The 57,671-nt window shown below is 63.0% G+C and carries 44 protein-coding genes (2 of these 44 running past the window's edge); 22 read left to right on the top strand and 22 right to left on the bottom strand.

What is annotated here, in order from left to right; all coding sequences use genetic code 11:
• The 5 genes from U5A57_RS10780 to U5A57_RS10760 all read left to right on the top strand — a co-directional run.
• Positions 1-873 carry the 3' end of a feruloyl-CoA synthase gene (locus U5A57_RS10780; protein ID WP_321910666.1) on the top strand. It extends 1,041 nt beyond the left edge of the window, so 873 of the gene's 1,914 nt are visible here — the last part of the coding sequence; its start codon lies off the left edge, out of view; the stop codon is at positions 871-873.
• Between the two features lie 155 nt (positions 874-1,028).
• Positions 1,029-2,213, top strand: a complete 1,185-nt coding sequence (locus tag U5A57_RS10775) for a lipid-transfer protein (RefSeq protein ID WP_321910664.1) — start codon at positions 1,029-1,031, stop codon at positions 2,211-2,213.
• A 28-nt stretch (positions 2,214-2,241) separates the two neighbouring features.
• The gene (locus U5A57_RS10770; RefSeq protein WP_321910663.1) at positions 2,242-2,682 is read left to right on the top strand and encodes a MaoC family dehydratase N-terminal domain-containing protein; all 441 of its coding nucleotides are present in this window, start codon (positions 2,242-2,244) and stop codon (positions 2,680-2,682) included.
• A 13-nt stretch (positions 2,683-2,695) separates the two neighbouring features.
• On the top strand, positions 2,696-3,112 hold the full coding sequence (locus tag U5A57_RS10765; RefSeq protein ID WP_321910661.1) for a MaoC family dehydratase: 417 nt from the start codon (positions 2,696-2,698) through the stop codon (positions 3,110-3,112).
• A 28-nt stretch (positions 3,113-3,140) separates the two neighbouring features.
• On the top strand, positions 3,141-3,962 hold the full coding sequence (locus tag U5A57_RS10760) for an SDR family NAD(P)-dependent oxidoreductase (protein ID WP_321910660.1): 822 nt from the start codon (positions 3,141-3,143) through the stop codon (positions 3,960-3,962).
• A 102-nt stretch (positions 3,963-4,064) separates the two neighbouring features.
• On the opposite strand, the gene U5A57_RS10755 is transcribed toward U5A57_RS10760, so the two are convergent.
• Positions 4,065-4,568: a DUF1993 domain-containing protein gene (locus tag U5A57_RS10755; RefSeq protein ID WP_321910658.1), complete on the bottom strand. Its 504-nt coding sequence runs from the start codon at positions 4,566-4,568 to the stop codon at positions 4,065-4,067.
• A gap of 133 nt (positions 4,569-4,701) precedes the next feature.
• Here U5A57_RS10755 and U5A57_RS10750 point away from each other — a divergent pair, with 133 nt between their 5' ends.
• A complete protein-coding gene (locus U5A57_RS10750; protein ID WP_321910656.1) occupies positions 4,702-5,604 on the top strand; it encodes a LysR family transcriptional regulator in 903 nt (300 codons plus the stop codon).
• 32 nt (positions 5,605-5,636) lie between these two features.
• Here the strand turns inward: U5A57_RS10750 and U5A57_RS10745 are convergent, their stop codons facing one another.
• Positions 5,637-6,152: a helix-turn-helix domain-containing protein gene (locus U5A57_RS10745; RefSeq protein WP_321910864.1), complete on the bottom strand. Its 516-nt coding sequence runs from the start codon at positions 6,150-6,152 to the stop codon at positions 5,637-5,639.
• A 275-nt stretch (positions 6,153-6,427) separates the two neighbouring features.
• On the opposite strand from U5A57_RS10745, the gene U5A57_RS10740 reads away from it, so the two are divergent.
• From U5A57_RS10740 to U5A57_RS10715, 6 genes are all read left to right on the top strand, one after another.
• The gene (locus U5A57_RS10740) at positions 6,428-7,678 is read left to right on the top strand and encodes an efflux RND transporter periplasmic adaptor subunit (RefSeq protein ID WP_321910654.1); all 1,251 of its coding nucleotides are present in this window, start codon (positions 6,428-6,430) and stop codon (positions 7,676-7,678) included.
• Positions 7,675-10,863 (top strand): efflux RND transporter permease subunit, encoded by a 3,189-nt coding sequence (locus tag U5A57_RS10735; protein WP_321910652.1) that lies wholly within the window; start codon positions 7,675-7,677, stop codon positions 10,861-10,863. Before U5A57_RS10740 ends, U5A57_RS10735 begins: the two co-directional genes overlap by 4 nt.
• A complete protein-coding gene (locus U5A57_RS10730; RefSeq protein WP_321910651.1) occupies positions 10,860-12,338 on the top strand; it encodes an efflux transporter outer membrane subunit in 1,479 nt (492 codons plus the stop codon). The genes U5A57_RS10735 and U5A57_RS10730 overlap by 4 nt, the downstream gene beginning before the upstream one ends.
• Before the next feature lie 126 nt (positions 12,339-12,464).
• Entirely contained in the window at positions 12,465-13,640 is a 1,176-nt protein-coding gene (locus U5A57_RS10725; protein WP_321910650.1) for an MFS transporter, read from the top strand.
• A gap of 28 nt (positions 13,641-13,668) precedes the next feature.
• Positions 13,669-14,466 (top strand): isocitrate lyase/phosphoenolpyruvate mutase family protein, encoded by a 798-nt coding sequence (locus U5A57_RS10720; protein WP_321910649.1) that lies wholly within the window; start codon positions 13,669-13,671, stop codon positions 14,464-14,466.
• A gap of 35 nt (positions 14,467-14,501) precedes the next feature.
• Entirely contained in the window at positions 14,502-15,239 is a 738-nt protein-coding gene (locus tag U5A57_RS10715) for an SDR family oxidoreductase (protein ID WP_321910647.1), read from the top strand.
• Positions 15,240-15,356: 117 nt separating this feature from the next.
• Here the strand turns inward: U5A57_RS10715 and U5A57_RS10710 are convergent, their stop codons facing one another.
• The 7 genes from U5A57_RS10710 to U5A57_RS10680 all read right to left on the bottom strand — a co-directional run bounded on the left by U5A57_RS10710 (position 15,357) and on the right by U5A57_RS10680 (position 21,984).
• Positions 15,357-16,508, bottom strand: coding sequence for an acyl-CoA dehydrogenase (locus tag U5A57_RS10710; RefSeq protein WP_321910645.1), 1,152 nt, complete (start codon positions 16,506-16,508; stop codon positions 15,357-15,359).
• A 9-nt stretch (positions 16,509-16,517) separates the two neighbouring features.
• Positions 16,518-17,711: an acyl-CoA dehydrogenase family protein gene (locus tag U5A57_RS10705; RefSeq protein WP_321910643.1), complete on the bottom strand. Its 1,194-nt coding sequence runs from the start codon at positions 17,709-17,711 to the stop codon at positions 16,518-16,520.
• A 70-nt stretch (positions 17,712-17,781) separates the two neighbouring features.
• Positions 17,782-18,576 (bottom strand): citryl-CoA lyase, encoded by a 795-nt coding sequence (locus tag U5A57_RS10700; protein ID WP_321910640.1) that lies wholly within the window; start codon positions 18,574-18,576, stop codon positions 17,782-17,784.
• A 14-nt stretch (positions 18,577-18,590) separates the two neighbouring features.
• The gene (locus tag U5A57_RS10695) at positions 18,591-19,091 is read right to left on the bottom strand and encodes a MaoC/PaaZ C-terminal domain-containing protein (RefSeq protein ID WP_321910639.1); all 501 of its coding nucleotides are present in this window, start codon (positions 19,089-19,091) and stop codon (positions 18,591-18,593) included.
• A 9-nt stretch (positions 19,092-19,100) separates the two neighbouring features.
• Complete coding sequence (locus U5A57_RS10690) at positions 19,101-20,249, bottom strand: acyl-CoA dehydrogenase family protein (protein WP_321910637.1); 1,149 nt, start codon at positions 20,247-20,249, stop codon at positions 19,101-19,103.
• Positions 20,250-20,291: 42 nt separating this feature from the next.
• A complete protein-coding gene (locus U5A57_RS10685) occupies positions 20,292-21,044 on the bottom strand; it encodes a 3-oxoacyl-ACP reductase FabG (RefSeq protein ID WP_321910635.1) in 753 nt (250 codons plus the stop codon).
• Positions 21,045-21,165: 121 nt separating this feature from the next.
• The gene (locus U5A57_RS10680; RefSeq protein ID WP_321910634.1) at positions 21,166-21,984 is read right to left on the bottom strand and encodes an enoyl-CoA hydratase/isomerase family protein; all 819 of its coding nucleotides are present in this window, start codon (positions 21,982-21,984) and stop codon (positions 21,166-21,168) included.
• Between the two features lie 250 nt (positions 21,985-22,234).
• On the opposite strand from U5A57_RS10680, the gene U5A57_RS10675 reads away from it, so the two are divergent.
• From U5A57_RS10675 to U5A57_RS10665, 3 genes are all read left to right on the top strand, one after another.
• Positions 22,235-23,227 (top strand): nitronate monooxygenase, encoded by a 993-nt coding sequence (locus U5A57_RS10675; protein ID WP_321910633.1) that lies wholly within the window; start codon positions 22,235-22,237, stop codon positions 23,225-23,227.
• Positions 23,228-23,264: 37 nt separating this feature from the next.
• Positions 23,265-24,554 (top strand): MFS transporter, encoded by a 1,290-nt coding sequence (locus U5A57_RS10670; RefSeq protein WP_321910632.1) that lies wholly within the window; start codon positions 23,265-23,267, stop codon positions 24,552-24,554.
• A 148-nt stretch (positions 24,555-24,702) separates the two neighbouring features.
• Positions 24,703-26,127: an aldehyde dehydrogenase family protein gene (locus tag U5A57_RS10665; RefSeq protein ID WP_321910631.1), complete on the top strand. Its 1,425-nt coding sequence runs from the start codon at positions 24,703-24,705 to the stop codon at positions 26,125-26,127.
• 92 nt (positions 26,128-26,219) lie between these two features.
• Here the strand turns inward: U5A57_RS10665 and U5A57_RS10660 are convergent, their stop codons facing one another.
• The gene (locus tag U5A57_RS10660) at positions 26,220-26,573 is read right to left on the bottom strand and encodes a BON domain-containing protein (protein WP_321910630.1); all 354 of its coding nucleotides are present in this window, start codon (positions 26,571-26,573) and stop codon (positions 26,220-26,222) included.
• 74 nt (positions 26,574-26,647) lie between these two features.
• Positions 26,648-27,769: a porin gene (locus U5A57_RS10655; RefSeq protein WP_321910629.1), complete on the bottom strand. Its 1,122-nt coding sequence runs from the start codon at positions 27,767-27,769 to the stop codon at positions 26,648-26,650.
• 552 nt (positions 27,770-28,321) lie between these two features.
• Here U5A57_RS10655 and U5A57_RS10650 point away from each other — a divergent pair.
• From U5A57_RS10650 to tssA, 7 genes are all read left to right on the top strand, one after another.
• Positions 28,322-31,147: a LuxR C-terminal-related transcriptional regulator gene (locus U5A57_RS10650; RefSeq protein ID WP_321910628.1), complete on the top strand. Its 2,826-nt coding sequence runs from the start codon at positions 28,322-28,324 to the stop codon at positions 31,145-31,147.
• A 273-nt stretch (positions 31,148-31,420) separates the two neighbouring features.
• Positions 31,421-33,127: a GMC family oxidoreductase gene (locus tag U5A57_RS10645; RefSeq protein WP_321910627.1), complete on the top strand. Its 1,707-nt coding sequence runs from the start codon at positions 31,421-31,423 to the stop codon at positions 33,125-33,127.
• Complete coding sequence (locus U5A57_RS10640) at positions 33,127-33,612, top strand: PaaI family thioesterase (RefSeq protein WP_321910625.1); 486 nt, start codon at positions 33,127-33,129, stop codon at positions 33,610-33,612. The genes U5A57_RS10645 and U5A57_RS10640 overlap by 1 nt, the downstream gene beginning before the upstream one ends.
• A complete protein-coding gene (locus tag U5A57_RS10635; RefSeq protein ID WP_321910623.1) occupies positions 33,530-35,755 on the top strand; it encodes an alkyl/aryl-sulfatase in 2,226 nt (741 codons plus the stop codon). Before U5A57_RS10640 ends, U5A57_RS10635 begins: the two co-directional genes overlap by 83 nt.
• A gap of 323 nt (positions 35,756-36,078) precedes the next feature.
• Positions 36,079-37,083, top strand: a complete 1,005-nt coding sequence (locus tag U5A57_RS10630) for an AraC family transcriptional regulator (RefSeq protein ID WP_321910621.1) — start codon at positions 36,079-36,081, stop codon at positions 37,081-37,083.
• 100 nt (positions 37,084-37,183) lie between these two features.
• Entirely contained in the window at positions 37,184-38,548 is a 1,365-nt protein-coding gene (locus U5A57_RS10625; RefSeq protein ID WP_321910620.1) for an MFS transporter, read from the top strand.
• Positions 38,549-38,691: 143 nt separating this feature from the next.
• Positions 38,692-40,278: a type VI secretion system protein TssA gene (gene tssA, locus U5A57_RS10620; RefSeq protein WP_321910618.1), complete on the top strand. Its 1,587-nt coding sequence runs from the start codon at positions 38,692-38,694 to the stop codon at positions 40,276-40,278.
• 19 nt (positions 40,279-40,297) lie between these two features.
• On the opposite strand, the gene U5A57_RS10615 is transcribed toward tssA, so the two are convergent.
• The 11 genes from U5A57_RS10615 to tssH all read right to left on the bottom strand — a co-directional run.
• Positions 40,298-44,176, bottom strand: a complete 3,879-nt coding sequence (locus tag U5A57_RS10615) for a type VI secretion protein IcmF/TssM N-terminal domain-containing protein (RefSeq protein WP_321910615.1) — start codon at positions 44,174-44,176, stop codon at positions 40,298-40,300.
• Positions 44,173-44,871 (bottom strand): DotU family type IV/VI secretion system protein, encoded by a 699-nt coding sequence (locus U5A57_RS10610; RefSeq protein WP_321910613.1) that lies wholly within the window; start codon positions 44,869-44,871, stop codon positions 44,173-44,175. Before U5A57_RS10610 ends, U5A57_RS10615 begins: the two co-directional genes overlap by 4 nt.
• Position 44,872: 1 nt before the next feature.
• Positions 44,873-46,261: a type VI secretion system baseplate subunit TssK gene (tssK, locus tag U5A57_RS10605; protein ID WP_321910611.1), complete on the bottom strand. Its 1,389-nt coding sequence runs from the start codon at positions 46,259-46,261 to the stop codon at positions 44,873-44,875.
• A 17-nt stretch (positions 46,262-46,278) separates the two neighbouring features.
• Positions 46,279-47,055, bottom strand: a complete 777-nt coding sequence (locus U5A57_RS10600) for a type VI secretion lipoprotein TssJ (protein WP_321910610.1) — start codon at positions 47,053-47,055, stop codon at positions 46,279-46,281.
• Positions 47,056-47,197: 142 nt separating this feature from the next.
• A complete protein-coding gene (locus U5A57_RS10595; RefSeq protein ID WP_321910608.1) occupies positions 47,198-47,974 on the bottom strand; it encodes a hypothetical protein in 777 nt (258 codons plus the stop codon).
• A gap of 16 nt (positions 47,975-47,990) precedes the next feature.
• Positions 47,991-48,386, bottom strand: coding sequence for a DUF4150 domain-containing protein (locus U5A57_RS10590; protein WP_321910606.1), 396 nt, complete (start codon positions 48,384-48,386; stop codon positions 47,991-47,993).
• A 9-nt stretch (positions 48,387-48,395) separates the two neighbouring features.
• Positions 48,396-49,061 carry a DUF3540 domain-containing protein gene (locus U5A57_RS10585; RefSeq protein WP_321910604.1) on the bottom strand — a complete coding sequence of 222 codons (666 nt, stop codon included), beginning with the start codon at positions 49,059-49,061 and terminating at the stop codon, positions 48,396-48,398.
• Positions 49,062-49,077: 16 nt separating this feature from the next.
• Positions 49,078-50,085, bottom strand: coding sequence for a pentapeptide repeat-containing protein (locus tag U5A57_RS10580; protein ID WP_321910601.1), 1,008 nt, complete (start codon positions 50,083-50,085; stop codon positions 49,078-49,080).
• Positions 50,086-50,114: 29 nt separating this feature from the next.
• Positions 50,115-52,817, bottom strand: a complete 2,703-nt coding sequence (locus U5A57_RS10575; protein WP_321910599.1) for a DUF2169 domain-containing protein — start codon at positions 52,815-52,817, stop codon at positions 50,115-50,117.
• A gap of 2 nt (positions 52,818-52,819) precedes the next feature.
• Positions 52,820-55,501 carry a type VI secretion system Vgr family protein gene (locus U5A57_RS10570; RefSeq protein ID WP_321910597.1) on the bottom strand — a complete coding sequence of 894 codons (2,682 nt, stop codon included), beginning with the start codon at positions 55,499-55,501 and terminating at the stop codon, positions 52,820-52,822.
• 98 nt (positions 55,502-55,599) lie between these two features.
• Positions 55,600-57,671: the 3' portion of a type VI secretion system ATPase TssH gene (gene tssH / locus U5A57_RS10565; RefSeq protein WP_321910596.1), read on the bottom strand. Its footprint extends 568 nt past the window's final position; the window shows 2,072 of its 2,640 coding nt (coding positions 569-2,640); its start codon lies beyond the right edge, outside the window; its stop codon occupies positions 55,600-55,602.

Below are 57,671 nucleotides of genomic sequence, written 5' to 3'. Positions count from 1 at the left end.
CCGGAGCTGGCGCGCAGCGTGTTCTCGAACGCGCAATGCTTTGGCTACGGCGGCGCGAGCCTGCCCGTGGATGTCTGGCAGCGCATCCAGCGCGTTGCCGAGCAGACGATCGGTACACGCATCATGTTTTGCTCGGGGCTCGCCGCGACCGAAACCACCGGCATGGGCACCTACTGCAGCTGGCCGACCGAACAAGTCGGCAACATCGGCACCCCCGTGCCCGGCGCCGAAGTAAAGCTCTGCCCGCTGGAAGGCGGCGACGGACGCTTCGAATTCCGCATGCGCGGCGCGCACATCTTCGGCGGCTATATCAGGAATCCGGAACTGAGCGCGCAGGCGTTCGACGAAGAAGGCTTTTTCCGCCTCGGCGACGCGGTGCGGCTCGTCGATCCGGACAATCCGGCCGCCGGCATGATGTTCGCAGGCCGTGTGGTCGAGGACTTCAAGCTCACCAACGGCACATGGGTGCGCACCGGCGCCGTGCGCCTCGCGCTGCTGGAGCAATGCGCGCCACTCCTCAGCGACGCCGTGATCTGCGGCCACGATCACGACTTTCTCGCGGCGCTTGCGTGGCCCAACGTCGGTGCGTGTCAGCGCGCATTTCCGGAACTCGCCGGCCTCGACGCCGCCGCGCTCGTCCGGCATCCCGTGCTCGTTTCCGAACTTCGCAAACGGCTTGGCAAGACCCGCACCGGAGCAGCCAGCCTGAGCGTCGAGCGCTTGATGCTGATGGACGAGCCCCCTTCGATGGACGCCAACGAGATCGCCGACAAGGGATACGTCAATCAGGCCGTCACGCGCTCGCGCCGGGCGCATCTCGTCGAAGCCCTGTACCGCGCCGAGCCTGACGCGCATATCGCCCGCATTCGCTGATTTAGCCGCCCGCAGCGGCGTCGCTCATGGTCTTGCGACACCGCCTTGCAGATCGGTCGAATGATATTTGATAAGGATGGCGAACTGTACAGCCATATGCGACTTCGTCGCGCGCAAGTCTTAACCCTAACCTGTTATTCCGAAGGAGTCGCTCCATGAGCCGAAATGTCTATGTTGCCGGTGTCGGCATGATCCCGTTCAAGAAGCCCGGTACGAGCGAAACGTACGACACGATGGGCGCCATCGCCACGCGTCAGGCGCTCGCGGACGCGGGCCTCGAATATCGCGACGTGCAGCAGGCATATGCCGGCTACGTGTACGGCGATTCGACCTGCGGACAGAAGGCGTTGTATCACGTCGGCATGTCCGGCATCCCGGTCATCAATGTGAACAACAACTGCGCCACCGGATCGTCGGCGCTTTTTCTCGCCCGGCAAGCCGTGCAGAGCGGTGCGGTCGACTGCGCGCTCGCGGTTGGCTTCGAATTCATGCAGCCGGGGGCGCTCAAAGGGCATTGGGACGATCGTGAGCGTGCGCTCGAGCGTGCACTGAACCTCGTCGACGAACTGGTCGACCGCCCCGACCTGCCGAGCGCGATCCGCCAGTTCGCCGGCGCGGGCCACGCGCATATGAAGAAGTACGGCACCAAGCTCGAAACGTTCGCGAAGATTCGCGCGAAGGCAAGCCAGCACGCCGCGCGCAATCCGCTCGCCGTGTTCCGCAACATCGTCTCGACCGAAGACGTCATGGCCGCCCCCATGCTGTGGGAAGGCGTGCTCACACGCTTGATGGCCTGCCCGCCGACCTGCGGCGCCGCAGCGGCGATCGTCGTGTCGGAAGAATTCGCAAAGAAGCGCGGCTTGCGCACCGACGTCATGATCGCGGCGCAATCGCTCACGACCGACCTGCCTAGCACCTACGACGCTCGCGACATGATCCGCGTCGTCGGCTTCGACATGACGCGCCTCGCGGCTCAACAAGTCTATGAGCAGGCAGGCATCGGGCCCAAGGACGTGGACGTTATCGAGCTGCACGACTGCTTCGCACAGAACGAGCTGATCACGTACGAAGCGCTGGGCCTGTGCCCGGAAGGCGAAGCCGAGAAGCTCGTCAACGACGGCGACAACACCTATGGCGGCGAATGGGTCGTCAATCCGTCGGGCGGCCTGCTCTCCAAGGGCCACCCGCTCGGCGCAACCGGCCTTGCGCAATGCTATGAACTGACGCAGCAACTGCGCGGCCGCGCCGATCAGCGCCAGGTGGAAGGCGCGAAGGTTGCGCTCGCACACAACGTGGGTCTTGGCGGCGCGTGCGTCGTCACGGTCTACAAGTCGGCTTGATCTGCCAGGCACGGGAGGAGCGATCGACATGATCGACAAGCAATTCATTGGCAAGACGATGCCCGAGTTCAGCGTGACGGCCGAAGCCGGACAGCTGCGCTTTTTCGCGAAAGCGACTGGCGAGACCAATCCGGTTTACTTCGACGAGTCCGCGGCACGCGACGCGGACCATCCCGCCCTGCCGCTTCCGCCCACTTTCCTGTTCTCGCTGGAACTCGAGCAGCCGAACACCGCATGGCGCGAAGAAGTCGGCATCGAGATGGCGCGCATTCTTCATGGCGAGGAGTCCTTCACCTATCACCGCCAGGCGTACGCCGGCGACGTGCTGCGCTTTCAGTGCCGCATCGCGGACATCTACGACAAGAAAGGCGGCGCGCTGGAGTTCGTCGTGCGCGAAACGCGCGTGACCAACCAGCACGGCGAACACGTGGCGGATCTGCGCAGCGTGCTCGTGCAACGCAACGGCTGAACGGGAGAACACCATGAACAGTATTCGTTTCGACGACATCAAGGCCGGCGACACGCTCCCGCCGCTGACGCTGCCGCCCGTGAGCCGCACGACGCTCGCACTCTTCGCGGGCGCGTCGGGCGATCACAACGCCGTGCATATCGATATCGACTACGCACGCCGCGCCGGCATGCCCGATGTGTTCGCGCACGGCATGCTCTCGATGGCGTGGCTCGGCCGGTTGCTCACGCAGTGGGTCGATCAGCGGCAGCTGCGTCATTTCGGTGTGCGATTCGTCGGCATCACGCATCTCGGACATCAAATCACCTGCACCGGGCGCGTGGTCGAGAAGTTCGAGGTGGATGGCGAGAAGCGCGTGCGACTCGAAATCCAGACATCCAATCAGTATGGTGAACCGCGCGTCGTCGGCGACGCCGTGGTCGCCTTGTAATTCGCATCGACTCACAGGAGACAGCAAGATGGGAAAGCTTGACGGCAAGGTGGCGCTCGTCACCGGATCGGGGCGTGGCATCGGCCGCGCAATTGCAGAGAAGCTGGCGAGCGAAGGCGCGCGCCTCGTCATCAACGACCTCGACGCCGATCCGGCGCAAGAAACGGTCGAAACGCTCAGGAAAATGGGCGCCGAGGCGGTGGCGTGCGTCGGCAACGTGAGCGCGCCGGACTTCGGCGAGCGCATCGTCAACACGGCGATGAGCACGTACAAGGGCATCGACATCATCGTCAACAACGCCGGCTACACGTGGGACGACGTGATCCAGAAGATGAGCGACGAGCAGTGGTACGCGATCCTCGATTGCCACATGACCGCGCCATTTCGTATCCTGCGCGCCGCCTATCCGCATATCAAGGCCTTGCATCAGGCGGACGTCGCGCAAGGCCGCGAAGTCTATCGCAAGATCGTGAATATCTCGTCCACGTCCGCGCTCAACGGCAACGCCGGCCAGATGAACTACTCGTCCGCGAAGGCCGGTGTGATCGGCATGACGCGCGCGCTCGCACGCGAGTGGGGCCGCTTCAACGTCAACGTGAACTGCGTGGCGTTCGGTCTCATCCACACGCGCATGACGGTCAGCACCGAAGCGGCCGAAACCGTGCAGATCGAAGGCCGCGATATCCGCGTGGGCCTGAATGCGGACTTCTTCAAGGCGCATGCCCAGCGCAATCCGCTCGGCCGTGGCGGCAAGCCCGAGGAGGCAGCGGGCGGCGTGTACCTGTTCTGCTCGCCCGAATCGAACTACATCACCGGCCAGACCATCGCCGTAGCCGGCAATCTGCAGTAACGCTGCCGGCCACAACAACGTCGCTTCTCGCACTCGCTCCGGTTGGTGAAACGCCAACCGGAGCTTTTTTTCTGCTCTTGTCGCGCAAAAGCGCCCCGCCAATCAGGCGTCGAACGCATTCACCGGACCAATGAAGTCCAATTTGCCAACCTCGACCCCATTCGTGCGCAAGATCGCGTATGCCATGGCGACATGGAAGTACACATTCGGAATCACGATCTGCAGCAGATAGTTTTCTCCCGTCAGCTTCCCCGGCACCCATGATACCTTTACGACTTGTGCGGCTGCGTCGTCGTACCGGTCTGCCGGCACGCTTTCAGCGAACTCAATTGTCTTGCGGATGCGCGCACGCGCTTCGTCAAGCGTTTGCTCATTGTCTTCATGTCGCGGTGGCTGCTGCCCTGAAAGCCAGGCGGCCCCACCCTTCAAATAGTCGCAGGCGCTTTGTATCTGATAGAGCAATCCTCCCATGTCGGGAGCGAGACGTGTCGATAACAGAACGGCAACATCGAACTTTCTCGCATTCGCGAAGCGCTCCGCTTTGTCGAGGTAGGTTTCCATGGTTCTGACTGCTTGCACGCATTGTGCAATCGCCTGTGCATACATCGGGCTCTCCTTGAACAGATGTTTTCGTAAAGTCACGCTATGGACTGAACAAGCCGCCACGCCGGCCTGAACTTCCCATACAATTGGGCGACCTGATTCCACGTGGGCGAACGCGTTGGACCGACTAGAAGCCATGGAAATGTTGCTGGGCGCAGTGGACAGGGGCAGCCTGTCGGCAGCAGCTCGCGAACTGAAGATTCCAGTCAGCACACTCACTCGTAAAGTTGCCGATCTCGAGGAGATGCTGGGAACCCGCTTGCTGATACGAACCACGCGAAAGCTGACCTTGACCGACGCGGGCATCGCATACGTCGCAGCGGCGCGACGCATCCTCGACCTCGTGCGCGAACAGGAGCGCGAAGCCACGGGCGAGTTTGCGACAGCAAAAGGGGAACTGGTCGTGACTGCACCCGTGCAGTTGGGCCGCCTGCATGTCTTGCCCGTCATCAATCAGTTCCTCGCTCAGTATCCGGACATCACCGTTCGGCTCCTGCTTTCCGATCGAAACATCGACCTCATCGATTCACACGCCGACCTCGCAGTGCGCATCGGCGAACTCGCCGATAGCAGCATGATCGCGACGCGCATAGGTTCACTGCGGCCGGTCGTCTGCGCAAGTCCGGCCTTCCTCGGCCAACACACGCTGCCGCGCGAGCCGGATGATCTCGTGAAGTATTCGTGCATCGTCTTCAACAGCCCGTATCTTTCGCCGTGGCGCTTTCGCCTTCCCGCCACCCACAAGGTCTATCTGCTCGAAGTGAAGCCTCGGCTCGAGGTGACTTCACCCGACGCCGCAGTGAGCGCCGCCGTGGACAACGTGGGCATCACCTTCGTATTCGAGCACGATGCGGATGAAGCGCTTCGAAACGGGCAGCTCGAGATACTCCTGCCTCAGTTCGAAGTTGAGCCTGTGCCTGTGCATCTGGTTCATGTGTCCAGAAACCTCATGGCCGTAAAACTGCGCCATTTCATCGACTTCGCGGCGCCCAGGCTCAGGGAATCGATGTCCAGATTCGGCAAGCAAAAGCGGCGCTAAGCTGGGCCAGGGACGACCGCCCTCAAAACTCATCACTCGCCCGGTTGATCGCCGAGTACCCGGTCATTGCGCTCGTCGATCAACTCGCGCGTTGTTTGCGTCGCGCCTGGACCGGCAGCGAACCGAACGTCTCGATACGTGAGCGCCTGCCCGGTCGTTGCGCGAACCTCCACCGCCTCGACGGGGTTCCCGCTCGCATGCTCTACCAATGCGATCCGCGGCTTTCCATTCGGCGCAAGCCACTTGTCCCCCCATTGCATGAGCGCGACCAGCACCGGGTACAGGTCCGCCCCTTTCGAGGTCAAGCGGTAGCCAAACGTGTTTGCCCGTTCCGCGACCGGGAACCGCTCAAGAATATCCAGTTCGATCAGACGTTCGAGCCGTGCCGTCAAGACATTACGGGCGATGCCGAGCCCGCTCTGGAATTCGTCGAAGCGCCTGCTGCCTTGCGTGCACTCCCGAACGATCAAAAGCGTCCACCACTCGCCAACCTCGTCGAGGGCGCGAGCGATCGAGCAGTCCATTCCATCGAAGCGTTTTCTGTACATGATGAAACGCATCGTAGCTGAAGTTTCGTCATGCAACTTAACCAGATTCTGGGGAATAGCTTCCCGGTTTCGGCCCGTAGCGTGACGCAACTGCGTTCCCTATAGTTGCGTCACGAAACTTAGCTGGCAGTTGTTCCGGGGAAGTCACCCCGGATCGCTGCCTCACTCCGGATCACCCCGCTATCGTCATACCAGATAGCAAACATTGATCATCCGACGGGCAAACTGCGACACCTCTGTTCGTCGTGCAGCCTGTTCAAACACTTAGGAATGCCATGAATAACCGAATTGATCAGACCGAGGTGGAGATTACGACTCCACGGCGCTCGGCGACGTCCGGCTCCGTTCGATGGGTCGGTAAAGGTGTTGCCACCGTCGTGATCGTCGCCGCCGCGGCCACGGCGTTTCATATGCACGGGTCAAGTGCCGCGCCCGTTGCCGCTTCGCCTCCTCCATCAGTGAGCATCAGCGCGCCACTCCAGCGAAATATCGAGGGCCGGCTCGGGTTTCTCGGCCAGTTTTCAGCGGTCAATCGCGTTGAATTGCGTGCCCAGGTCGGCGGCACGCTCACACGGATCAACTTCAAGGACGGCGACATCGTCCACCAAGGCGATCTGCTTTTCGAAATCGACCCGGAGCCCTATCAGATCAAGTTGAGCGAAGCGATGGCCGAACTCGAATCCGCAAACGCCCGGTTGGCACTCGCCACGCGGGAACTGGCCCGAGCGCAGGAACTGCAGCGTTCGGAAGCGGGAACGGCCGAGAACGTCGACCAGAAAGTCGCCGAGCAGCGCGCGGCACAGGCGGCCGTCGACAACGCGAACGCCCTCGTTCGCGACGCAAGGTTCGACCTCGACCGCTGCAAGATTACGGCGCCGTTCACCGGCCGCATCGGCACGCACCTCGTGTCGACGGGCAATCTGGTATCCGGCAGCCGCGCCGGCACGGGCCCGACAACGCTGCTTGCGACCATCGTTTCGCTGGACCCGATCTACCTCGATTTCGATATCAGCGAAAGCGACTACGCCGCCTTCCAGCGCTCACGCGAAAACCAGAGCGGCCCCCTGGCCGACACCGTGACGCTTTCGCCGACAGGCGACAGCGGGTACACGCGTACGGGCACACTCAACTTTATCGACAACACGCTCGATCGGGCCAGCGGCACGATCCATGCGCGCGCAACGATCCCGAATGGCGACCTCTCATTGACGCCCGGCGGCTTCGCCCGCCTGCGCCTCGCGACCACTGCGCCGCAACCGGCGCTGCTCGTTCCCGATGCCGCCGTGCTCGAGGATCAAACGGACCACATGGTGTACGTCGTGGGAGAAGACAACGTGGCCACGCCCAGAAAGGTGGAGGTCGGCGACCTGCGAGGCGGTCTGCGCGTCATCCGGTCCGGGCTTGCGCCGACCGACCGGATCGTGATCGACGGCATTCCCGCGGTCCACCCCGGCTCGAAGATTTCCCCGCACGCAGGATCGATCCGGTTCTCGGCAAAGCACGGCGACGAAGGAGCAAAATCATGAAACTGACTCACTTCTTTATTGAGCACCCGCGCTTTGCCGCGGTGCTCAACATATTCGCTGTACTCATTGGACTGGCGACCATGGTGAAGCTGCCTGTGGCCCAGTATCCGAACATCGTGCCCACGACCATTCAGATCACGACCTCATATCCGGGTGCGTCGGCCGACACCATTGCGCGCACCGTCGCGACGCCGCTCGAGCAGTCCGTCAATGGCGTCGAGAACATGGATTACATTTCGAGCCAATCGACCAGCAACGGTCAGTTGACGATCACGGTGATCTTCAAGGTCGGCACCGACCCGAACACAGCCCTCTTGCTCACACGCAGCCGTGTGGAAGACACGCTGTCGCGCCTGCCTGTGGAAGTGCAGTTGCAGGGAGTCCAGGTGAAGAAGACCATCCAGGCGCTGCTGCTTGGCGTGCACGTCTATTCGCCCGACGGTTCCCGCAGTCCCGAATACCTGTCGAACTACATGCTCAAGGTACGCGATCAGATCGCGCGCTTGCCGGGCGTGTCGGACTTTCAGCTGTTCGGCGAGCGGCAGTACGCAATGCGAATCTGGATCGATCCGGACAAAGCCGCTTCGTACAACATCAGCGCCAGCGAAATACTCGCCGCGCTTCGCGCGCAGAACGCCGCCGTTTCCGCCGGGGTGCTCAATCAGCCTCCGGTGTCGAACAACGGGACGGGCGCGTATCAGATCAACATCGACGCGCTCGGCCGTCTCTCGACCCCCGAGCAGTTCGGCGACGTCGTCGTCAAGTCCGATGCACAGGGACGCGTCACACGCATTCGCGATATCGGCCGTGTCGAACTCGGCTCCGTGGACTATGGTTCCAGGGCGTATGCCGACCGGTACGCCGCCACGCCGTGGTTCGTCATCGCCACGCCCGACGCGAACGTCGTGCAGGTCGAGCATGACGTGTGGGCCAAAATGGCCGAGCTGAAAAAGCGCTTTCCGCCCGGCGTCGACTACATCAAGATCTACGACCCGACTACTTTCGTTTCCCAGTCGATTCACGAGGTAGCCAAAACCATCGGCATCGCCATTTTGCTGGTAGTCGGTGTGGTGTATCTGTTCCTGCAGAACTGGCGCGCCACGATCATCCCCGTTGTCGCGATCCCGGTTTCGCTGGTCGGCACGTTCACCGTCCTTTCGTTGTTCGGCGCGTCGATCAACAACCTTTCGCTGTTCGGACTGGTGCTCGCGGTTGGGATTGTCGTGGACGACGCCATCGTGGTGGTCGAGAACGTCGAACGCAACATGGCGCTCGGCATGTCGCCGAAAGAAGCCGCCCATCGAACGATGGACGAGGTCTCGACAGCGATCATCGCCATTGCGCTCACGCTGTGTGCGGTGTTCGGGCCCACTGCGTTGATGTCCGGCATCTCGGGGCTGTTCTTCAAGCAGTTCGCGATCACGATCGCCGCCTCCACCGTCATCTCGTGCTTCGTCTCGCTTACGCTGAGCCCTGCCCTGTGCGCGGTGCTGCTCAAGCCGCACGAGATGGAGAAGCCGCACGGCGGCTCGACTGTGCTGAGCCGCCTCCATCATGCGGTGTTTGGCCGGTTCAATCGCTCGTTCGACTGGCTGTCGTCGCGGTACGGAAAGATGACGAGCCGCTTCGTTCGCGCGACCACCGTCATGCTGATCGTCTATGCCGGTCTGATTGGCGCGACGGCCTTGCAGATGTCGAGAATGCCCACCGGCTTCATTCCCGAGCAGGACATCGGCTATCAGGCTGTGATCGCGTTCCTGCCTCCGGGCGCGAGTCTCGACCGCACCGACAAGGTGATCCGCGAGATCAACGACATCGTGCTCGAAACGCCGGGACTCAAGGGCGTCACTCACACGTCGCCCGTGTCGGGCTTCGACGTTACGACGGGCACGATCGCGCCCAACGTGGGCACGCTGTTCTACGGATTGCCTTCGCTGTACGGCAAGCATGTTCCCGGCGTGAATGCCGCGTCGACACTGATCGAACTGCGCAAGCGCGTCGCGGGTGTCAAGGACGCGGTGGTCGTCGTGGTCAATCCGCCGCCCGTGCAGGGGCTGGGCGCGGCGGGCGGCTTCAAGCTGATGCTGGAAGACCGTGGCGGACTGGGGCCGCAGGCGCTCGCCGACGCCGCGCACGCCCTCGTGGCCGCGGCCAACAAGGACAAGGTGTTCGGCGGCGTGTTCACGCTTTACAACGCGGGCGCACCGTCTGTCTACGCCGACATCGATCGCCTCAAGGCAGAAAAGCTCGGCCTTACCCCCACGGATGTGTTTTCCACGATGGATCTTTACTTAGGTTCGCAGTACGTGAACGACTTCAACTTCATGGGACGTACGTATCAAGTGCGGGTTCAGGGCGATGAAGCGTTCCGGAGGACACCTGACGACATCGGCAGACTCAAGGTGCGCAACGCGATGGGAGACATGGTGCCGATCAGCAGTGTGGCGACGTTCAGGAATACCACCCAGCCGTATCGCGTGCCGCGCTACAACATGTACCCCGCAGCGGAAATCATGGGGGCCGCCGCCCCCGGATTCTCGTCGGGCGAAGCCATCGAACACATGGAACAACTCGCCGGACAGGTCCTGCCCAACGGCATCACGTACGAGTGGACCGATCTCGCCCACCAGCAAAAAGAGCAGACCATGTCGCCGCTCGTGATCTTCGCGGCGTCGGCGCTGTTCGTCTTCCTCGTGCTCGCCGCGCAATATGAAAGCTGGAAAACGCCGCTTGCGATCGTCCTGATCGTGCCGATGTGTCTGCTCGCAGCGGCCATCGGTCTGAACATGCGAGGCATGCCCATCGACATTCTTGCGCAGATTGGCTTCGTGGTGCTCGTTGGACTGGCCGCCAAGAACGCCATCCTCATCGTCGAGTTCGCGAGACAGCGCCAGGAGGAAGACGGGGTCGATGCCGAGGACGCCGCCACCCATGCGGCCCATGTGCGGCTGCGCCCGATCCTGATGACGTCGTTTGCCTTTATCGCGGGCGTGGCGCCGCTCGCCATTGCCAGCGGCGCAGGCTCGGAAATGCGGCAATCGCTCGGCACAACGGTGTTCTTCGGCATGCTCGGCGTGACGATCTTCGGGCTCGCCTTCACCCCGGCGTTTTACGCCTTCGTTCGCAAGCTCGGCATGAAAGGCACGGCTGCCTTGCGGCAACTTCGCAGTGGAGAAGTGAAATGAACGGCTTCGTATCCAGGACTTCGAAAGCGCTCGTGGGTAGTCTGATCGTCAGCGCGTTTCTTGCGGGCTGTGCTGTCGGGCCGAACTATGTTGCGCCCACTACGGAGATGGCGCCGTTTCACAACGCGAAGATCGTGGCCGACCGGCAAACGACGTTGCCGGCCCCGAGCCTCGATAGCTGGTGGACCGGGTTCAATGACCCCGAACTGCTCAAGGTGGTGCAACGGGCGCTCGATCAAAACCTCGATATTCAGGCCGCGATGGCGCGCGTCGTCCAGTCGCGCGCCGCGGCCCAGGCAGCGGGTGCCCAGCTGCTGCCGACGGTGGATGCCAACGCGTCGTACACGGCGTTACACCAGAGCGTGCAGAGCCCGCTTGGCGCCCTTGCGAGCGCATTCCCCAACTACAGCCGCGATCAGAAGGAGTACATCGCGGGCGCAACGGCCAGCTGGGAAATCGACCTCGCCGGTGGACTGCGGCGCGCGCACGCGGCAGCCACCGACGAAGAGCAGGCCGCCGAAGCCGCGCAACTCGGAACGCGCGTGACGGTTGCCGCCGACGCGGCCGACGCCTACCTGCAAATCAGAGGGCTGCAGGCGGAGCTGGCCGTTACCCAGGATCAGGTGGATACCGACGCGCGCCTGCTGGAACTCGTGAAAGCGCGCAAACAAGCAGGTGCGTCCGACGAACGCGAAGTCGCTCAGGCTGAAGCGTTGCTGCGTGGCGCACGTGCCACCGTGCCGACCTTGCGCGTGGCGCTCGAAGCGCAATTGAACCGGCTCGATGTGCTGATGGGCGCGCAGCCTGGGACCTATGCGGCGGAACTCGCCACCAACCCTGGTGCCATTCCCGACGTGCCTGCCATTGGCAGCGCGGATCAGCCCGTGGACGTTCTGCGGCGTCGACCTGACATCATCGCCGCGGAGCGCCATCTGGCGGCGTCGAACGAAGCCATCGGCGTCGCAATCGCCGATTACTATCCGAAGATTTCGCTCTCTGGCGCATTGGGATTCGACAGCATCTCGGCCAGCCACTTCCTGAGCGCGAAGTCGTTCCAACCGGTCGGGACCGGCGCGCTGCAATGGCGTCTGTTCGATTTCGGCAAGGTGGACGCAGAAGTCAAGAATGCGCGCGGCGCGTACGCGCAAGCCCTGGCGCAGTATCGCGAGGCCGCGCTCAAAGCGACCGAAGACGTCGAAGACGCCTTGATGACGCTCTCGCAAACGGAGATTCGCGCGCAGGAAATTCAACAGGAAGTCGATGCATTGACGAAGGCGCGCGACCTTTCGGAGAAAGCGTATCGCGCGGGCTCGATCACGCTGACCGATGTGCTCGACGCCGACCGGCAACTTCTCGACGCGCGCGACGATCTCGACGCAACGAAGGCCGACGCCGCCCGCGCGGCAGTACGAACGTTCCGCTCGCTGGGAGGCGGATGGGATGCCCCGCACCAGCAGATGGCTCAGGCCAACTAAGCCGCAGACACCACTTAACCGGTTTATGGGGAACAGCTTCCTGCTTGCGGCCCGTAGTGCGATCCAGGCGGCTTCCCTATAGTTTCGTCACAAGACTAACGTTCTCATTTTTCTGGAGAAGTCGACATGGATCGCCGTCTTCTAACACTCTCACTCGGCATGTTCGCGCTCGGCACCGATAGCTTCGTCTTCGCGGGCATCCTGCCTGAAATCGCGCACTCGTTTGGCGTCAGCATCGGCGCTGCGGGCCAGCTCATCAGTGTCTATGCACTGAGCTATGCGCTGCTCGGCCCAACCATTGCAGCGCTCGCCGCGAACGTCGCACGAAAGCGTCTGCTGCTCAGCGGCATCGGCTTGTTCGTGATCGCCAATCTCGGCACCATCGTGGCGCCGAATCTCGGCATCGCATTGGCCACACGCGCTCTCGCGGGTCTGGGCGCTGCCATGTTCTCGCCCACTGCCAGCGGAACGGGCGCATCGCTCGTGCCGCCGGAGCGTCGTGGCTATGCGTTGTCCATCATCGTGGCGGGTTTGACGACCGCTACCGCGCTGGGCTCGCCCATCGGCGCCGTGATCGGCGGCCTCGCCAGCTGGCACTGGACGCTCGTACTCGTCGCCGCACTCGGCGCGGCCGCATTCGCCGGCATCCTGGCGTTCTTGCCTGAAGTGCCGCTGCCGCCGGCCATCTCCCTCAGCAAGCGCCTGTCTCCGCTCACCGACTCCCGCGTGGGACTCACGCTCACGACGACGGTGCTGGCCCAGATCGGCACCTTCATCATCTTCAGCTACTTCTCCGTCGTGTTCGACCGTGCCACTGGTCACAGCGCCACGGTGCTCGGTGGACTGCTGGTGCTTTGGGGCCTGGCGGGAACCTGCTCGAATCTGCTGACGGGGCGAATTCTCGACAGGATCGGTTCGCACAAGGTCGTCATGATCAAGCTGGCCATTGTTGCAATCGTCATTCTCACCATGCCGATCACCGGAGCACACCTCTGGAGCGCAGCGATCGCTGTCACGATCTGGGGCGCCTGTGCATGGGGCGTGCTGGTGCCGCAGCAGTTCCGCCTTGCGAGCCTGAATCCGCCGATGACCGCCGTGCTGGTAGGCCTGAATACTTCGGCGACTTATGTGGGTGTCTCCATCGCGGGCGCGCTCGGCGCCGCCGTGATCCCGGTCATCGGCAGTCACAACCTGGGCTACCTCTCGAGCATTCCCGTGGTCATCGCGATTCTCGTTTCCGAACTCGCAACGCGGCGCATTGCAGCGTCTGCGAACCCGGCAAAGCGCGCAGTAGCGGCTTGAGCTTCCATCCCGATACAAGGAAAGAGCCATGTCTAACGCAAACACATTCCGTCAGTTGCACGACAATACCTCGCCGCTGCGGCTGCCGAATGCCTGGGATGCCGGCAGTGCACGTCTCATCGAGGCGTTGGGGTCCCCCGCAATCGCCACGACCAGCGCGGGCTTTGCATGGGCATTGGGATACCCGGACGGCCGCATGCTGCCGTTCGACGAGGTCGCGGCTTGCGTTCGACGCATGATTCGCGTGCTGAACGTGCCTTTGTCGGTCGATATCGAACATGGCTATTCAGACGATCCCAAAACCGTTGCAGGCCATGTCATGCGGCTAGTGGATCTTGGCGTCGCCGGGATCAATATCGAAGACGGTACAGACCCGGCATCGCTTCTCGCCTTGAAGATCGAGGCGATCAGGAATGCCGTTGCGAAATCGGGCTCGGATCTCTTCGTCAACGCGCGCAGCGACGTATTTCTTGCACGGCTCGCTGAACCATCGAAGCAGCCGGAAGAGTCGATCGCTCGCGGCAACCTGTATGCGTCAGCCGGCGCGGACGGTCTTTTCCTTCCGGCGCTCGCGCGGTCATCCGATATCGAAACGATTGTCGGCGCCATTCGCTTGCCACTTAACGTCATGGCCGTACCAGGACTCGCCGACGCAACGACGCTCGGAAAACTGGGCGTGCGGCGCTTAAGTGCGGGTAGCGCCATTTCGCAAGCCGTGCTCGCGAAGGCGAAGACCCTCGCACAAGACTTTCTGGAAAGCGGCCGTTTTGAAGCTCTCGAGAGCCATCCCCTGCCGTATTCCGAGATCCAAGGTCTTTTCGCATAACTGACTGTATCAACCATCACGCAATGGAGATTGAAATGACACTCAATGGCAAACGCGCTCTGGTCACCGGAGCAAGCCGCGGTATCGGTGCTGCAATCGCAAAGGCACTAGCGGCCGCGGGCGCAGATGTGGCGATCACCTATGAAAAGTCGGCAGAGCAGGCCGCGCGCGTTGTAAAGGCGATCGAGGCGGAAGGCCGGCGCGGTGTCGCCATCCAGGCGGATAGCGCCAATGCGTCGGCAGTCCAGGCGTCCGTGCAGAAGACCGTCGAAGCATTAGGTGGGCTCGATATCCTCGTGAACAACGCCGGTATTCTTCGGATGGGCGATGTCAAGGATATTTCCCTCGAAGACATCGACGCGACGCTCAACGTCAATGTGCGCGCGCCTATCGTGGCCGCGAAGGCCGCAATCCCCCACCTGGGGGCGGGAGGGCGGATTATTTCAATCGGCAGTTACTTCGCCGACCGGGTCCCGGCCTCGCTGCTCGGCGTATACGCGAGTTCCAAGTCCGCGCTTGTTGCGTTCACCCAGGGGCTGGCGAGAGAACTGGGCCCGCAAGGCATTACCGCAAATCTCGTCCAGCCCGGCTCCATCAATACCGACATGAACCCGGTGGAAGGTCCGTTCGGACCGACGCTGAAATCGCTGACGGCTACCGGCGACTACGGCAAGGGCGAAGACATTGCGCAAGCCGTGGTCTTCCTCGCGAGCGCCAACGCCAGTTACGTGACGGGCGCCACGCTCACCGTTGACGGCGGCGCCAACGCTTGAGCGGCCACACAGGCTTCGGTATGGGCGGCATGCGTGCAACGGGTCTTCAAGCTCGAAAGCGCATGCCGCACAGACGCACGAGATGCCGGTGTTGCCGGCATCGTGTCACGCATGGCGTCACGCCACGCTGGCCGCCTCGGCCGACTCCTCAAACGGCAAGCGCGCGAATGCGTCCATGTGGTGATCGGCGTCGCCGAACAGCTGCCCCGCGGCCATCAGGAACTTGAAGTAGTCGCCGACCACGAGTTCCGCCGTCACGCCAATGCCGCCATGCAGCTGGATCGCGTGCTGGCCCACGAAGCGCCCCGCCTTCGCGACGATCACTTTCGCCGCCGAGATCATCTTGCGCCGTTCCGATGGCGCCGATTCCATCGCCGCGGCCGCAAGGTGCGCCATCGAGAGTGCAAGCTCCTTCTGCACCAGCATTTCCGCAAGACGGTGACGCAGCGCCTGGAATGCCGCGAGCGGTTGTCCGAACTGTTTGCGAGTGCGCAGATACTCGGCCGTCGCCTCGATCAGCTTGTCCATCGCGCCCACTGAAGCCGCGCACAGCGCCGCGATGCCGCGATCGAGCCCAGCCTGCAGCATCTCGACGCCCGCGCGCGGGTCGCCGAGGACATCTCCGGGCACGACGAACACCGACTCGAACGTGACTTCGGCTGCGCTCTGGCCGTCCACGGTCGGATACGTGCGAACCGTCACGCCCGCCGCGCTGGCCCGTACGACGAACAGCGTGACGGCCTCCACCGCCGCATTCCATGCGGGAACGATGAAAGCATCCGCCACGCCGCCATGCCAGACGTGGAGCTTGCAACCGTCGAGCCGGTAGCCGCCCTCCACGGCCGAAGCCCTGGTTTGCGGAGCATCGAAACCGTAGCGCGCGTTGCGCTCCTGCCAGGCCGGCGTGACGATCTTGCTGCCGTCGGCGAGTGCGGGCAGCCAGGCCTCCTTCATCGCATCGCCGCCGTATTGCGCGAAGAGATCCGCGCTCACCACGCTGCTCGCGATGATCGGCTCCAGCAGCAGCGCGCGACCGGCCTCGTACTGCACGACAAAGGTGTCGGTCGCCTTGCCGTCGAAGCCGCCGTAGGCCTCCGGTATGGTCAACCCGAGCACGCCGAACTCGGCGTACGAGCGCCACGCGTCCCGGCAAAAGCTGTCGTGCTCTCGCGCGATCTTGCGACGATGCTCGACGGTATAGCGGCTTTCGACAAAGCGTCGCAGGCTATCGGACAGCTGGCGCTGTTCTTCGGTATAGGAAAAGTCCATGTGGATGCCTCACTGTTCGAGGATCGCCTTCGCGATGATCTCTCGTTGCACTTCATTCGTGCCGCCATAAATGGTCGGCTTGCGCATTTCCAGATAGCTGCTTGCCGCCCCCGGGCCGTGGAGCGTCGAGGGCGTCCAGCCGTCAAAGTCGCCCGTGAGCCACGCGGGCGCATACGGCCACGCGTCGGGGCCCATGACGTCGAGCTGAAGCGCCGAAATCTCCTGCTGAAGTTCCGAGCCGCGAATCTTGAGGATCGAAGCCTCCGGCCCCGCAGTCCGGCTGCGCGCCTCGGTGGCGACGCGCAACAGCAGCATCTCGAGCGCCATGATTTCCATTTCGATTCGCGCAATTTTTTCCCGCACGCGGATATCGGAAATCAACGGCTCGCCGCCCTGCTGCACCCGGCTCGCAAACGCTTTCAGCAAGCCAAGCTCGCGACGGCAATTGCCAAGACCCGCAATCGCGGTGCGCTCATGGCCGAGCAGATATTTCGCGTAGGTCCAGCCAGCGTTCTCTTCGCCAACCAGGTTTTCGAGCGGCACCTTGACGTCGTCGAACCAGACCTCGTTGACGTCGCTTGCCCCTTCTAACGTCGTGATCGGGCGCACGGTAATGCCCGGTGTGTTCATGTCGATCAGCAGCAGCGAAATTCCGGACTGCGGCTTGGCCTGCGGATCGGTTCGCACCAGACAGAAAATCCAGTTCGCGTGCTGCGCAAACGAAGTCCAGGTCTTCTGGCCGTTGACGACATAGTGGTCGCCCGAGCGGACCGCCCGCGTTTTCAGCGAGGCCAGGTCCGAACCCGCGCCGGGCTCCGAGTAGCCCTGGCACCACCAGTCGTCGCACGAAACGATGCGCGGCAAAAAGCGCTTCTGTTGCGCCTCGTTGCCGAACTTGATCAAAACAGGGCCGATCATGCTCAGGCCGAACGGCAACTGCCGCGGCGCTCCCGCAATCGCGCATTCCACTTCGAACAGGTGCCGCTGCAACGTCGTCCATCCGGTGCCCCCAAGCGACGTTGGCCAGCCCGGCGCGCCCCAGCCGCGCTGATGCAGGATTTTCTGCCACTGCACCTGCTCGTCGCGCCCGAGATGATGGTGCCCCAGCACCTTGTTGCGAAGCGAATCCGGCAAGTTTGCTCGGACAAAACGTCTGACCTCGTCGCGAAACGCAAGGTCTTCCGCCGAATAATTCAGTCTCATTTGCACTCCTCTTTTCATTGCGCGCCGACACTCGACACTTGCGCTCGCTTGTCGGGCGGCCTGCCTTGCGCTAGCGCGCGTTTTTCGGCGCGCGCACTGGGATCTCGTTGCGCGGGTCCTGGTTCAGAATGAGATCCCACAGCGACTGCCCGACCGGATTCTGCCGCTCTTCATAGAGGTGGCCGATCAACCCTGCCGCGCGCCCCACGAGCATGAAGCCGCGCGCCAGCAGCGGATCGAGGCCCATGTCGCCGATGATCGCGCCGATCGCACCGACCGCGTTGATCGGCAGCGACTTGCCCAGCTCCTCGCGGAACACGCTTTCGATGGCGTACATGAGCCGCCAGTGCTTGCCGAAGAAGCCGTTCTCGCGCGACACCGCAGCAAGCGTCGGCACACGCGGGTCGCCGTTCACGTGGATCGGATGTCCCACGCCATAGATCGGCTGCTTCTTTTCCTTTGCCCGCTGCACGGTTGCGCGTGCGCACTCGAGAATCGCCTCGTCGCTCGCATTGTCGGCCAGATGCCTCGCCGCTTCGATCAGCAGTTCGGCTGAATTCTGCGTAGTGCCGAGAAACACGCTGCCCGCGCCGAGCAGGCCTGCCGCAACAGCCGCCTGCATCGCCTCGGGCGCACCGAGGTAGGTCAGGCGTGCGCTCATCGCGCTAGGCGTGAGGCCGTGGTCACAAGCGGTCACGAGGATGAGATTGATCATCCGCTTCTCCTCTACGCTCGGCACGCGGTTCAGGATCGTCAGCATCATCGTGTCGACGAAGTCCATCGTCGGGAGAATCTCGTTCGACAGGTCGCGTCCGCGCACGGTGATCTTGTCGATCGTGGTGTAGCCAATTTCCGTCTTGATCATGATGCGTTCCGTATTCAATTGGCGGCCGGCCGCCTGCCGACCATCATCTTCACCTGGCACTCGCACACGGCGTCGCCGTGCTGGTTGATGGCCACGCGGCGAAATTCGACGATCCCATGCGCAGGGTTCGACGTTTCGCGCCGTCCTGTCACTTCGATCCGCGCCTTGATGGTGTCGCCGATCAGCGTGGGCTTAGGGAAGCGATAGCTCACCTCCAGCATGCCGATGAGCGAGGGCTCGAGCAGCTGGTTGACGATCGTGCGCGTATTGAGCCCGGACATGATCGAGGCGACCAGCATGCCGTGCGCGATACGCTTGCCCCATGAAGTGCCTGCCGCATACTCGGCGTCCACGTGCACGCGGTTATAGTCGGCGCTCAGCGCGGCGAAGCTCACGACATCCGCTTCTGTCACGGTCCGGCTCGATGTCTCGAACTGCAGGCCCGGCTCCATGTCTTCCCAGTAGTAGCGCATGGCGCCAAGCGAGCCGGGATGCACGCTGTTCATCGTTGTCATCGCGGCTCCTCAGGTGATCGCCGACATGCCGAGCACTTCGCGGCCCACGATGAGCGTCTGCACTTCGGCTGTTCCTTCCGGAATGACACCGCCGCTCGTGTCGCGGAAAATCCGCTCGAGCGGGTACTCGGTCGAGTAGCCGAGACCACCGTGCACGGCGATCGCGATGCGCGCAACTTCGTGCGCCGCCTCCGCCGCGTAGAGCTTCGCGATCGAACACTCGACTCGCGACGGCAGCCCTTTTTGCAGCGAGACCGCCGCCTTGTAGCCGAGCGCGCGCGCCGCTTCGGTGCGAACCATCATGTCGACGATATGCTTCTGCACGAGCTGGAATTGCCCGATGGGCTTGCCGAACTGCTTGCGTGTTTTCGCGTATTCGATCGACAGATCGAGCGCCGCCTGTGCCGCGCCGACCGCACCCATGGCGATATTCATGCGGCCGTAGTTGAGGCCGATCGCCATCGACTTGAGCGCGCTTCCTTCGTCGCCTAGCCTGTTTTCCTTTGGAATGCGAACATTTTCCAGAAAGAGTTCGGACGTACCGGAAGCCTTGAGCACCATCTTGTCGACCAGGCGCGCGTCGATCGGGGTGACCGACTTGTCGAGCAGGAACAGCGTGTGGCCGCCGTCCGACGTCGCGCTGTATGTCCGCGCGAGCACGATGACGTAGTCGGCCGCGACGCCGTTGGTGATCCAGAGCTTGCTGCCGTTGAGCAGGTAGTGGTCACCCTTGTCTTGCGCCCGCGTTTCGACGCCGGCCGGGTTCGAGCCGTGATTCGGCTCGCTGAACGCCACGCACACGGCCTTTTGCGAAGCGAGAACGGGCTCGAGAAAGCGGGTCTTCTGTTCCGGCGTGCCGTATTCGCTCACGAGCCGCAGGAACACGTTCGTGATGTTGACGATCGTGCGCAACGAGCCCCAGAAGTAACCGGCCTCCTCCAGCATCATCGCCCACGTGACGAAGTCGAGGCCCATTCCGCCCGCCTCTTCCGGCAACAATCCGCCGATATAGCCAAACTGGCTGACGCCTGCAAGGAGGTCGAGCGGGATGCCGCGCGCTTTCTCGCACGCGTCGATCCTCGGCGCCACTTCCTTGCGCATGTAACGGCGAATGCTGTCACGCAGCGTGATCTGATCCGCGTCGAATTCGAAGTCCATCGGTAGTCATCCTGTTCAATAGCTTGATGCGCGCGTGGCGTATCACGAAGAGAAGCGTCCGCCTGTCACGTACAGCGTGACGCCGGTGATGTAGCGTGCACGCTCGGAGGCCATGAACGCGGTGGCCGAGGCGATATCGTCGGGCGCGCCGAGGAAGCCGACGGGATTCTTTGCGACCGCCGTATCGCGCAGCGTTTCGTAGGTCGGGTTGGCGCGCATCAATTCGGTTTCAACGAAGCCCGGTGCAATGGCGTTCACCGTGATGCCGAATTTGGCCTGCTCGAGCGAGAGCGCCCGCGTGAAGCCGACCAGCCCGAGCTTGGCCGTGCTGTAGTTTGTCTGCCCAGGATTGCCGAACACAGAGCGTGACGAGATATTGACGATACGCCCCCACTTGCGCGCCATCATGCCTGGCAACACGGCGCGGCTGCAGTGAAACGCGCCCTTGAGGATCGTATCGACGACGGCATCCCACTCGGTCTCGTCCATCTTCGTCAGATAGCGGTCCTTATTGAATCCGGCGTTGTTGACGAGAATATCCACACCGCCGAAGGCTTCGGTGGCGTTCGCGACCATCTTCGCCACCTCGTCCTTGCTGCACACGTCACAGCGCGCCGCGATGGCTTGCGCGCCGCCTGCGTTCAGCGCGGCGGCCACCTGCCCGGCGGCAGCGAGGTCGATATCCGAAACCACGACACGTGCGCCTTCGCGCGCAAACGTGCGCGCGATTTCAGCCCCGATCCCCCGGCCGCTGCCCGTGACGAGCGCCACCTTTCCGGCTAATCCGAGATCCATGTTGTCTGCTCCTCCCTATTTGTCTGCTGCCGGCCGCCGAAACTCGATGGCGGGCTCGTTTTGTCGTCGCGAATGCGAACGGGATGACGTCGCGTCGGCGTTGCGCACATGCCGCCCTTGTTCATGCGCCGCGTTGGCGATCCCAGTCGTAGGCGGGCGGTTGGCCTTCGAGAAACGCGGTGACCGCCGCGGTGTGATAAGCAAGGCTGGAAGCGAGGGCCTGAGTCGCCCCCTCCAGTTCGGCGAGCAACGGGTACGGCGATTCGAAACTCATGTTGAGCAAGCGCTTGCTGAACCCCATCGCTTCGCGTGGTCCCGCGACGAATCTGCGCGCAAAAGCGTGGGCTTCCTCGGCGAGTGCTTCGGGGGAGTGAATCGCATGCACGATGCCGAGCTGCTTTGCCTCGTTTGCATCGACCCGGCGCGCGGTCAGGACCAGTTCCTTCGCGACAGCCAGGCCCACGAGGCGCGGCAGGATATAGGCCGCGCCCAGGTCGGGCACGAGCCCCACTCTGGCGAACGACAAGGAAAAGAGCGCCCGCGACGACGCCAGGATGAAGTCCGCAGCCAGCGCGATGGAAAAGCCGGCCCCAATGGCCGCGCCGTCCACCGCGGCAATCACCGGCATTTCGAGGTTGCGCAGCCGCTGCAGCCAGCCGTGCGCGTTCATCACACGACGGCGAATGGCGTCTGGCGGCTGGGCGCGCGCCGCCTTGAGCGACTTAAGATCGCCGCCCGCACAAAAGCTGCCGCCAGAGCCCGTCAAAACCAGTACGCGCACGCCGCTGTCGCCCTCTACGGCGTCGAGCATGTCCGAATAGTCTTCAAGCAACTCCGCCGACAACGCATTGCGGGCCTCGGGGCGCTGATGCGTGAAGACGGCTACGCCGTCGTCGATAACGAGCGTTGCGTGTCGAAGCGGTGTTGGTCGAGCGTTCATAAGGCATCCTGGGCTGCAGCGATACGCGATGAGCCCATTATTGGCGTGCGTCCCGCCGCGCTCCCCACCCGCGAATGGGGGCCCTCCATTGCGAACGCCACGCAGCACGAAACGTGGTGCGCGGCTTGCACGCCGGCCCACCGCAGGCGGGTGGGAACCGCGCAGCCGCTCGCTGCTACGCTCATTGCAGTGGAGGGGCGCGCACTCGACGTGTCTCATCAGTCCGATTACGAAATGAGGGAGACAGACGGTGAAAACCAGAATATCGGAACGGCTCGGCATCCAATATCCGATCGTCCAGGGCGGCATGCAGTGGGTTGGCCGCGCCGAGCTTGCTGCGGCGGTCTCGAATGCCGGCGCCCTCGGCATGGTCACTGCACGCACCCAGCCTTCTCCCGATGCATTGCGTCACGAGATCGACCGGACCCGCGCACTCACCGGCAAGCCATTCGGCGTGAACCTCACGCTCTCGTTCTCAGCCAAAGACGTAACGTACGACGACTGGATTCGCGCGATCATCGACAGCGGCGTCAAAATCGTCGAGACCGCGGGCAATAATCCACGCGCACTGATCGAAGCATTCAAGGAACATGGGATCACGATCATCCACAAGTGCACGTCCATTCGACATGCCCTTTCCGCGGAGCGCTATGGCGCCGATATCGTTTCGATCGACGGGTTCGAGGCAGCCGGCCACCCAGGCGAGGACGACGTGCCGGGACTGGTCCTGCTGCCGCTTGCGGCCGACCGGCTGAAGGCCCCCATCCTCGCGTCTGGCGGCATTTGCGATGGCCGCGGCATCGCGGCCGCGCTGACTCTGGGCGCAGACGGCGTGAATATCGGCACGCGCTTCATGATGACGAAGGAGTCGCCGATCCACGAAAACGTGAAGCAGGCGCTACTGGCGGCAAACGAACGCGACACCATCCTCATCAAGAGAACGTTGAAGCATACGGGCCGTTTCTACCGGAACGCCGTGGCTCAGGAGATCGTCGCGATGGAGCATCGCCCCGGCGGCGCCACCTACGAAGATCTCCAGCACCTGCTGGCCGGCAGCCGGGGGCGCGCGGCCATGGGTTCCGGCGATGTTCACGGCGGCCTGATTTGCGCCAGCCAGGCGATCGCCTTGATTGACGATATTCCGTCCTGCGAGGACCTGGTGTCGCGCATGGTCAGGGAGTGCCGCACCGTACTCGGGGCAGCACACAAGGCGGCGGACATCTTGTCGGATAGCTACGCCTGATCTCTGTCGCGCCGCTAACCTGATACCGGGACTTTCCATGACCGAATCCCCCAGCTATGAGCCGCGCTCAGCCTGGACCATGACGCTTTTGCTGACTGCCCTCGCGCTGATCAATTTTCTCGACAAGATCGTGCTCGGCATGATCGCCGTGCCGCTGGTCGCCGATCTGCATCTGTCGCCGCAGCAGTTCGGCGTGATTGCCGGCAGCTTCTTCTGGCTGTTCTCGGCCTCGACGATTGGTGTCGGCTTTCTCGCCAATCGCGTACGCACCCGCTGGCTGCTGCTCGCCATGGGCATCAGTTGGGCCGTGATGCAGATTCCGCAGGCGCTCACGACCAGCGCTTCGGCCTTGCTCGCGTGCCGCGTGATCCTTGGCGCCGCCGAAGGCCCGTCCTTCCCGACATCGGTCCACGCGCTCTTCAAGTGGTTCCCCGACTCCAAGCGCGGACTGCCGGTGGCCGTCGTCAATCAGGGCGCCGTGCTTGGGCTGCTGGTGGCCGGGCTCGGCATTCCGGCGATCACCCGGATGTGGGGCTGGCGCAGCAATTTCCTGCTGCTCGCGGCAATCGGCGCGGCGTGGAGCGTGCTGTGGCTCTGCTTCGGACGAGAAGGGCCGCTCGACGCACAGCGTCGCGCGGGCCATGCAGCGGCTCAGGGCGAACGCCTTCCGTACCGGCGCATCCTGACCGACCCCTCTGTGCTGTCGATTCTTCTGCTCGGATTTGCGGCTTACTGGTCGCTTGGCCAGGGGATTGCGTGGTTGCCCACCTACCTCGAAAAAGGCCTGGGATTCTCCAGCCTCGCCTCCGGGCGCTGGTTCGCGCTGATCATCGGCACGGCTTCGCCCATCAACATCGGCTTGAGCTGGATGTCGCAAAGGATGGTGGAACGCGGCATCTCCACGCGCCGCGCGCGGGCTCAACTGGTTGCGGGCGCATTTGTTGCGGGCAGCCTGCTTTACGCGGTGTTGTTGCTCGTTGCGCTTTCGCCGGTTCAGAAGGTGATGCTCTACGCGATCGCAGCCGCGTTGCCTACGCTTTGTTTTTCGCTCGCACCGCCCCTGCTCGCCGAAGTCGTGCCCGCAGGGCAGCGCGGCGCACTGGTTGCGATCCAGACCGCCATTTCCAGCCTGGGCGCGGCCATCGCACCCGTGGTCATGGGCCACCTCGTGCAGACGCGCAGCGGCAGCGCAGCACAGGCTTACGAGCTTGGCTTCGCCCTCGGCGCCGTGCTGCTCGTGGTCGCCGCGCTCGTGTCGTTGCGCTGGCTGCATCCCGATCGTTCGAGGCAAGCCCTCGATTCGGTCGCCGTCGCTGCGGCGGTCTGACTCGCCGGCCGCGCACCGCACGCGCCCCTTCTTTGAACGTGTCGATCGCTTGCGGGCGATCGACACGCCTGCACTTCGCGTCCTGTCCTTGCATCCGCGCAAAGCGGCGGCGCATGCCCTCTTTTCTCAAACCACAAGGAAGTACGCCTTGAATACGCTCAAGCAGTTTTATATCGGCGGCGCATGGGTCGAGCCGCTCGACGGCGCGACGCCGTTGCAACGAGTCGACCCCGTGACGGAGGAACCGGCAGGCTATCTCGCCATGGGCGCGAGCGCCGACGCCGATCGCGCCGTCAGTGCGGCACGGGCGGCGTTCCCCGCCTGGTCCGCCACGAGCCGCGAGACACGCATTACGTTGCTCGAGCGCATCGCCGGGATTTATCAGACCCGTCTCGAAGACATGGCACAGGCGGTACGCAAGGAGATCGGCGCGCCCATCACGCTCGCACGCACTCTGCAAGCGCCGCTCGGCCTCGCCCACCTGAACGCGGCCATCGACACGTTGCGCAATTTCGCGTTCAGCACCGACCATGGCAGGAGCGTCGTCGTGCGCGAGCCTATCGGCGTCGCCGCACTGATCACGCCGTGGAACTGGCCGCTGAACCAGATCATGGCCAAGGTCGCGCCCGCCCTCGCCGCGGGCTGCACGGTCGTCCTGAAGCCTTCGGAAATCGCCCCGCTCGACGCGATCATGCTCGCGGAAGTCATGCATGAAGCGGACACGCCGCCCGGGGTCTTCAACATGATCTTCGGCGAAGGGAGCGTCGTTGGTGCGCGGCTCGCCTCGCATCCGTCGGTCGACGTCGTGTCGATTACCGGCTCGACGCGCGCCGGCGTCGAAGTCGCGATCAACGCCGCGCCGACGGTCAAGCGCGTAACACAGGAACTTGGCGGCAAGTCGCCGCTCGTGATTCTCGACGACGCCGATCTCAAGACGGCCGTGGCGACGGGTGTCATGCAATGCATGATGAACGCTGGCCAGACCTGCATCGCGCCGACCCGCATGCTGGTGCCAGCGGGCCTCTACGAGCAGGCTGTCGCGATTGCGGCGGGTGTGGCAAACGCGATTGCGGTCGGCAACCCCGACGACCCGGCAACGAAACTCGGGCCGATCTCGAACCGCTCGCACTACGAAAAAGTCCAGCGCATGATTCAGACCGGCATCGACGAAGGCGCGCGCCTCGTGGCAGGCGGACCCGGCCGCCCGCAGGGCATCGAACGGGGTTTCTTCGCGAAGCCAACCGTGTTCGCGGATGTGCGCAACGACATGCAGATCGCCCGTGAGGAAATCTTCGGGCCGGTTCTCTCGATCATTCCCTACACGAGCGAAGCGCAGGCTATCGAAATCGCAAACGACACCGAATATGGCCTTGCCGCCTACGTCGCATCGGGCGATCCGGCCCGCGCGCAGCGCGTCGCTGCAAGGCTGCGCGCCGGTACGGTGCTGATCAACGGCGCGTCGTTCGACCTTGCTGCGCCATTCGGCGGCTACAAGCGCTCGGGTAACGGGCGCGAGTTCGGCGCAGCCGGTCTCGCGGAATTCCTCGAGTGCAAGTCGATTACGTCGGCGTGACTCATCAGGATCACTGATCATGAAAAACGGGACCTCGCGGTCCCGTTCGTCGTTTCGCCCTTCGCTGCGTCAGCGCATGACGCACGCACCGATCAGAATGTCGACAGCGTCAACTCGTTCTTCACCGCTGTCACGCCAGGCACGCTCTGCGCGATGTCAGCGGCCCGCTCGATCTGTGCCTGTTCCGGCACCCATCCTTGTAGTGTGACGGCGCCATTGTTCACCCGCACCGTCACGCCGCTGGCACGGAGTCCCTTTGCCTTGCCGAGCGCAGTCAGCACGCGCTTTCGCAATGCCCTGTCTGCGGCCTTCGCCTGCACCGGCGTAGACGCGCCCGCCGACGCAACGACAGCCGGCGCGGCGCCACTGCTCTGCGCGTGAGCGTGAAGCGACGCGGCGACGATCAACGCACCCACGACGCACCCGCCAATTCGATGGAATTTCATGTAGGTCTCTTCTTGTGGTTGGCTCTGGAATTTCCCCCGCCGCGCAAAGCGGCAGAAGTCCTCACTTGCCCGAATCAGAAACGATGGGTCATGCCGAGCACGACGAGCGTCTGATTCGTGCCTGCAGTCGTCACCGAAATGCCCGGCCAGCTCATCGTCGCCTGGCCATTGTTCTTCAGGTAGCCCGCGCGCATATACAGCGACGTGCGCTTGGAGAGACTGTGGTCCGCGCCGATCTGGACGCCGATCGTGTTGTCGTGCACGCCGCGCACGTCGCGCTCGATTCCGGCAATCTCGATGGTGTCGGCCGCGCTCGCCTGGATCGTCGCGCCAAACTCGATGATGCTGTTCGACCTGGCCGTTCCCAGCAGCGCGACCAAAGAATGCGCAGCGGGGTCTTTCGGTTTGCTGTACGAATAGTTGAACTGCAGATTCACAATGCCGATGCGGTAGCCGAGCGCGCCGAGGAAGTGCTCGGTACCGACGAGGTTCAGCGCGGCAGGCAGGCCTGGCACGGTCTCCGTGCCCGGATGCTGGAACTGATACCCGATGGCGGCGTAGAGCCCATAGCCCGAATAGGTCGCGGCCAGATCGAGCGTGTTGCCAATGCTCTCAGGCACAGGCTGCGTGACCGTCGCGGCCAGCCCGTACATGCCGTAGAACTGGAATCCTCCGACATTTGGCGACTTGTAGAGCACTGAGTTGCTCGTGCGCCCGGTCGGGGACTGCGTCGAAAGCGTGTTGCGGTCGACCGCCAGCACCGCTGCGGACAGCGGAGAAAGGATCTCGTTGGCGCGGAACGGATCGGTCGGATAGACGGCCCAGAACGTCGGCTGATACTGGCGGCCGAAAGTGAGCGAACCATATTTGTCAGCGGCGAGGCCGACCCACGCCTGCCGGTAGAACAACGCGGTCGAGTCCGCGAAGAAAGTACCGTTGTTGACGTTGAAACCATTCTCGAGATCGAATACGGCCTTCACGCCGTTGCCGAGATCCTCGTTGCCCTTCAGGCCCACCATCGATCCCGTGTTGCCGCCGCTGCGCATCGAATACGAATGCTTGCCGCCGTTGTCGAGGTACTGGTAAAACGTGTCCGCCACGCCATACAGCGTGACGCTCGACTGCGCCGCCGCACTGCCTGCCACCAGGGCCAGCGTAACGCCGCAAATGCCTTTGCCCTTGCTGAAACCTCGCATGCATGTCTCCTCTTTATGTTTGCCGCATCGAATGGAATCGGGTAAAGCGGACGCCTCCGGCGCGCCCCTTTTACGGCGCACCGGCCCCGTCTGACAGCAGTGTTTCAGGGAGCACTCGGCAAAAACCTACCTGATGTGAGGGGGCTGGAATACCCGCGGGACGCGACCGTTGCACGGATCGCCAACCCTGTCGGCGCGGCGCTGGCCGCCCGAGCCAGCTTTTCTGACACGATTTCCTCCGCCCCAGCGCCAAGGGCAGGCCAAGCGCTCGACGCCGCCCCCCCAAAAAGCGGTGGTGTTTGCGCACCGCTAGCCGGCCTATTCTCGGAAACGGCGGCGCCGATTATTCGGGCCGGTCACGCAGGCGCTCCGCCGCTCGCAACGACCGTCCGCAAGGCCCGTCCCGCCGCGTTCGCACGCCCGCCCCGGGACCTCGCACGCGACCCGCGCCTTCACCCAGGCCGCGCGAAGCCTGGTCTTCAAAGCTGTCCGGATATGCTAGATTTGCTTTCTCAGAATGACCCGCGCCGCGACGACCGGCGCCCCTCGCGCATGCCTGAGAGTCCACCTGGCGCCTGGTCTGCCGCAAACGACGCGCCGCTCAAATCCGTCATCGACACGAAGCTCGTGCCGCCGCGTATCGTGCGCGGTGTCGTCACGCGCGAGTCGATGCTCAAAAGGCTGACCGAAGCGCGCCGTCAGCGCTGCTTCGTGCTTCAGGGGCCCGCCGGCTACGGCAAGACGACCACGCTCGCCGCCTGGTGCCGCTCGCTCATGCCGCTCGGCTACGACGTGGCATGGCTGTCTCTCGCGCCGGAGGACGACAGCCTGCCTGTCTGGCTGCGCTATGTGACGAAGAGCATCGCTGCTGTCTCGCCCACGATGACGCTCGAAGCGGAAGAACTCGAAGAAACGGGCGACAGCGAAGCCGCGGCGGAACGTGCCGTCATCGCGCTCGTGCGCGGTATCGCGCGGCATAAACGCGAACTCGTGCTCGTGCTCGACGATCTTCACTACGTGAAGGACCGCGCGATACACACTGCATTGCAGTGGTTGCTGGAATACGCGCCGGACAACCTGCATCTCGTCCTGGCCTCCCGCTCGTCCGTGCCCGTTTCGCTCGACCGCCTGCGTGTCGAAGCCCAGGTCGTCGAATTCGGCCCCGCCGATCTGCGATTTTCAGAAGAAGAGTCCGTGCTCTTTCTCAACCGGCAACTCGGCTCGATTGACGACGCGAGCGCGCGGCACCTGCACGAACTGACCGACGGCTGGGCCGCGGGGCTCCAGTTGTTTTCCGTCGCGTGGAAGCGTCGGCGCCGCGGTGCACCGAAGCCCGGCGCCACGAGCAAGTTCTTCCACAACCAGTTGCGCGACACGCGCGCATTCGCCCAGTACTTCGACGAGGAAGTGCTCGACCGTCTCGCCCCCCAGGATCTGGGTCTTCTGATTCGCGCCAGCGCCTGCAACCGCTTTTGTGCCTCGCTGTGCGCCGCGTTGCTCCACGAAACGAATGCGGGCGCAAACGTCAACGAAACCCTCGAGCGCCTGGAAGCCGACAACCTGTTCGTATCGACGGTCGATCGCAGCGAATGGGAAACGTGGTACGCGCTGCACCCACTGCTGCGCGACTCGCTGACCGAGCGCTTCAACGGCTGGGACGAAGCCGCGCGGCACGAAGTCCACGCGAAGGCGTCCCAGTGGTTCCACGAGCACGGCCACCTCGACGAAGCGATTCGCCACGCGCTGAGCGCCGGCGAGCCAGCGCGTGCCGCAGCCATGCTCGAGCAATGCGCGCAGACTTTGTTCCTCTGCGGCGACCGCGCGAAATTGATGCGCCTGATGCGCGAATTGCCAGCCGAGTACGTGCAGGCCAGTCTGCCGCTGCGCACGTGGATGGCGCACGTGCAAATCTACTGGCGGGAATTCGACGCGTGCGCCGCCACGCTCGACGCGCTGGACGCCGCGCTGCCGCCCGGCAATGCGCGGGCGCGATTCTCGGCGACCGTGCTGCGCGCCGGGCTCGAAATACATCGCGACGACGTACACGCAGTGCAGGCGCTCGAAGCAGCGCTCAAGGCGATGCCGGAGTCCGCTGAAAAGGTCATCGCAACGATGGCGCGGCACGTGTTCACGTGGCTCTATTTGCAACGTGGCGAATATCAACGCGCCCGCGATGTGCAGTTCGATACACCCGTGGCAACGGTCGAAGGTGCGCCGCTCATAGGCAGCATCGCCGGCTCACTGTTCGGACGCTGCTTCGTAGGCCTGACCTATGCATACGAAGGCGACTTCGCGCAGGCCGAACCCATCTACCGCTCCGTGCTGCGCGACGCGGAACTCAGGGGGAAAGCCTGTTACGAGTCGGCAAACCTCGCTGCCGCGCTGCTTGGCGAAATACTCGTCGAACGCAACGAATATCGAGCCGCGCGCGACCTGCTCGAACAGCGCGTGGATATGCTCGAACGCGTTTCGCTTCCCGATGCCGTGTTGCGCGTCATGATGACGCTCGCCGCCGCGCACTGGGGAAGCGGCCACCGGCTCGACGCGCTTGGCTATCTGGAACGGCTCGAAGAATACGCCACCCAACTCGGACTCGATCGTCTGATCGCGCACAGCCTGGCCGCTCAGGCCAGTTGCCGGCTCGCAATTGGCGAATCCAACGCGGCACTGGCGGCGCTCGAGCGCCTCGGCGCGCTCGAGGCGGCCCACCATGGCAACGCACATCCTGCGTTCAGCGAAATTCATTTCGTCGCGCAAAACGCGAAGATTCAACGGTGCCTCACGACGGGCGACCTCGAACACGCCACGCAGCAGCTCGCCCCGCTAATCGACTATTGCAAAACGCACGGCCGCCAGCGCGAACTGGTCAGCCTGTTGATGCAGCGCGCCGTCACGCTCGCGAGACTGGGAAGGCACCCCGCCGCGCGTGTCGACACGCTGGACGCGCTGCAACGCGGCCACCGTCTGGGGCTCTACCGCACGCTGATCGAAGCGGCGCCCGACGCGCTGGCCCTGATCGTCGCCGTGAATCAGGAAAGCGCGGACGATCCCGTCGTGGCGTTCTATGTCGAGCGGCTGGAAGCGCGAGCCGCGCAAGGCGCGACGCGCGAGCAACCCGTGCCCAACGCAAGCGCGCAGTCGTCGAGCATCGCGAAGCTGAGCCAGCGCGAGACGGATGTCGTGCGCCTGCTCGCAGAAGGCTTCACGGCCAAGAAGATCGCTCGCACGCTCGGCCTCTCGCCCGAAACGGTGAAATGGCACCTCGCGAACATCTACGGCAAGCTCGGCGTTTGCGGGCGGGACGAGGCGCTCGACCGCATTCGCGATATTCAGTGGGGTTCAGGGCCCGGTCTCGTGCGCGCGAAGCCGCAAGAGTGACCCGGCGAAGCTGACACCCCGACTTGCGCGCTGCCGGTGATACGGCTCCGGCTACGGCGTCCTCCGAAAGCGCAAACCCATCCGGCCGCCGCGCGGCCGACAACGCCTCCCTCCCGCAACAACCACTCGCACCCGCACGCGCGCCAAAGCCCCCTGTTTTTCGGGTGGGCCCAGCGCACGCAGGGCGATGGTCTACTTGTTCATCGCCCTACGGGGCGCAACGGCGCCTCACTCAATCGTGCGTTGCGGCACGCTCAACGTTGCGGAAGCTGAATGGACACTAGTTACGACTACATCGTGATCGGCGGCGGCTCGGCTGGCTGCGCGATCGCTGGCCGCCTCGCACAAGGCTCGACGCACACGGTTGCACTGCTGGAAGCCGGTACGCACGACCACCATCCGAAAGTCACCACGCCGCTCGGCTTCGCGTTGACGGCGCCGAAGCGCGGGCCATTCAATTACGGCTTCCGCACACCGCCGCAGCCGCATTTCGACGGCCGCCAGGTGCGCGTGCCGCGGGGCCGGGGCCTCGGCGGCAGTTCGTCGATCAATGCCATGGTGTATGTCCGCGGCAATGCCGCCGACTACGACTCGTGGGCCGCGCAAGGCTGCAGCGGATGGGCGTGGCAAGACGTGCTGCCCTACTTCAAGCGGGCCGAATGCAACGAGCGCCTAGCCGGCCATAGCGAAGACGAGCTGCATGGCGGCGCGGGCCCGCTGTCGGTGGTCGACCTGCGCTCGCCGGGGCCATTCTCGCGCTACTTCATCGAAGCGGCGCTCGCGGCTGGGCACCCCTACAACTCCGATTTCAACGGCGCGACGCAACTGGGCGCTGGCTATTACCAGGTCACGCAGCGCGACGGCGAACGCTGGAACGCGGCGCGCGCGTATCTTCATCGCGGCGAAACCAGCAACACCGCAACCGGAAACAGCCGCTGGCCAAACCTGAACGTGCTGATCGATACGCAGGTCATGCGTGTTCTGGTCGAGGACGGTCGCGCGACGGGTGTCATCATCTTGCGCGACGGTCAGGAAGTGCGGCTCACGGCACGCCGCGAAGTAGTGCTGAGCGCGGGATCGATCGGCACACCTCAACTGCTGATGGCCTCCGGCATCGGGCCTGCGGCGCATCTTCGGGAACTCGGCATCGATGTGGTTCGCGACGCGCCTGCCGTCGGGCAGAATCTCCAGGAACACGCCGACGTGCTGCTCGTGCAACGCAACGTGCCGAGCCGCGATCTGCTCGGTGTTTCGCTTCGCGGCGGCCTGCGTATGTGGCAGGAGTTCAGGCGTTACCGTCGAGAACGATCAGGCATGCTAACGAGCAATGTCGCCGAAGCGGGTGGCTTCTTCAAGAGTCGTCCCGACTTGGCGGAGCCCGATCTGCAGGTCCACTTTGCCAACGCAGCCATCACCGTGCCGATGAAATTCGGCCATGGCTACTCCGCACACGTCTGCCTGCTGCGCCCTCATAGCCGCGGCCAGGTGACGCTGCGCTCGGGCGACTGCCGCGAGGCGCCGGTGATCGACCTGAACATGCTCACCGACGAGCGCGACATGGATACGCTCGTGCGCGGCGTGCGTCTGCTCAAAGAGATTCTCGATCAGCCCGCGCTGCGGCGCTTTGGCGGCGATCCGGTCGACGCCTGGCTGCATGCAAACGACAGCGGCGACGAGGCAATCCGCGCGCTGATCCGTTCGCGCGCCGAGACCGCATTCCATCCCGTCGGCACGTGCCGGATGGGCAACGATCCGGAATCCGTGGTCGATACGCAGTTGCGCGTGCGCGGCGTGGCGGGTTTGCGCGTCGTCGACGCGTCGATCATGCCGACGCTCGTGAGCGGCAACACGAACGCGCCCACCATCATGATCGCGGAGAAAGCCGCCGATCTGATGCTCGGCAAAGCGCCGCCAGTCGCCGCGAACGTCAACGCACTCGCGCAAGCCGCGCTAACCCTCCCCGATCCGGAGCATTTTTGATGACCACGCTGCTTACGTCGGGCTCGCTCGCAACGCCCGCGCGCGCCGACACATTGTCCTGTTCCGTACCGGAGGGCTTCGAACCGCTGCGCGTGTCGACGGGCTTTATTCCCTCCTGCGGCGGATTTTTTCTGCACCGCGAGCGGCCGGTTCTGGCGGTGCGGGTGCAGCCTGAACACCTCAACGTGCTCGGCATCGCCCACGGCGGATTCCTCGCGACGTTCGCCGACACGGCGTTCGGCGCCATTATTCGCCGCGAGACAAACTGCATGGCGACGCCGACCGTTCACCTCGGCGTCGACTACATCGCTGCGGTACGGCCCGGCACCTGGCTCGAAGCGCACGTTACCCTGGTGAAGGCAGGCAGACGGCTCACGAACGCCACATGTGTCGCGACCGCCAATGGCCGCACCATCTTGCACGCGAACGGCGTCTTCTATATGGGCGCGCCGCATCAGGCGGCGCTGGCTTCTACAGACGCCTGATACCACCGCGCGAAAAGCACAGACACACAGGAGACGGGTCGCCCATGCCGCACTACCTGGCGCAATTGCGACCGCGAGCGCTCTGTGCCCCCTGGCATGCCTAACTGGCAGCGCACCGTCAACTCATTCAACCCAGCGGAAGGCGCGTCGCGACCGCTCGCTGCCTCCTCGCTCCATGCCTCGCGATACCGACATGCAAACCCTCTCCAACGCCCCGCAATCCGACTGCGCGCCCGATACGCTCCCGCGCGGTGCGGCAACTGCAGCCACCCTTCTCGCCCACCAGAAAGCGCTTGCTGAATTGCCGCACGAAGATGGCCTCGATGAAGCAGAAGCCACACGCGGCTTCATCGGGACGATACCCGACGCCGAAGTGCGTGACGCCTATGGCCGCCTCGTCTGGAGTCTTGCCGACTACGGCTTTCTCGACGCGACGGATGCGCCGTCGACAGCGCATCCATCGCTTTGGCGGCAAGCGAGACTGAACCGGTATCACGGCCTGTTCGAAGTGACCTCGCGCATCTACCAGGTGCGCGGCTTCGATCTTGCGAACATGACGATCATCGAAGGCGACACGGGCCTGATCATTATCGACCCGCTCACCTGCAAGGAAACCGCGCACGCCGCGCTCGACCTCTACCTCGCACACCGTCCCGCAAAGCCCGTCGTCGCCGTCATTTACAGTCACAGTCATACGGACCACTTCGGCGGCGTGAAGGGCGTCGTCGACGAGGCGGATGTGAAGGCCGGCAAGGTGGCCATCATCGCGCCAGATGGCTTCATGGAAGAGACCGTCTCCGAACAGATCATGGTCGGCACGGCGATGGCGCGACGCGCCCAGTTCCAGTTCGGCCATACGCTGGCGAAAAGCGCCTGCTGCCAGATCGATTCGGGCCTCGGCAAGAACATCCCGCGGGGGACACTCACGCTCATCGCACCGACGATGTTGATCCGCGAGCAAAGCGAGACACATGTGGTCGACGGCGTGGAGATCGTTTTTCAGCTGACGCCGGAGAGCGAAGCGCCCGCGGAGATGCACTTCTTCTTTCCGCAGTTTCGCGCGCTGAATCTCGCGGAAAACGGCACACGCACGCTGCATAATCTCTGCCCGCTTCGCGGCGCACAGGTGCGCAATGCAAAGCTCTGGTCGCACTATCTGGCCCAGGCGCTCGAACGCTATGCTCCGCAGGCCGACGTCGTGTTCGCCCAGCACCACTGGCCGACCTGGGGCAACGCACGCTTGAGCGCGTTCATCGAGCAGCAGCGCGACCTGTACAAGTACCTGCACGATCAGACGGTGCGCCTGATGAATCATGGCTTCACCGCGTCTGAAATCGCGGAGCATATGCGCTTGCCCGACAGCCTCGCCGCGCAGTGGCACGCGCATGGCTATTACGGCACCGTCTCGCACAACGTCAAGGCGATTTACCAGCACTACCTGAGCTGGTATGACGGCAATCCGAGCAACCTCAATTCGCTGCCGCCCGAAATGGCCAGTGCGCGTTACGTCGAATACATGGGCGGCGCCGATGCGATGCTGGAACGGGCGCGCCGCGACTTCGAGCGCGGAGAGTATCGCTGGGTGGCGCAGGTCATGAATCATCTCGTGTTCGCGCAGCCAACGTTACGCGAAGCGCGGGAGCTTGGCGCGGCAGCGCTCGAACAAATGGGCTTTCAGGCGGAATCCGCGACATGGCGCAACGCCTTTCTGCTCGGCGCGCGCGAATTGCGTGAAGGGAACCCGCGCGACAAGGCCTATGGTTCGCGAAGCGCCGACATGGTTCGCGCGATGACCGACGCGATGTTCTTCGACTATCTGGCGATCCGCCTGGACGGGTTGAAGGTGCAGACGATGCATGCCCGCATCGACTGGCATTTCACGGACACGGGCCGGCGCTATACGCTGAACGTTCAGCACGGAGCACTGACCTGTTCAGGCGCGACCTCGACCGATACGCGCCAGGTGCAGGCTCAAGTGTCGATGTCGCGGCAAACGCTCGACCGCATCCTGCTGGGAGAGACGAATTTCGCCGAAGCGATCGGGCAAGGCCAACTGACGATCAACGGCGACGCCAGCGTGTTTCATTCGCTTCTTGGATCGCTGGACACGTTTAGCGGGCAGTTCAATGTTGTCGAGCCTTGATTCGCTTTCGTGCGAGTTCTGGCCGATATGGGGCGCTGCGGAGTTCAGGAATTAACTCCGCGGTTTGACAATCAATTTTTGTCGCATTGAAGTGCACAGCGCGCCCTGATCTTCGCTCGAAGCCGTCCAAGGCAATTCAGATGCCGTCGTCAGGTTGCCGTCCATCCGTGTCTTCCGAAGGGAGGCGCCGTGTGCATCCCGGTACGAGCCACCGGGACATGCGCTGTCGCCGCAAGGCGGTCTGGTATGATTAGTTAACAATTCCCATCGGTGATTATGGGGACCAAGCGATTGGAATTGTAATAATAGATTCGTAAACTACATTGACCAACAACGTGCCGCCGGAATTGCCTTCGAGTGGTATTGCACATAGCCATTTCGATGTCATGTCGCTCCCTCCCAGCCGCCAATTGCTTGCCTGGCGGGAAAGGGTCAGCCACGTCATCGACGTTCTCCCCTCCCGATCCGATGTCAAGATGCCATTCCGCGCATCCATTGACCGATACGGCGTCGGCGACGACCTTTCATTCACCGACTGCCGCTCCGAGACGATGATTCTCGAGCGCTCACTGGCGCGTATCTCGACCGACAACAAGCGAGATTTCATGTTCCATGTTTTTCTGGAAGGAGACGTGGACAACGTGACGGCACGCCCATCTGCGCGCACTGGAGCGGCCACTCGAGCAACGTTCCTCGCGCTTGACCTGGGCCAACCGGTGCGAATGCGCAGAAATACCTGTCATGTGCTCTCGTTTTTCGTGCCGGGCACGCTCACGGCGAAGATCTTTCCCGATCCCGAGGCTGTCCACGGACGGATGATGCGCAATGAAACGCCCTTCACCCAACTGGTCGTCGAGCACGCAGCCACGCTAAGCAGGGAAATCCCGTTCATGGACCCGAGCGCAGCGAGAAGTGCCATTCTTGCTGGCGCCGAACTTCTGGTCACCGCCTTTGGCAAAGACGCTGGATTAACCGGAAACGCGAGATCGGCAGTGCGGGCGGCGATGTTTGGTCGTGTGCGCAGGTACATTCAGGCGAATCTTCGCAGCGACGCACTGTCCCCCGAAAGCGTGGTGCAAGCATTGCAGCTTGCACGACCGAGCGTGTACCGACTGTTCCAGCACGAGGGTGGACTGAACGCTTATATCCGGCACCTTCGACTGAAGCAGGCGGCAGAGGAACTCGCCCGCTGCCAGCATCTTTCGGTGACGGAAATCGCTTTTGGGCTCGGCTTTACCAGTTCCTCCGACTTCACGCGCGCTTTTCGACGCGCTTTTGACATGGCTCCGCGCGATTTTCGGGAGGCTTCCCTGAACAAAGCGGCTTGAGCATGCCGGTCAAGTCGAACGCCAGTTCCACCTGCTGCTGCTTCCCCGCTTTCAAGTACGCGAAACGCAACGATAGCCCTCGTCGGAGAACCCGTTCCCGGTGTGGCTCGCAAATCATGCTTCGACGCCCGAAAAGCCGAAATCAGTTGATCCCCTTTCCAGAATGACCAGCCATTTGCCTTCACCAGCCCTCGCCTCTCGTCGCCTTGTGAGGGTCGTCATCGCGACATCCTTTGTCAGTTGCCTCGAAATCTTCAATTTCACTGCCTTTGGGCTCTTCGCGGGCTGGATCGGCGGTCAAATCTTTCCATCAACGAATTCGATGTCCTCCCTGTTGATGGCAGTCGGCACATTCGGAGTCGGCTTTTTGTTTCGCCCCCTCGGCTCGATCGTCATCGGCGCCTACGCCGACCGTTCCGGCCGCCGGGCCGCCATGACCTTGACCATCTGGCTAATGGCGGCAGGCACGGCGGCGATTGCAGCTTGCCCGAGTTATTCACAAGTCGGCATCGTGGCACCCGTCATCATGCTGTTGAGCCGTCTGGTTCAAGGGCTCGCCGCTGGGGGTGAAGTCGGCAGCGCGGCGTCTTATGTCATGGAAGCGAGCCCGTTCGGGCGGCGCAATTATCTGGTGAGCTGGCAACTGGTCGGCCAGGCGAGCTCGGCAATCCTGGGGGCGTCGCTAGGCGTCGTCATGTCCAGCAGCCTGTCTGCCGCGAATCTGGCCGCGTGGGGTTGGCGCGTCCCTTTCCTGATTGGCCTGCTAATCGTTCCGTTCGGCTTTTATGTCCGGCGGCGGCTACCCGACGACATGGTTGGTCGGGCATCGCCGAATCGCAAGCTGGTTCCTCTCGCGGAACTCTCCAGGAGCCATGGAAAGACACTCGCTTTGGCAACGCTCATGATCGCTGGCCGCACGATACCGGCTTACGCGATTGCCTTTTATATGCCGAGTTACCTGACACATGTGATGCATTGGCCAGCTATCGCCGGGTTTCTTGCCTCGGTCGTTTTTGGTCTCGTGTTTATGCTATTCGCCCCGCTTACCGGTCTGCTGGCTGACAGACTTCAGAATCGCAAACCCTTATTGCTGTGTGCAGCTGGCGCGACCACCCTTCTCATTTTCCCTGTATTCCATATCATCACCCATGCACATGACTTAACCACGGTGCTGGCCGGTGTGGCGCTAATCAGCGTGTTTGTCGCACCGTTGAGCAGCGTGGGCAGTGTGTTGGTCCTGGAATCCTTTCCGGTCCAGGTGCGTGCCAGCGGCTTTTCAATTTCATACGCATTCGGGGTGGCACTGTTCGGAGGCACAGTTCAACTGATCATCACTTCATTGATCAAGTGGACCGGCAATCCCATGGCGGCCGCCTGGTATGCCGCGCCTGCATGCCTTGTTAGTTTTATTGCACTCTTGTTCTTCCCCGAGCGAGACCGGGAAATGGCCATGAAAACCCATTGACGACGTTTGAGTGTTGGGCTGTCACGCGTCCCATCGGCGCATTGCGCGCTCTAGCTGGGAAAATCCCGCCATAGTGGCGGCAAAGGTGAACGGCTCTGGCGTAAGCCGCCCTGTGCCCCCGAACAATAACGATATCTGACCCAATGTCCAGTCTTTCCAGCCTCGGCAAACTGCCTGTCACTCCCGCGCAACCGTGCGGCAGTGATGTCCGCGACGAACCCGAGTTCGAGTTGCTGCAGAACGAAATCGGCAAACTCTCGAATCCCTCCGCAACGAGCAGCGTCGACTGGAACCGCGTGAGCGACCTGTCCACAACGCTGCTGGCGAACAAGGGCAAAGACGTGCTCGTCGCGTCCTATCTGGCGACCAGCCTGCTCAAGACCCAAGGCCTGACGGGTTTCGCGGACGGCGTGCAGGTGGTGGCCGACCTGCTGCAGACCTACTGGGACGAACTGTATCCGCCGTTGCAACGCATGCGTGCGAGGCGCAACGCCATGCAATGGCTGATCGACCGGGTGAAGGCCGACGGTGCGGAACGCGACTGGTCGAGCTGGCCGCCGCAGAATCCCGCCCTGCTCGATGACGTGCGCACTGCGCTCGCGAGTATCGACCGCGTGCTAGCCGAAAAGGACGACGACGCGCCGTCGATGCAGCCGCTGCGCGCACTCGTGGACACCATGCAGGTTGCCGTGGAAGAGCCTGTGGCGCCGCAACCGATCGTCGCCGCTGCGCCGCCACCGGCACCCGAGCCTGAGTACAAGCCTGCCCCCACGCCTTTGGCCGCACCAGCGGCCGCGCCTGCGCCCGCGTTGCAGGCCGGAGCGCTCACGCCACTCGCCGTCGATTCAATCGACAGTGCAAGCCGTGCGATCGACGAAGCACTCGATCGCCTTGCGACTATCGGCTCATGGTACGCGCAGAACCAACCTTCTAGCGCACCTGGCTTCCGGCTACGGCGCGTCGCCGCTTGGACGGGCATCGAGCGTGCGCCGGCCGCCAACGGTTCGGAGACTCAGCTTGCCGGCCCGATTGCACCATTGCAGGATGCGCTGCGTGGGCTGCTGTCGCGCGCGGCGTATGCGGACATCGTTGCATTTGCCGAGACACAGATTCTGCAATACCCATTCTGGCTCGATCTGAATCACGCGGCGGCAATGGCACTCGCGCAACTCGGTGACGCCTGGCATAGCGCGCACCGCGAAGTTTGCAATGAGACCGCGAAGTTCGTCGCCCGCATGGAAGGCATCGAGCGTCTGAAATTCGCCAACGGGGTGCCATTCGCCAATGCCGACACCGTGGAGTGGCTGGGCACGCTCACATCGTCGGCAGGAGAAACGCAGACGGCCGCCGCGCCGGACCCGCTCGCCGCAGTGCTTGCGCGCGCGCGTGCGCTCGCCGCTGACAACGATCTGCACGCCGCCTCGCAATGCCTGCAAGACGGGATTGCCCAGAGCACGGCAGTCGGCACTCGCCTGCGGCTACGTACGGCGTTGTGCGACCTGCTGCTGGAGAACCGCCCGGGCGCGCGGCTTGATGCGTTCGCTCGCGCGCTCGTGGAGGAAATCGATCGCTACGGCGCGGCGGCGTGGGAACCGGAGCTCACCGCCGACGCACTGCGCGCCGCCTATGCGATCCTCAGCCGCAACGAGCAGAACGAAGCGGAGACGGCGGCCCTGCTCGCGCGCATCGCACCGCTGAATGCCGCCATCGCGGTGCGCCTGATTACCTGACCAGCCGGGCTCGACCGGCTCAGAAGCCGGTCGTCATCTGGGGCGCCTGGGCGCTCCAGCAAGCACCGATCGTCTTCGGCAACCCCAACTCCGCCAAACTTACCGGATTGCCAGCCACCGTCGGCAGGTTCGCGGGAAGCGGCGGATTCGTCGCGGCGAGCTGATCCGCGATATTGAGTTGCTGACGCTGCAGCAGCGCGTCCTGAATCTGCTGCTTTTGCTGCGCCGTGGTCTTCAGCAGAGCCTCGTAGCGCTCGATCTTCTGGGCGGCGTCGCTCACCTGGTCCCCACCTGTCACTGCAAAGCTCACCCTCAGCGACTGCACGTTGAGCGTCTTGAGCGCGCTTTCACTCGCCGGAAAATCGCCAGGTCCGAACTGATGCTGGCCGTTCGCGAAATCTTGCAGGAATAGCGCGACGCCAAGCGGCCCCGCATAGCTGCGGGTCAAGGTCAGGTTGCCGATCTTGATCTGCAGGCGTGTGTCGCCGCACTGCCCAGCCGTCCACGCGAAGCTCGTGCTGACCGGGAAATTGAAGTTATTCAGTGTCTGTTGGCCCGACGCACATTGCACGGTAAGGATCGTCGCGTACGGCTTCGCCTGCGCGTCGGCATTGACGTTCGTCGGCTGCGCGGTGAGCGTGAGCGGCACCGTCAACGCACGCGCCGCGTCAGCCTGTTGTTTCGCTGTCGCAAGTGCCCGGTCGAGCTGGTCGAGTGACGCCTGCGCGTCCAGTTGGGCGCGCTGCGCCTGAAGTTGCTGCGCCTGTTTGTCCGCAGCGCTGCGCGCGGCCGACCGCTGCTGCGCGGCCTGGCGTGCGTACGCGCCGTTGAGCGTCGAGACGAATGCCGTCGTGAACGGCACACTGAGCCCTTGCGTCTGCACGACGTCATAGCGGCTCGCGTTGCGCGTGAGGAACGGCTTGGCCGGCCCCTCGGCAAATGCCCAGACCGCACCTTTCGCACCGAACAGCTGATCGTTCGCCGCGCTCTCGTCAGTGGCGCCCTGCAACGGAAACACGACGCTCGACTCCCAGCTGTGCTGCAGTTCGCACGATGCCTGCCGCTCGATATAAGCCGCGAGGAAATCGAACGGCCCGCGGATCAGTCGCCAGGTCAGCGCGTCAGAGCCATCGCCATCACCCGCGCCCGCGCCCGCGAGCGAGTGAAGCTGCGTAAACGATTGCAAGACACTGATCATCTCCGACGGCTGTGCTTGCGGACTGACGGCGAACTGATGGAAATCGGCCGCAAGCTGGTAGTCCTTGCCGCTGCCCACGCCGCTGTCGATGGCGAGCTTGTTCAGGTTTGCGAAGTAGTTGGCCAGCGCATCGACTGCACCGAGGTTGTTGGCCACCGCCTGGCTACCGCGCATGGGAGCACCGGCGAGCACGTCCTTGATCGCCGAACCGCCGACCGCGTTGATGGCGCCAGCCACCCTGACCATGTGGTTGGCCGCGCCGACGCGCGTCGCCTGCTCGCGCAGTTGCTGGAATTGCCGTGCGAGAGCCAGCCAGCCGGGCAGCGGCGCAGAAGCGTCCTCACCGGCAAATTCCTCGTCGAGTCGCGCGATGAGGCGGAAATACGGACTCGCAGGCCCGCTCACCGTGCCGAGCGCGGCGCGCCAGTCGGCCTCGCCCATGTAGCCGCCAGGATTGTCCGAAAACGCTTCGACGAAGTTCCGCCACGCGATCACGCGCTGCGTGCGATACCAGCCGTCGAACGCCGCGCGCTGTCTGTCGAATTGCGCCGGGTCGCTAATGGCCGCGCGAATCTGCGCCGCAAGTTCGTCAAGCGCTCTACGGCCCGCGAGGGTAAAGGCCGCGGGCACCGCGGCTTCGGGCACGCTTGCGCTGCTCGTACCGCCAGCGCCAATTACGCCGCCCGTTACCGTGTGCTGGCCAGGACCGTACAGCGCGTTCACGGGCTGGGCGTCGCCCCCCCAGAACTCCGCCGCGCGCACTGGCGCCAGCTCGCCCCCGTCCGGCACGAGCCCGACGAGCCAGGTCAGCTGAGGGTCGGCCGCGACTGCCTGATTCAGAAGTGCGCGCCGCTGCTTCAGGCGCTCGCGCAGATAGCCGGCATCCTTCGGCGACCAGGCGAGGTAGGACAGCCTGAGCGAATCGAGTTCCTCGTTGAGCTGCGCAGGATAGAGCGAACTGCCGCCAGGCTGCGGCATCGCTTCGAGCGCGGCCCGATCCGCACCATCGATACGCGCTTGCAGCAGGGCGACCGAGCGGGCAAGGCTCAAGATCTGCTGCGCCTGCTCTGCCGATTGCACGGCTTGCCCCGCTTGCCCCGCCAAACCGGATAGCGCCGCCAGCGTCGCCTCCTGCGTCTGGTCCGTGGCGGACTGAATCCCCTGCTGATACTGCTGCACGAACACGGCATGCAGACGCGCTTGAACAGCGGCGACTCCGGCGCCGTTGCCGAGCAGCCCCGAGAGCCAGCGCTGGTCATTCTGTTCGGCCTGCGTCAAGACGTTGGCGGAATACGTCAGCGCGGCTGCATCGTGAAACAGGGTTCCATTGAGGGCGACTTTGTCGGGCCGCGCGCTTCGGAGCAGATCGAGCGTCTGTTTGTTACCCGCGTAGGAAACCGAGATCAGAATCCCGAACGTCGCAAGCAGCAGCATCCACGCGACCACGCCCACGCGCTGCGTGACACGCCGCCACTGATGCACGAGCACGGTCGGCTTGGCGGCGTGACGATCCTGCGGCAGGATGAGGCCGAAAAAATCGTGCAGAAAGACGCCTGCCGTGCTGGCCTCGTGCGATGGCGATGGTGGCAGAGCCGCCCCCAACAGCGCCGACATTGCGCCGCCCTCCTGTCGCCCGCTGCTGAAGAAGATGCCGCGCAACAGCGGCCTCTCGAGATAAGGGCTGTCGGCGAGACAGGTGCCGAGAAACATCGTCAGACCGCTGCGCAATTGCTCCAGTTCGCTCGGAAACATCAGCAATTCGGGTGACGGCTTCGCCTCGCGCGACACCAAAGCCAGGCGCAGCGCCTGCAAACGCGCACCGATGGAGTCGAACGCGCGAGTGACGAACGCGGTTTCGCCCGTCTCGCTCTCCGTCGCGAGATAGCCCATCGCCTGACTGAGCGCGTCGGCGGGCAGAGACTTCGCCCACTCCTCGAAGCCATAAAGGCGATCGCATTTGGTGACGAGCACGTAGACCGGAAAGCGCTTGCCGAACATGCGGATCAGCTGCTCGATGCGTGCGCGCACGATGCGCCCTTCATCGGCAAAGGTATCGGCATTCGGCGCGTTCAACCGGTCCGCGCTGATCGCGAGCACGAGCCCGTCGAGCCCTTCACGCGGCCGGTAGCGCCCCAGCAGATCGAGGCCGACCTCCCATTCGCGCCGATCCTGCTCGATGTCCTCCGCCTGCACGTAGCGACCGGCGCAATCGATCACTACGGCACGGTCGAAATACCACCAGTCACAGTTGGCTGTCTGGCCAATGCTGGCTTGCTGGTTGACCTTCTGGATCGGCGACGCAAGACGGGCACGCGTGAGGGCCGTGGTTTTGCCCGTGCCAGACTGACCGATCACCATGAACCACGGCAGCGCGTACAGCGGGTCGCCCTGGCCGCGCAGACTGGATTGCCGCAACGTGGCGACGGCAGCTTTCCATTTGCGCCGCAGCAGCGTTTCCGGGGAAGCAGCGGCCGCCTCGCTGTTGAGAGCCGCCGCCTGGGCCGCGAGACGGCTGCGCGAGCGCATCATCACGATCATGCGGCGAACGTAGGTCACCAGAAAGTACAGTGCGAATACGCCGACGAATATCGCAAGCGCGACCCACAGCGGCCAGCCGAAATAGAGGACGACGCCCCAGCTGGCGAGCGCCAGCAGGATCAGCGTCAACAACCACAGCAATGCGATGCCCAGCAGTTTCATAGATGGATCTGCGCAAGAAGCGTATCGGCGGACTGCGCGACGACGGTGTGATACACGCCGTACAGCAACGCCAGCAGGAAAAGCGGAAGGAGGTACGCGGTCAGCTTGCGGCCCGAGAAGCGCGAAAAACGTGCGGCGAGACGCGTGCGCGCAGTTTGCGCGTGCGCCGCCCCCTCAACGCCAGCGAGCGGATAGCCGTCGGGAAACAGAAATGCGCGCGCGGACGCACTGAGCAGATCGGCGTCCGGCAGCAGCATCGCAAGATTGGTGCGGCGAATGTCGGTGAGCGTCTTCTGGTTGCGGTCGTAGGCGTAACGGCCGCCAAAACCCAGCGCGAGACACAGATAGAACACCTCGCGCACCGGCAACTGCGCAGGGGTGAGCTTGGCGAGTCGCTCGTAGAACACGACGCCGGCATTGCTCACGTCCGAGTAGCGACGCTGGAGCAGATGACGCTGCCATTGCGCGGCGCCGTCCCACTGCGTGGTGAGCAGTAGCTCGTCGGCCCACGCGTTGAAGGCGAACAGCGCCTCGTCGATGTCGGTTTCCTGAAAACCGGCGTCGTGCGCGCCGCGCCGCGTCGACGCGATCGCGCCATCGAGCCGCACGGTCAGGCTTTCGGCATCGCACGAGGGCGACAGCGCGAATGCACGCATCTGCGCGAAAAGGGGGATGAAGATGTCGGCGAGTTTCACGCTATCTCCGCAGCACGACAATTTCGGCACGCAGATCTTGCGGCGCATCGGGCCACTGCAGCGCGATGTTCTCGTCGCGTTCGACGGCATCCCACAGCTCGCTCACCTGCTCGATCCGGAAGTAGTTCGACGACGCGCGACGCGGCATGCCTTGAGGCGCGTTCGGCAGATGGATGAGTTCGAGCCCCGGCAACGCATGGGCGACGAGGCGCGTGACGTCGGCGGCATTGGCGAGGCGTGCATCGTGCAACGCGCCATCGACAACCTGGGCTGCCAGTTGCTCTGTGCGCAGCACGAGATAGAAGCGGTTGCGCCGGTCGAAGAACGAGCGCGGCAGATCGCCCGCGAACATGCCACCGCGGTAGTCGAGCACCGTGAGATGCTCGGGTCCGGTTGCGATCTCCGCGAGCAAAAAGCCGATCAACACCTGCGCGCGCGAGAAGCACGTGTAGAGATCGGTGTGATCGTAAGACGGCAGACCGGGCGTGCCGTCCTGCGCCTCGCCGAGCATGTCGAAGCGCTCGGAAAACGCGCTGAGTTCGCCCACCAGGCGGCGCAATTCGCCGTACAGGTGCCACGGATGGACTGTTGCCGTCTGCGCAAGATGCACGAGGCTCGGGGCGGCGCGAGAGAGCGTACGCATGGCGAGCAGCAGCATCATGTAGCCTGGATCGAACTCGGCCTTCTGCAGCTCGCGCGGATTTTTCAGCTCCTGCAACTGGTGCGCGCGCCCGACCACGTCATCGCGAATCTCGCGAACGATGCGCAGCAGCGTATCGGACCCGGACAATGCATGGCACGGCGGAACAAAGCGGTCCGATAGCGTCACGGTATCGCCCATTCGCGCAAGCTGCGCGATCGGAATGAGATCGTACTGGCCGAGATTGGCGGTCTCGCCTTCGAAGAAAATCTTGAGCACGTGCAGGAGCGTATGCACCGGCGCGGCGGGACCGTTCGAGTGCAGATCGGGCACCTCGGGCGGGTGCTGGAGACTCGCATAGCGCGTCTGCACGGCGGCAGCGGCGTCGAGTGATTCGCACAACGTGACGTTGTTGCCCTCGGCAGCGAGTTTGCGTACACCGAGATAGACGGTCAGCGTGCGCCCTTCGCCGATCGAGCTTGCGTCGAACGAGCGCGGCGCCAGCACCCCGTTACCGGGAAATTCGACATACGTGTGATCCGGAAAGATCAGCCGCGCCGATCGCACTTCGATGGTCTGGCGTGCAATCGCGCCCGCCGCGATGTCGAGCGCGCCCACGCCCCAAAAGTGCGGCAAGCCTGTCTCGAAGACAGGCTTGTTACGGGACTGTTCGTGCAGCGCCGCCAGCTGGAAGTGCTGGGGCTGCATGAACATGCCCTGGTGCCAATAGATACCCTTGTTATGGTCCATGTGATGGGATCGATATGCTAGTTAGCGAGCTTGCGAAACGACATGTCTTGCGCACTCGCGGCGCCCAGAATGCCTGTCGTGGCGCCTGTTGCATCCGGATTAGCCGGAGCGGCGCCACTCAAACGAATTTGCTTGCCGCCGCCTTCGAGCGGCTGCGCGTGCTGAAACGCTGCGGGGTCTGGCCCGTCGGACTGGACTTCGGCGTTCAGGATGCCCTGCGTGCCCAGGTTGAGCCGCACGACGAGCGGTCCGGGCAACTGGCTGTGCGTACGGAAAATGAAACCTGAAGTTTTGGTGACAACTGGCACGTCGAATTGCCGAGCCGCATTGGCCACGCCGAACTGCGCATAACCCGCGGCCACGCCGATCGCGCGTGTGTTCTGCGCTCGATCGAGAATGAGCCAGGAGTGCTGACCTGGTGAGACCACGTAGCGCGAAAACTGGCTGAAGGCCTGTGGCACCTTGCCGGATGCCATCGTATCCGCCAGCGAACTGGGCTCGGCGGTGAGATTGCGGAAGGCTTGTGCATCGCCTGATTCGTAGATCCCGAGCAGCAGCGTGTGCGACTGGCCGTCGTACTGGTTGAGCGCCGGATCGGCACTTATCTCCAGAATGATCGAGTCGGCGGCATAGCTCCAGTTCACGTCGGCGAGCGGATCTTTCGGCGGCGTGCTTCCACATGCGGCGAGCGCGAGCACACCCGCGATGCTGGCCAACCCGGCTAGCGGCCGCGCAACCCGCGCGCAAGCTTCAAGGCGCTTTGCGGCCCTGCTCTTCTTTACAGACTCGGCCATTGTCAGTGCCTCATTTTTTTGCAGTGGAGCGTTGCCCGCCGCCACGAATTTTGCAGATATTCTGGTGTACTGAAGCAGTGAAGAAAGACCAATATGCGGCATTATTCAAAACTGAATCGAAAGCGATCTGGGGAACGCCGCGTCAAACCAGCGGCAGAATCGTTGCGCTGGCCTCGCTGTCCTCGGTGTAGGGCAGGAAAAGAATGCTTTCCGGCGATCCCTTGACCCGGGCGTAGTAAGCATCGCCATCGCCAAGCCGGTTGCGCACCGCCCAAGCCGTGTACTCTCGCTCTCCGACCTGCAACGTCAGACCTTCCTGCGCGTATTCGAGCACAGTCTTTTCCGGCAGTTTGCCGCGCGGGCCCACCGCCTGGAAATCGATCTTCGCATCACCGCCGTGTACGCCGAACACGACGCCGTGCCACTCGCCGCTACGCGGCCCGATGGCGAACCACTGGCCGAGCTGCTCTTCGCCGACCACCTCGAAGCGATGGTCTTGCGGCTCGCCCGCCTTCGCGAGATTCGCGCGCGCGACGATTTTCGCCGGCCACGCGGCATGGCTTTCTACGAGCACGGTCGCGTCGCCGAGTAGCTTGGGCATGTCCTCAATAGCCTTCACCGCTGACACCACAACGGGAAAGCCCGAACCGCGCGCGGCGCGCAGGCTCGCAGCGAACACCGATAGTCCGTAGCGGACTGAAGGCTTGGCGAGCGTGTCGTCGTCGGCGAGGATCAGCCAGAGGTCGGCGCGCGCGGCATTGAGCGCATCGAGCCCCGCTCGCCACGCGAGCTTGTCGGGTTCGTCGACCCAGAAGTGGCCTTGCGTGGCGAGGCCGTATTGCTTTAGCAACTGCGACAATGCGGCGACGCGGGTGGCGTCTTTTTCTTTGTCGAATGCTGTAATCCAGATAGTCTTCATTGCCCCTTCCTAACTATCAACTCATGACCATAACGACGTTCTGACTCGGGACGAGGACCGCGCCCACCGCGTTGCCCCCGTTGTGCTGAGTCGGATCGTTCAGGCGCACAGCCGCATTGCCTTCGAACTTGACTGTCATGCTGCCCGCAGTGAATTTCATCTCGGCCATCACCTTGCCCGACACCACACCACCTGCGACGCCGGGTTCGTCGCCGGACGAGTTCGGGATTTGAGACGCCTTCGTGAGTGCCGGCTTGCCCACGATCAGTACCTTCTGCGTCAGCTGATAGCCCATCTGCGGCATCGCGATGTTCGGGTACGGCACTGGCACGGGTGGCCCCGGCGGCGCGGGCGTCTTGCAAACGTCCGGTGTGCTCATGCACTGACCGGCTTCCACGGTAACTGCAAACATGATGGCGTCCTATCCGAGGTCGATTTTCGAGGCGTCGATCTTGACCTGGCCTTCCGCCAGTACCGTTGCGTGCCGCGCCGACATGTGGAAACGCTCGTCCACATGCATGCGTATGCGCCCAGCTCGAGTTTCATCGGTGTCCTCGACCCAGCGCAGGCTGTCGCGAGCGCGCAGGATCAGCCGCCCTACGGTATTCGTCATCGTGTGAGCCAGAGTGCGCACGGAACCCAGACTGGCTTGCAACTGCTGTACGGTGGCGTCGAACCGGGCAAACTTGAACTCGCCACGCAACCCCGACATGCCGATCTCCGGCGCATCCAGTTCCACCCGCCGGCGTGCGTGCATGTCGATCTGGTCTGCCTCGACCCTCAAGACGCCGTCGTCCGTGTGCAGGGAAACCTCGCCGGGCAGCACGATTGCGGCGGCACCCTGAACTGCGCCCGAAAGGACGGCGAGAATGTACGAAGCGGTATGCGAACCGCCCGTGCAAACCAGCACCCGATCTCCGCAGTCTGGGTCGATCAGGCAACTGTCGGCGCGCAGGGCGCGAGTCGAGACGACATCAGCCGTCTGCAGGAAATACCACTGACCGGCACGACCAGTTACCGTTGCGTATGTCATCGAGACAGCTTGATCGCTGCCAGGGCGCGTTATTGATACGAGTGCGGGATTCATAAAGGACTCTCCCTCTTTAGCGTTTATCGGTGTGGGGCGGCTGCCACGCTTCGGCGCGCGCCAATACTGGATCGGTTTGCCGCGCGCCATCCAGCTTCGCCCCGCTCCAGAGCGTGTTTTTCTGCACAAGCGAGTGAAGATTGGCACCGCTGAAATCCGCGCCCGAGCAGTCGGCGTCGGACAGATCGGCGTGCGATAGATCGCAATGAATGAATCTTGCGCCGTGAAGCGATGCTGCGCGCCAGACGCTGTGGCGCAGCACGGATTTCGACCAGCATGCACCGCCCGATTGCACGCCGCCGAAGTCGGCTTCACTCGCATTCGCACCGTCGAAATGCGTGTCGCCAATGTCGGCCTGCGTTAGCACGGCGAGGATCAGCCCAACATACTGGCCGCGCGCACCGCGAAGATCCGCGCCCTGGAGTTGCGCGCCGAGGAAACTGGTTCTATCGAGCGTCATCCCGGCCAGATTCGCCCTCTGAAGGGAGGCCCCATCAAGACTCGTCATGGTCAGGTCGCAGCTGCGCAAGTCCTGACCGTTCAGGTTGGCGCCGCGCAAAAAGGCTTTGACGAGCGATGCCCCACCCAGTTGCGCCCGGCTCAGATCCGCTTGCGACGCCGACCAGCGGAACAGATCAGCTTTCGTGTAATCCGTCTCGACGTGAACGCAGCTATTCGTGTCGCAGCGCGCGAGACGTGCGCCTGCAAACGACGTCCGCGTAAAGTTGCAGTCGTCGAAAGAGGCGAAGCTCATGTCCGCAGCGCTCGCGACAGCGCCACTCCAGTCCACATCTTCAAAGCGGGCCTGCTGAGCCGTCGCGCCTTCGAGCTGTGCGCCCGCAAAACTGACTTGCCGCAAGTCCGCGTTGTCGAGTCTCGCTTGCCGCAGATTTGCGCCTTCGAGCGTCACGTTAGAAAGGCGACACCCGGACAGGTCGCAACCCGACAGATCTGCGCCGGAGAGGTCCGCATCGTCAATCCGTTGGGTGCGCGCGAGTGCCGCTCGTGCCTCGTTCGCATCCATGCGCGTCCGTGTACCTGGATTCGTAGGGCTCATATGACGGGCGGGCGGTATTGAAGAATGGTGCGCTCGATGTTTGCTCGCTCGACGCTTGCGAACATCGGCTGAGTGCCGCCGAAGTCCACGCCATACAGGTTGGCGTCCTGCATGCGGGTGCCGCTCAGGTTGGCTTTGCGCAGCGAGCCGCCGAACATGTTAATGGCGCTCATTTCCGCGCCGCTCAGGTCGGCGTGCTCAAAGCGGGTACCTTTGGCCGAGGCCAGGCGGAACTGCGCGCCTCTTGCCTGCACGCCGCTGAAGTCGGCATGGTCGAGCCGCGCACTTTCGAACGAAGCTTTGCGCAGTTGTGTACCGTCCCAGCACGCGTGCGCGATCTGCGCGCTCGCAAAGTCCGCTTCATCAAAGCAGGTCTTCTCGTCAGCACGCGACTTGCGCAGGTCTGCGCCGGTGAAATCGGCCTGGTGGCCTTCGGCACCATAGAACTCGGCGTGCTCGCAAAGCGCGCCGCAGAAGCGGCTTTGAGCAAGGCGACTTTCGTTGAAGCTCGCGCTCTGCAGCGTTGCGTTGCTGAAGTTCGCACCGCTCAAATCACACTCGGTAAAGCTCGTTTGCTGCGCTCGACAAGAGGCGGCATTCACACCAGGCAGCCTGGCCTTGTCGAATATTGCCCGATCCAGTTCAGTCTTCGCGAGGCAAGCCTCCGAAAAGTCACTGCTGCTGAAATCGCCCCCGACAAGTTGCGCGGCTTGCAGATTGGCCTTTGCGAATGTGCTGCCCTCGGCGCTAGCGCCATCGAGCCTCGCGCGCTCAAGCGTCGCTTCGCTGAAATCGGCTCCGCGTAGCAACGCGCGCGCAAAAACGGCATCGTCAAGCCGGCTCTTTGCAAACGAGACTCTATCTAGCGTCGCGCCCGAGAAGTCCGCACCCGTGAGGTCGAGTTCGGAAAGGTCCAGCCCCGTCAGGTCATAGCCCGCAAAGCTGCCACGCGTTGCATGGCGGGCTGCAACGTCTTCGCGCGTCAGTGCAGCGGCGGCGGCATCTTCCGCGGCTGCACGCGCCGGAGGAACTGCCCCTGATCGGAGTTCCGACTCAGGTGCTGGAGGCGGCTGCCTCATATCGAGCGCAGCGAAATCGACATCGGGCGGTTCCAAAAGCGAACCTTCACGCAGGCTTTCCACGACTTCTGGCGGCAGCGTGCGTTTAAGATCCTCCTCGGTCAGGTTGTACTTTTGCATGAGCGCGCGGGTCTCGGCGCTCAGTTCTGCCATCATTTTTCCCATTGCAGCAAATGAGGGCGTGTCCTCCTGTTCCGGTTCGGGTATGAATTTCTTCACGTCCTCATCGGTCAGGTTGTACTTTTCCATCAACGACCGAAGCTCATCACCCAACTGGTCAGCCTGCTTCTGCAGTTCCTCGAACGTGGGCGCAGGCCCAACCGGTTCCGGCTGGGGCATGAACTTCTCGAGGTCAACGTCGCTGACGTTGTGCTGCCGCATCAGTGCACGCATCTCCGCGTCCAATTGTTCAGCCATTGCATGGATGCCTGCAAACTGTGCGTCGCGCTCCACGTCTACCGTGGCCGACGCCTCCGTATCCGTGTTCACGGCTGCATTACCGGGCGGCTGCGCCTCAGCGGTGGCCTGCTCCGCTTGTATCTCACCGGTTCCCGCTAGCGGCTGGGCGGATGCCGCTTCAGCATTCACAGTGCCGATTTCCCGCTCGAACTCGGCCCGGTAGTGCTCAAAAGGCAGCGGCACTTCGTTCAACGTCTCCCATACGGCCTTGATATGCTTCACGTCGCTCGCTTCGTCGTCCGCGCAATGGAAAATCGCGCGATAGACTACGACCCCGCATTCGAGTTCGGGGAACAGGCAGACCGTCTCTGCATGGGCGGTGACTTCGTTCAGCAAATCGCCAGTGGACGTTTTCTGGTTGACAAAGCATCGTGCGCGGAGCCCCGGCAGAGCCCCTCTCTGCGTTTGCCGGAGCGGGTGCATGTTGGCGATTTCGAAGGACTCGTTGCCCGAGAAATAGCCGGTCCGCAGCCGCTGGTCGGGAGCGGCACTCATAAACAATTCGGAGCGCGTGTCGGCTGGCATTTGCGGCCAATCATGCTTGAGCCAGTGATCGTCGCACGTACCAAGGTACTGCTGGCGTGTCGGCGACGCGATGTCGAACCCCCAGAAACCAGCGGGTGCAATGCGTTCACCACGGCTTGCAATACGAGCGGATTCATATTCGATATTCGGCAACGGCCAGACTGTTGCGCCGTCGGCGTCTCCCGTTTCGCCATAACCCTTCCCGCGCGGGTTGTCCGCAAAGCCGTCGCCGCCGAATGCTGTCTCGGGAACGATCGGCATGCGAATGAACGGCTTCGGCCGCGACATGAGCCCGATGGCATTGAATTGGCGATTGCCGGTCACGATGAGCGATTTTTTCAACGAACCGAGGCAAACACTGACGCGAAGTTGTTCGACAGCCCGGCCCTCCGGCGCGTACGCTGCCCCGTAGACCGCGTACTCTCCCGCGGGCTTCGGATATACCTCATCCAATAGGCCGGCCTCGCCCAACACCTGCGTGACGAGCGGCCACATCTCATTGCCAGGGATCAACGCATTCCGGCCGGTTTGTTCGAACCGGAAGCACGCCATCATGCCGATCACGAGTGCGTTACGCTGAGCGAACTGCAGGCTGCGATAATGCATCGCGAGATCATTGGAGCAGAGGATCTTCATCTTTAGCCTAGCTGTATCAGTCTGCCATTCACGGTTACATTGCCACCTGCTTTGAAATCCAGGGTGCCGTCACATGTTATGGACGCTGCCTTATCCGCGAACTCCAGTGAACTCATGAGAGGAGAGCCATAATTAAGAGACTTAGGCTTGATACCCAGTGATATGTTGTGTTCTTTAAGCTCAAGAATGCTCTTAAATTTAGATTCTTCCGCTCTATGAACCAGAGAAATGTTGCTTTTTTCAAACGTCAGCTTCCCACGCGAATTCTCTTCATCACTTCTAAAGCTCAAAGACGTTTTCTTGCCGTCAATCTTCAGCTCCCCACGCGAATTCTCCTCACCACTTGTGAAATCCAAAGACGTTTCTCTGGTGGTAATCGACAGCTCCCCCAGTGATTCATTATTGTCACGGAGTTCTTTCAGCTTCTTACTGCCATCCGGAGATATTTCTCTTAAATAATCCGCCAAAGTCTTTTGTGGTGGAATCCCTTTGACAGACAAAATCGCTTTTTCTTTGTTCAGCAATAGGCTGCTACGATAGTCGGCGTAGCTAGTTGTCACCACCCTCTCGCTAGAACTTTTAAAAAGTTGATATAAGGTTTGAACACGCGCCAGAACGAACTTCGTCCAACCGATAGCCAATTTGCTGTTTGCTCCAACCTTGTCGCCTTTTCCCCATTGGACAGACTCCGTCGTCGCGTACTCGCCTACCGAAGCCTCAGCCATTGCCAAATCAAAGGCTGAAAAAGCAAGGGAGACACTTTTAAACCACGACCGGATGGAACTATTTTCTTTCGCTACGGCACTCTTCTTAAGGCCGCCCATAATGAACACGGCTTCCTCACCCTTCAAATATTTCACGCCGCAGGCCTCATAGGATTGCCCCTCAACCACCGTCTGGCTGGTGTTGGTTACCCACCTTGTATAGGTTCGGCTGATGGCACTCTCGGCAAACGAGCTGCGACTGATTGATCCGGCCGTCACACTACTGCTAACGCCCGCCACTACGGAGTTAGCGATTCCGCTGATAGATGAGGTCGTGGTTGCGGCCAAGCTTCCGGAACTACCGGCCGTACCAAACCACAGACTTCCGTCTCCTCCCTCCGCAGTCGTTGAGCCGATGCCGATCGAGCTTTTCCCCGCTGGCGAATGAAGCCAGATACTCTCGTCGCCCTTTGCGTCATCCAGTTGGACCCGATTCCCGCCGGCCGTCTCGATGACGTTCTGACTTTCATTTGCCTGCGTCACCACATTCGGATTTTCCGAATTCGGCAAACTGCCCACAATCACGGGCTGATCCGGATCACCGTCGATGAATGACAGCAGCACCTCGGCATCCTTATGCAGAGGAAAATGCATGCCATGGTTGGTACCAGAATACGGCGTTGCCATACGCAAGCGTGCCGATCCCTTGTTGGGGTCCTTGTCAGTCTTGTCGAACAGCAACTGCACCTTGTACTGTCCAAACTCGTCGAGATCCGCGTACTCTCCCTTCCCCTCACTGTCGATCTTTGCATTCATCGTGCCGGCAACACGGGGTTTGGCCGTCACCCGTTCCGCGCGAAACTGGACGTCGAGGGGAATCGCCCGAAAGCTGTTCCGGTACACGATTTCATTGCTGCGTCCGCTTGAACTGGACGGATTGCTCACACCATTGAGCTGGGCGCCGGCCTGCGAACCCTCGTGATGGACTTCGGTCACGAGATAGCGGCCGTTGAAGCTGCCGCGGTAATGTCCCGTCAGTTCTATCGCGTACCCGCTGCGCAATCCCACCGCTACTCCCTCACCGGAAAAAACCTTCGCGCCGCAAATGATCTCCTCAGCGCGCAGGCTCGCATAGCGACCGCCTTCGTCCGCGTCGAGGAAGTTTTCTCCATATATGGTCACTTCACCGAACCCATCCGCCGACACTTCTTTTCTCGCGGTGAGATCCACATTAGCCTTGCAGTAGTTGTAATCCTGCAGCACAACGGCTTCTGGAAGAGGCTTTTGCCGGCAGACCAGGTTGCGCACGGAATCAGCCGCGACACCTGTATCCAGCGTGTCGTCGGGCCGATAGCCGACCTTCAGCGCGCCCGGCGCTTGCTTGATCTTGTCGTCGATCAGGAGCAGTTTCTCCGCTTTGCCGGAGTGATCGAAGTAGTAGTAGATGCCTTCCTTCTCCATCCACCGCGAGATGAAGTCGAGATCAGTCTCCTCATACTGGCAGACGAAGCTGCGCTGCCGATAGCTTCCTTTCAGATTGAACTCGAAGTCGTCAGGCCCGCCTGTTTTCGCCTTCTTCAGGATGCTCTCGATCAACTCCGGAATGGTCTGCTCCTGCAGATAAACTTCCGAGAGCCGGTACAGCGACAAGCGCCACAGACGCGGCACGAGAACCGCCCTGTAAAACACGTACCCATCCGCACGGTGCAACTGTTCGAACTCCGCGAGCACGCCGTGATAGGGCGTGCTCATCGTTCCCTCCGGCCCGTAGATCGTGAAGGTCGCGGGATTGCTGAGCATCACGTCGAAATCGATTGCCGCGTCGCCGGACACCAGAGTCAGCGTAAATCGAAAGGGGCGCGATATCGACTCGAACCCCTCCATCTCGACCACTGCGAACTTGTCGTTGTCCTTGGCGAATGCGCTCGATCTGAAATCGAAACGCCTGTTGGCGATGATCTGATTGGCGGCTGAGTCCATGTTGATTTTCCGTCCTGTTCTTCTTCGGTGTTGGCGGCGTTGAGTCGCCGACCAACATCAATGGCGTCGGGTTGACAACGCCTGATTGCGCGCGGCGACTAGCCCGGAAAACTCACAACAAAATCGCCGCTCTCGTCCACGCCGAGCGCCACTTCCGGCAACGCCGCGCCCTCGCCCATACGCGTGAGGATCTCTTGCGACATCAACGGCAGCACGGTGCCGCGCAGGATGAAATCGATATTGCGAGCGCCCGTTTCGACTTCCGTACAGCGCGCCGTGATCTGCTCGACCACCGCTTCGCTGTAGGTGAAGCGCATCTTGTTGTTGCGCGCAACGCGCCGCACGATCTTGTCGAGCTTGAGCCGCACGATGCCCGCCAGCGCCTCGCCCTGCAGCGTGAAGTACGGAATCACCGTCATGCGCGCAAGCAGCGCCGGCTTGAAATGATTCGACAGGATCGGCCGCACGGCGGAGAGCAGCGTCGCCGCATCGGGCTTGTCTTCACCGGCGGTCATCTCGGTGATCACATCGGTCGCGAGATTCGACGTGAGGAAGATCACCGTGTTCGAGAAGTCGATCTCCTTGCCCTCGCCATCCGAAAGCATGCCCTTGTCGAACACCTGGTAGAACAGATTCATCACATCGAGGTGGGCCTTCTCCACCTCGTCGAGCAGCACGACCGAATACGGCCGCTGGCGCACCGCCTCCGTCAGCACACCGCCTTCGCCGTAGCCCACGTAGCCCGGCGGCGAGCCGATCAGGCGGCTCACGTTGTGCTTCTCCTGGAACTCGCTCATGTTGATGACCGTGGTCGATTTTTCGTCGCCGAACAGGATGTCCGCCACCGACAGCGCCGTCTCCGTCTTGCCGACGCCCGACGGTCCGGCGAGCAGGAACACGCCCAGCGGCTGATCGGGATCCTTCAGGCCCGACTTGGCGGTCTTGAGCACTTCGGCGATCTGGTCCATCGCATGATCCTGCCCGCGAATGCGCGCCTTCAGCGTGTCGGCCATGCGCATGACGCTCTGTGCCTGATCGCGCAGCATCTTGCCGACCGGAATGCCGGTCCAGTCCGAAATCACGCGCGCCACCACGTCCGGATCGACGTCGACGTGGACCAACGGCTGACTGCCCTGCGCGGCCTTGAACGCTTCGGCAGCGGCGGTAATCGTCACCGAGAGCGCTTGCAGCGTATCGGCCGGTGCATCGCTTGCCTTTGCCGCGTGACGTGCCGCACGCGCTTCCAGCAGCGCGCGTGCCGCGTCACGCTGCTGCTCCCAGAAGACGCGCAATTCGTCCGCCTGCGCCGTGAGCGTCGCAAGCTCGGTATCGATCTCTTCCAGGCGCGCGAGGTTGACAGGCTGCTGATTGTCCGCGTCGCGCTCAAGTCCGTGCTTCTCGCGCTGCAACGCCTGAATGCGGCGCTCCGTGTTCTCCAGCACATCCGGTTTGGCGCGTTGCAGCACCTTGACGCGAGCGCAGGCGGTGTCGAGCAGGTCGACCGCCTTGTCCGGCAGCTGACGTCCCATGATGTAGCGGCTCGACAGCTCGGCGGCCGCGACTATCGCATCGTCACGCAGCACGACCCCATGCACGTCTTCATATTTCGCTTTCAAGCCGCGCAGAATCAGCACGGCGGTGTCGACGTCCGGCTCGTCGAGCTTGACGAGCTGGAAGCGCCGCGCGAGCGCCGCGTCCTTTTCGAAGTACTTCTTGTACTCGGCCCACGTGGTGGCGGCGATCGTACGCAGCTCGCCGCGCGCAAGCGCCGGCTTGAGCAGGTTGGCCGCGTCGGAAGTGCCCGCCTGCCCCCCTGCGCCGATCAGCGTGTGCGCCTCGTCGATGAACAGGATGATCGGCCTGGCCGACGCCTTGATCTCGGTGATCACGCCTTTCAGGCGGCTCTCGAACTCGCCCTTCACACTCGCGCCAGCCTGCAGCAGGCCCATGTCGAGACCGAGGATCGTCACGTCCTTCAGCGAATCGGGTACGTCGCCTTCGATCACACGCAGCGCCAGCCCTTCGACCACCGCCGTCTTGCCGACCCCCGGGTCGCCCACGCAGATCGGATTGTTCTTGCGGCGGCGTGCAAGGATGTCGACCATCTGGCGAATCTCGGCGTCGCGACCGAACACCGGATCGAGCTTGCCGGAGCGTGCCTTTTCGGTGA

The organism is Paraburkholderia sp. J11-2 (assembly GCF_905220185.1).
Classification (GTDB): domain Bacteria; phylum Pseudomonadota; class Gammaproteobacteria; order Burkholderiales; family Burkholderiaceae; genus Paraburkholderia.
This window is presented reverse-complemented; position numbering and strand designations above follow the sequence as displayed.

What these genes read in the sequence shown, in the direction of transcription:
- U5A57_RS10680 (WP_321910634.1), bottom strand. Translation starts at nt 21,984, where the DNA reads ATGAACGCTCGACCAACACCGCTTCGACACGCAACGCTCGTTATCGAC.
- U5A57_RS10570 (WP_321910597.1), bottom strand. Translation starts at nt 55,501, where the DNA reads ATGGACTCAGCCGCCAATCAGATCATCGCCAACAGGCGTTTCGATTTC.
- U5A57_RS10765 (WP_321910661.1), top strand. Translation starts at nt 2,696, where the DNA reads ATGAACAGTATTCGTTTCGACGACATCAAGGCCGGCGACACGCTCCCG.
- U5A57_RS10660 (WP_321910630.1), bottom strand. Translation starts at nt 26,573, where the DNA reads ATGAAATTCCATCGAATTGGCGGGTGCGTCGTGGGTGCGTTGATCGTC.
- U5A57_RS10690 (WP_321910637.1), bottom strand. Translation starts at nt 20,249, where the DNA reads ATGGACTTCGAATTCGACGCGGATCAGATCACGCTGCGTGACAGCATT.
- U5A57_RS10670 (WP_321910632.1), top strand. Translation starts at nt 23,265, where the DNA reads ATGACCGAATCCCCCAGCTATGAGCCGCGCTCAGCCTGGACCATGACG.
- U5A57_RS10655 (WP_321910629.1), bottom strand. Translation starts at nt 27,769, where the DNA reads ATGCGAGGTTTCAGCAAGGGCAAAGGCATTTGCGGCGTTACGCTGGCC.
- U5A57_RS10650 (WP_321910628.1), top strand. Translation starts at nt 28,322, where the DNA reads ATGCCTGAGAGTCCACCTGGCGCCTGGTCTGCCGCAAACGACGCGCCG.
- U5A57_RS10730 (WP_321910651.1), top strand. Translation starts at nt 10,860, where the DNA reads ATGAACGGCTTCGTATCCAGGACTTCGAAAGCGCTCGTGGGTAGTCTG.
- U5A57_RS10755 (WP_321910658.1), bottom strand. Translation starts at nt 4,568, where the DNA reads ATGTATGCACAGGCGATTGCACAATGCGTGCAAGCAGTCAGAACCATG.
- U5A57_RS10710 (WP_321910645.1), bottom strand. Translation starts at nt 16,508, where the DNA reads ATGGACTTTTCCTATACCGAAGAACAGCGCCAGCTGTCCGATAGCCTG.
- U5A57_RS10770 (WP_321910663.1), top strand. Translation starts at nt 2,242, where the DNA reads ATGATCGACAAGCAATTCATTGGCAAGACGATGCCCGAGTTCAGCGTG.
- U5A57_RS10750 (WP_321910656.1), top strand. Translation starts at nt 4,702, where the DNA reads ATGGAAATGTTGCTGGGCGCAGTGGACAGGGGCAGCCTGTCGGCAGCA.
- U5A57_RS10600 (WP_321910610.1), bottom strand. Translation starts at nt 47,055, where the DNA reads ATGGCCGAGTCTGTAAAGAAGAGCAGGGCCGCAAAGCGCCTTGAAGCT.
- U5A57_RS10700 (WP_321910640.1), bottom strand. Translation starts at nt 18,576, where the DNA reads ATGATCAAGACGGAAATTGGCTACACCACGATCGACAAGATCACCGTG.
- U5A57_RS10640 (WP_321910625.1), top strand. Translation starts at nt 33,127, where the DNA reads ATGACCACGCTGCTTACGTCGGGCTCGCTCGCAACGCCCGCGCGCGCC.
- U5A57_RS10760 (WP_321910660.1), top strand. Translation starts at nt 3,141, where the DNA reads ATGGGAAAGCTTGACGGCAAGGTGGCGCTCGTCACCGGATCGGGGCGT.
- tssA (WP_321910618.1), top strand. Translation starts at nt 38,692, where the DNA reads ATGTCCAGTCTTTCCAGCCTCGGCAAACTGCCTGTCACTCCCGCGCAA.
- U5A57_RS10615 (WP_321910615.1), bottom strand. Translation starts at nt 44,176, where the DNA reads ATGAAACTGCTGGGCATCGCATTGCTGTGGTTGTTGACGCTGATCCTG.
- U5A57_RS10720 (WP_321910649.1), top strand. Translation starts at nt 13,669, where the DNA reads ATGTCTAACGCAAACACATTCCGTCAGTTGCACGACAATACCTCGCCG.
- U5A57_RS10685 (WP_321910635.1), bottom strand. Translation starts at nt 21,044, where the DNA reads ATGGATCTCGGATTAGCCGGAAAGGTGGCGCTCGTCACGGGCAGCGGC.
- U5A57_RS10575 (WP_321910599.1), bottom strand. Translation starts at nt 52,817, where the DNA reads ATGAAGATCCTCTGCTCCAATGATCTCGCGATGCATTATCGCAGCCTG.
- U5A57_RS10585 (WP_321910604.1), bottom strand. Translation starts at nt 49,061, where the DNA reads ATGAATCCCGCACTCGTATCAATAACGCGCCCTGGCAGCGATCAAGCT.
- U5A57_RS10635 (WP_321910623.1), top strand. Translation starts at nt 33,530, where the DNA reads ATGGCCGCACCATCTTGCACGCGAACGGCGTCTTCTATATGGGCGCGC.
- U5A57_RS10740 (WP_321910654.1), top strand. Translation starts at nt 6,428, where the DNA reads ATGAATAACCGAATTGATCAGACCGAGGTGGAGATTACGACTCCACGG.
- tssK (WP_321910611.1), bottom strand. Translation starts at nt 46,261, where the DNA reads ATGGACCATAACAAGGGTATCTATTGGCACCAGGGCATGTTCATGCAG.
- U5A57_RS10775 (WP_321910664.1), top strand. Translation starts at nt 1,029, where the DNA reads ATGAGCCGAAATGTCTATGTTGCCGGTGTCGGCATGATCCCGTTCAAG.
- U5A57_RS10715 (WP_321910647.1), top strand. Translation starts at nt 14,502, where the DNA reads ATGACACTCAATGGCAAACGCGCTCTGGTCACCGGAGCAAGCCGCGGT.
- U5A57_RS10580 (WP_321910601.1), bottom strand. Translation starts at nt 50,085, where the DNA reads ATGGATGCGAACGAGGCACGAGCGGCACTCGCGCGCACCCAACGGATT.
- U5A57_RS10645 (WP_321910627.1), top strand. Translation starts at nt 31,421, where the DNA reads ATGGACACTAGTTACGACTACATCGTGATCGGCGGCGGCTCGGCTGGC.
- U5A57_RS10735 (WP_321910652.1), top strand. Translation starts at nt 7,675, where the DNA reads ATGAAACTGACTCACTTCTTTATTGAGCACCCGCGCTTTGCCGCGGTG.
- U5A57_RS10590 (WP_321910606.1), bottom strand. Translation starts at nt 48,386, where the DNA reads ATGTTTGCAGTTACCGTGGAAGCCGGTCAGTGCATGAGCACACCGGAC.
- U5A57_RS10695 (WP_321910639.1), bottom strand. Translation starts at nt 19,091, where the DNA reads ATGACAACGATGAACAGCGTGCATCCCGGCTCGCTTGGCGCCATGCGC.
- U5A57_RS10745 (WP_321910864.1), bottom strand. Translation starts at nt 6,152, where the DNA reads ATGTACAGAAAACGCTTCGATGGAATGGACTGCTCGATCGCTCGCGCC.
- U5A57_RS10725 (WP_321910650.1), top strand. Translation starts at nt 12,465, where the DNA reads ATGGATCGCCGTCTTCTAACACTCTCACTCGGCATGTTCGCGCTCGGC.
- U5A57_RS10705 (WP_321910643.1), bottom strand. Translation starts at nt 17,711, where the DNA reads ATGAGACTGAATTATTCGGCGGAAGACCTTGCGTTTCGCGACGAGGTC.
- U5A57_RS10595 (WP_321910608.1), bottom strand. Translation starts at nt 47,974, where the DNA reads ATGAAGACTATCTGGATTACAGCATTCGACAAAGAAAAAGACGCCACC.